The 57,671-nt window shown below is 42.0% G+C and carries 49 protein-coding genes and 2 tRNA genes (1 of these 51 running past the window's edge); 21 read left to right on the top strand and 30 right to left on the bottom strand.

The window, feature by feature from the left end; translation table 11 throughout:
- The 5 genes from rfbH to HQK88_05690 all read right to left on the bottom strand — a co-directional run.
- Positions 1-387, bottom strand: the 5' end (the start) of a protein-coding gene (gene rfbH, locus HQK88_05710; protein MBF0616297.1) for a lipopolysaccharide biosynthesis protein RfbH. Its footprint begins 1,257 nt before the window's first position; only the first 387 of its 1,644 coding nucleotides appear in the window; it begins with the start codon at positions 385-387; its stop codon lies beyond the left edge, outside the window.
- A gap of 16 nt (positions 388-403) precedes the next feature.
- Positions 404-1,672, bottom strand: coding sequence for a UDP-glucose/GDP-mannose dehydrogenase family protein (locus HQK88_05705; protein ID MBF0616296.1), 1,269 nt, complete (start codon positions 1,670-1,672; stop codon positions 404-406).
- Positions 1,673-1,676: 4 nt separating this feature from the next.
- Positions 1,677-2,762 (bottom strand): NAD-dependent epimerase/dehydratase family protein, encoded by a 1,086-nt coding sequence (locus tag HQK88_05700; GenBank protein MBF0616295.1) that lies wholly within the window; start codon positions 2,760-2,762, stop codon positions 1,677-1,679.
- A 59-nt stretch (positions 2,763-2,821) separates the two neighbouring features.
- Positions 2,822-2,895, bottom strand: a tRNA-Arg gene (locus HQK88_05695).
- A gap of 12 nt (positions 2,896-2,907) precedes the next feature.
- On the bottom strand, positions 2,908-3,180 hold the full coding sequence (locus HQK88_05690) for a peptide chain release factor-like protein (protein MBF0616294.1): 273 nt from the start codon (positions 3,178-3,180) through the stop codon (positions 2,908-2,910).
- A 165-nt stretch (positions 3,181-3,345) separates the two neighbouring features.
- Between HQK88_05690 and HQK88_05685 the strand changes: the two genes are divergently transcribed.
- The 3 genes from HQK88_05685 to HQK88_05675 all read left to right on the top strand — a co-directional run bounded on the left by HQK88_05685 (position 3,346) and on the right by HQK88_05675 (position 8,939).
- Entirely contained in the window at positions 3,346-5,643 is a 2,298-nt protein-coding gene (locus HQK88_05685) for an HDOD domain-containing protein (GenBank protein ID MBF0616293.1), read from the top strand.
- Between the two features lie 34 nt (positions 5,644-5,677).
- On the top strand, positions 5,678-7,360 hold the full coding sequence (locus HQK88_05680) for an arginine--tRNA ligase (protein ID MBF0616292.1): 1,683 nt from the start codon (positions 5,678-5,680) through the stop codon (positions 7,358-7,360).
- 637 nt (positions 7,361-7,997) lie between these two features.
- On the top strand, positions 7,998-8,939 hold the full coding sequence (locus HQK88_05675; GenBank protein MBF0616291.1) for a TIGR01212 family radical SAM protein: 942 nt from the start codon (positions 7,998-8,000) through the stop codon (positions 8,937-8,939).
- 46 nt (positions 8,940-8,985) lie between these two features.
- Here HQK88_05675 and HQK88_05670 read toward each other — a convergent pair whose 3' ends face one another.
- On the bottom strand, positions 8,986-11,199 hold the full coding sequence (locus HQK88_05670) for an HDOD domain-containing protein (protein MBF0616290.1): 2,214 nt from the start codon (positions 11,197-11,199) through the stop codon (positions 8,986-8,988).
- 508 nt (positions 11,200-11,707) lie between these two features.
- Here HQK88_05670 and HQK88_05665 point away from each other — a divergent pair.
- From HQK88_05665 to HQK88_05655, 3 genes are read left to right on the top strand one after another with little or no spacing between them, the layout of a single operon-like run.
- Positions 11,708-11,926 (top strand): ribbon-helix-helix domain-containing protein, encoded by a 219-nt coding sequence (locus HQK88_05665; protein ID MBF0616289.1) that lies wholly within the window; start codon positions 11,708-11,710, stop codon positions 11,924-11,926.
- Complete coding sequence (locus HQK88_05660) at positions 11,916-12,179, top strand: type II toxin-antitoxin system RelE/ParE family toxin (GenBank protein MBF0616288.1); 264 nt, start codon at positions 11,916-11,918, stop codon at positions 12,177-12,179. Before HQK88_05665 ends, HQK88_05660 begins: the two co-directional genes overlap by 11 nt.
- A 47-nt stretch (positions 12,180-12,226) precedes the next feature.
- Positions 12,227-14,929 (top strand): AMP-binding protein, encoded by a 2,703-nt coding sequence (locus HQK88_05655; protein MBF0616287.1) that lies wholly within the window; start codon positions 12,227-12,229, stop codon positions 14,927-14,929.
- A gap of 3 nt (positions 14,930-14,932) precedes the next feature.
- On the opposite strand, the gene HQK88_05650 is transcribed toward HQK88_05655, so the two are convergent.
- Positions 14,933-15,532, bottom strand: coding sequence for a DUF3786 domain-containing protein (locus tag HQK88_05650; GenBank protein MBF0616286.1), 600 nt, complete (start codon positions 15,530-15,532; stop codon positions 14,933-14,935).
- A 202-nt stretch (positions 15,533-15,734) separates the two neighbouring features.
- Here HQK88_05650 and HQK88_05645 point away from each other — a divergent pair, with 202 nt between their 5' ends.
- Complete coding sequence (locus HQK88_05645) at positions 15,735-17,042, top strand: DUF3391 domain-containing protein (protein MBF0616285.1); 1,308 nt, start codon at positions 15,735-15,737, stop codon at positions 17,040-17,042.
- 234 nt (positions 17,043-17,276) lie between these two features.
- On the opposite strand, the gene HQK88_05640 is transcribed toward HQK88_05645, so the two are convergent.
- Positions 17,277-17,492, bottom strand: coding sequence for a hypothetical protein (locus tag HQK88_05640; protein MBF0616284.1), 216 nt, complete (start codon positions 17,490-17,492; stop codon positions 17,277-17,279).
- Positions 17,493-17,861: 369 nt separating this feature from the next.
- On the opposite strand from HQK88_05640, the gene HQK88_05635 reads away from it, so the two are divergent.
- Together HQK88_05635 and ispE are read left to right on the top strand one after the other, a co-directional pair.
- Complete coding sequence (locus HQK88_05635) at positions 17,862-19,583, top strand: tetratricopeptide repeat protein (protein ID MBF0616283.1); 1,722 nt, start codon at positions 17,862-17,864, stop codon at positions 19,581-19,583.
- Positions 19,584-19,601: 18 nt separating this feature from the next.
- Complete coding sequence (gene ispE, locus HQK88_05630; protein ID MBF0616282.1) at positions 19,602-20,528, top strand: 4-(cytidine 5'-diphospho)-2-C-methyl-D-erythritol kinase; 927 nt, start codon at positions 19,602-19,604, stop codon at positions 20,526-20,528.
- Between the two features lie 17 nt (positions 20,529-20,545).
- On the opposite strand, the gene HQK88_05625 is transcribed toward ispE, so the two are convergent.
- Genes HQK88_05625 through HQK88_05610 form a run of 4 tightly spaced genes read right to left on the bottom strand, consistent with a single transcriptional unit; the run spans position 20,546 to position 25,242 of the window.
- Complete coding sequence (locus HQK88_05625) at positions 20,546-22,168, bottom strand: tetratricopeptide repeat protein (GenBank protein ID MBF0616281.1); 1,623 nt, start codon at positions 22,166-22,168, stop codon at positions 20,546-20,548.
- Between the two features lie 23 nt (positions 22,169-22,191).
- Complete coding sequence (locus HQK88_05620; protein MBF0616280.1) at positions 22,192-23,244, bottom strand: radical SAM protein; 1,053 nt, start codon at positions 23,242-23,244, stop codon at positions 22,192-22,194.
- Positions 23,211-24,134 (bottom strand): TIGR04222 domain-containing membrane protein, encoded by a 924-nt coding sequence (locus HQK88_05615; GenBank protein ID MBF0616279.1) that lies wholly within the window; start codon positions 24,132-24,134, stop codon positions 23,211-23,213. Before HQK88_05615 ends, HQK88_05620 begins: the two co-directional genes overlap by 34 nt.
- Before the next feature lies 1 nt (position 24,135).
- On the bottom strand, positions 24,136-25,242 hold the full coding sequence (locus HQK88_05610) for a hypothetical protein (GenBank protein ID MBF0616278.1): 1,107 nt from the start codon (positions 25,240-25,242) through the stop codon (positions 24,136-24,138).
- Positions 25,243-25,438: 196 nt separating this feature from the next.
- On the opposite strand from HQK88_05610, the gene HQK88_05605 reads away from it, so the two are divergent.
- Entirely contained in the window at positions 25,439-27,436 is a 1,998-nt protein-coding gene (locus tag HQK88_05605) for a hypothetical protein (GenBank protein ID MBF0616277.1), read from the top strand.
- Positions 27,437-27,450: 14 nt separating this feature from the next.
- Here HQK88_05605 and HQK88_05600 read toward each other — a convergent pair whose 3' ends face one another.
- The 9 genes from HQK88_05600 to HQK88_05560 form a co-directional block, all read right to left on the bottom strand.
- Positions 27,451-27,993 (bottom strand): HAD-IIIA family hydrolase, encoded by a 543-nt coding sequence (locus tag HQK88_05600; protein ID MBF0616276.1) that lies wholly within the window; start codon positions 27,991-27,993, stop codon positions 27,451-27,453.
- A 23-nt stretch (positions 27,994-28,016) separates the two neighbouring features.
- Positions 28,017-30,263, bottom strand: a complete 2,247-nt coding sequence (locus tag HQK88_05595; GenBank protein MBF0616275.1) for a PAS domain-containing protein — start codon at positions 30,261-30,263, stop codon at positions 28,017-28,019.
- A 41-nt stretch (positions 30,264-30,304) separates the two neighbouring features.
- Positions 30,305-30,386, bottom strand: a tRNA-Leu gene (locus tag HQK88_05590).
- 77 nt (positions 30,387-30,463) lie between these two features.
- A complete protein-coding gene (ybgF, locus tag HQK88_05585; GenBank protein MBF0616274.1) occupies positions 30,464-31,528 on the bottom strand; it encodes a tol-pal system protein YbgF in 1,065 nt (354 codons plus the stop codon).
- Positions 31,529-31,545: 17 nt separating this feature from the next.
- Positions 31,546-32,070, bottom strand: coding sequence for an OmpA family protein (locus tag HQK88_05580; GenBank protein ID MBF0616273.1), 525 nt, complete (start codon positions 32,068-32,070; stop codon positions 31,546-31,548).
- 18 nt (positions 32,071-32,088) lie between these two features.
- Complete coding sequence (gene tolB, locus HQK88_05575) at positions 32,089-33,348, bottom strand: Tol-Pal system beta propeller repeat protein TolB (protein ID MBF0616272.1); 1,260 nt, start codon at positions 33,346-33,348, stop codon at positions 32,089-32,091.
- Between the two features lie 27 nt (positions 33,349-33,375).
- A complete protein-coding gene (locus HQK88_05570) occupies positions 33,376-34,347 on the bottom strand; it encodes a cell envelope integrity protein TolA (protein ID MBF0616271.1) in 972 nt (323 codons plus the stop codon).
- The gene (locus tag HQK88_05565) at positions 34,347-34,685 is read right to left on the bottom strand and encodes a biopolymer transporter ExbD (protein ID MBF0616270.1); all 339 of its coding nucleotides are present in this window, start codon (positions 34,683-34,685) and stop codon (positions 34,347-34,349) included. The genes HQK88_05570 and HQK88_05565 overlap by 1 nt, the downstream gene beginning before the upstream one ends.
- Positions 34,686-34,728: 43 nt before the next feature.
- On the bottom strand, positions 34,729-35,373 hold the full coding sequence (locus HQK88_05560; protein ID MBF0616269.1) for a MotA/TolQ/ExbB proton channel family protein: 645 nt from the start codon (positions 35,371-35,373) through the stop codon (positions 34,729-34,731).
- Between the two features lie 316 nt (positions 35,374-35,689).
- On the opposite strand from HQK88_05560, the gene HQK88_05555 reads away from it, so the two are divergent.
- Both HQK88_05555 and HQK88_05550 read left to right on the top strand, forming a co-directional pair.
- A complete protein-coding gene (locus tag HQK88_05555) occupies positions 35,690-36,466 on the top strand; it encodes a TdeIII family type II restriction endonuclease (GenBank protein MBF0616268.1) in 777 nt (258 codons plus the stop codon).
- Between the two features lie 37 nt (positions 36,467-36,503).
- Positions 36,504-38,648, top strand: a complete 2,145-nt coding sequence (locus tag HQK88_05550) for a bi-domain-containing oxidoreductase (protein MBF0616267.1) — start codon at positions 36,504-36,506, stop codon at positions 38,646-38,648.
- A gap of 102 nt (positions 38,649-38,750) precedes the next feature.
- On the opposite strand, the gene HQK88_05545 is transcribed toward HQK88_05550, so the two are convergent.
- On the bottom strand, positions 38,751-39,872 hold the full coding sequence (locus HQK88_05545) for a virulence RhuM family protein (GenBank protein ID MBF0616266.1): 1,122 nt from the start codon (positions 39,870-39,872) through the stop codon (positions 38,751-38,753).
- Between the two features lie 109 nt (positions 39,873-39,981).
- Between HQK88_05545 and HQK88_05540 the strand changes: the two genes are divergently transcribed.
- The 4 genes from HQK88_05540 to HQK88_05525 all read left to right on the top strand — a co-directional run bounded on the left by HQK88_05540 (position 39,982) and on the right by HQK88_05525 (position 45,068).
- Positions 39,982-41,220 carry an aldo/keto reductase gene (locus HQK88_05540; GenBank protein ID MBF0616265.1) on the top strand — a complete coding sequence of 413 codons (1,239 nt, stop codon included), beginning with the start codon at positions 39,982-39,984 and terminating at the stop codon, positions 41,218-41,220.
- Entirely contained in the window at positions 41,217-42,128 is a 912-nt protein-coding gene (locus HQK88_05535) for a hypothetical protein (protein MBF0616264.1), read from the top strand. Before HQK88_05540 ends, HQK88_05535 begins: the two co-directional genes overlap by 4 nt.
- A 364-nt stretch (positions 42,129-42,492) precedes the next feature.
- Positions 42,493-43,701, top strand: a complete 1,209-nt coding sequence (locus HQK88_05530) for a hypothetical protein (GenBank protein ID MBF0616263.1) — start codon at positions 42,493-42,495, stop codon at positions 43,699-43,701.
- Between the two features lie 122 nt (positions 43,702-43,823).
- Positions 43,824-45,068 (top strand): hypothetical protein, encoded by a 1,245-nt coding sequence (locus HQK88_05525; protein MBF0616262.1) that lies wholly within the window; start codon positions 43,824-43,826, stop codon positions 45,066-45,068.
- Positions 45,069-45,404: 336 nt separating this feature from the next.
- Here the strand turns inward: HQK88_05525 and HQK88_05520 are convergent, their stop codons facing one another.
- Positions 45,405-45,752 (bottom strand): hypothetical protein, encoded by a 348-nt coding sequence (locus tag HQK88_05520; protein ID MBF0616261.1) that lies wholly within the window; start codon positions 45,750-45,752, stop codon positions 45,405-45,407.
- Positions 45,753-45,959: 207 nt separating this feature from the next.
- Here HQK88_05520 and HQK88_05515 point away from each other — a divergent pair, with 207 nt between their 5' ends.
- The 3 genes from HQK88_05515 to HQK88_05505 all read left to right on the top strand — a co-directional run bounded on the left by HQK88_05515 (position 45,960) and on the right by HQK88_05505 (position 49,433).
- Positions 45,960-46,946 carry a DUF362 domain-containing protein gene (locus HQK88_05515; protein MBF0616260.1) on the top strand — a complete coding sequence of 329 codons (987 nt, stop codon included), beginning with the start codon at positions 45,960-45,962 and terminating at the stop codon, positions 46,944-46,946.
- Complete coding sequence (locus HQK88_05510) at positions 46,943-48,430, top strand: 4Fe-4S binding protein (protein MBF0616259.1); 1,488 nt, start codon at positions 46,943-46,945, stop codon at positions 48,428-48,430. Before HQK88_05515 ends, HQK88_05510 begins: the two co-directional genes overlap by 4 nt.
- A 259-nt stretch (positions 48,431-48,689) precedes the next feature.
- A complete protein-coding gene (locus HQK88_05505; protein ID MBF0616258.1) occupies positions 48,690-49,433 on the top strand; it encodes an SDR family oxidoreductase in 744 nt (247 codons plus the stop codon).
- A gap of 71 nt (positions 49,434-49,504) precedes the next feature.
- Here the strand turns inward: HQK88_05505 and HQK88_05500 are convergent, their stop codons facing one another.
- The 7 genes from HQK88_05500 to HQK88_05470 all read right to left on the bottom strand — a co-directional run bounded on the left by HQK88_05500 (position 49,505) and on the right by HQK88_05470 (position 55,563).
- Positions 49,505-49,840 (bottom strand): ATP synthase subunit I, encoded by a 336-nt coding sequence (locus HQK88_05500; GenBank protein MBF0616257.1) that lies wholly within the window; start codon positions 49,838-49,840, stop codon positions 49,505-49,507.
- Positions 49,833-50,060: an AtpZ/AtpI family protein gene (locus HQK88_05495; GenBank protein ID MBF0616256.1), complete on the bottom strand. Its 228-nt coding sequence runs from the start codon at positions 50,058-50,060 to the stop codon at positions 49,833-49,835. The genes HQK88_05500 and HQK88_05495 overlap by 8 nt, the downstream gene beginning before the upstream one ends.
- On the bottom strand, positions 50,057-51,301 hold the full coding sequence (gene nrfD / locus HQK88_05490) for a polysulfide reductase NrfD (GenBank protein ID MBF0616255.1): 1,245 nt from the start codon (positions 51,299-51,301) through the stop codon (positions 50,057-50,059). Before nrfD ends, HQK88_05495 begins: the two co-directional genes overlap by 4 nt.
- A 12-nt stretch (positions 51,302-51,313) precedes the next feature.
- Positions 51,314-52,207 (bottom strand): 4Fe-4S dicluster domain-containing protein, encoded by an 894-nt coding sequence (locus HQK88_05485; GenBank protein MBF0616254.1) that lies wholly within the window; start codon positions 52,205-52,207, stop codon positions 51,314-51,316.
- A 15-nt stretch (positions 52,208-52,222) separates the two neighbouring features.
- Positions 52,223-52,822: a hypothetical protein gene (locus HQK88_05480; GenBank protein MBF0616253.1), complete on the bottom strand. Its 600-nt coding sequence runs from the start codon at positions 52,820-52,822 to the stop codon at positions 52,223-52,225.
- Positions 52,823-52,976: 154 nt separating this feature from the next.
- Positions 52,977-55,031, bottom strand: a complete 2,055-nt coding sequence (locus tag HQK88_05475) for a HEAT repeat domain-containing protein (protein ID MBF0616252.1) — start codon at positions 55,029-55,031, stop codon at positions 52,977-52,979.
- Positions 55,032-55,176: 145 nt separating this feature from the next.
- Positions 55,177-55,563 carry a cyclic nucleotide-binding domain-containing protein gene (locus tag HQK88_05470; GenBank protein MBF0616251.1) on the bottom strand — a complete coding sequence of 129 codons (387 nt, stop codon included), beginning with the start codon at positions 55,561-55,563 and terminating at the stop codon, positions 55,177-55,179.
- Positions 55,564-55,687: 124 nt separating this feature from the next.
- On the opposite strand from HQK88_05470, the gene HQK88_05465 reads away from it, so the two are divergent.
- A complete protein-coding gene (locus tag HQK88_05465; protein MBF0616250.1) occupies positions 55,688-57,013 on the top strand; it encodes an NAD(P)/FAD-dependent oxidoreductase in 1,326 nt (441 codons plus the stop codon).
- Positions 57,003-57,578, top strand: coding sequence for a hypothetical protein (locus HQK88_05460; protein MBF0616249.1), 576 nt, complete (start codon positions 57,003-57,005; stop codon positions 57,576-57,578). The genes HQK88_05465 and HQK88_05460 overlap by 11 nt, the downstream gene beginning before the upstream one ends.
- Positions 57,579-57,671: the final 93 nt, after the last annotated feature.

The following is a 57,671-nucleotide window of genomic DNA, read 5'->3' as shown; positions in this document are numbered from 1 at the left end:
GGCATAATTAATTTTCGTTTTGTTTTCTATGAATTCTTCAGTCCTCAGACTGCTATGTATGGCTTCATAGTAATTTCCAACCTCTTTAAATATGATTTCTTTCAGAACATTTTCGAGAAACTTTTTGCTGACAGTACAGATTTTTTTCACAATGTCTGACTCTTTTATCAGATACTTTCTCCTTATATCAATGGATGTGTCTGATGATAATGTATCAGGAGGCAGGGCGATTAAATTTTTACTCTCAGACGATGTAAATTTTATAGCGTAACACTCTGTGTCTCCGCTTTCATCTGTATCGGTTACGGCAATCACATACAGGATGTCGTAACACGGCTCAGTGGATTTTACCTCGTATATATTGCCAATGTGTTTTTGCTGTTTCATTTACCGGTTCCTCTTGTTACAACTCTATTGCGTATCTGAAATCATATACCTTTTTTTGGAGCAAAATCTCCTTTTTAGCCTCAAACTCTTTCCACCACGTAACTATTATAAAGCAATCACACTTGCTTAACAAATCTTCAATGTTATCGGCATATTCCACATTCTGATTAAACGTTTTCCTGAACTCCTCCATTGCCATAGGATCATACACGGTGATTTGTGTGTAGCCTTTCCGTATAAGGTGTTCGATAAGGGAGGCAGCAGGTGTATCCCTTACATCAGTGGTACCGGGCTTAAAGGATAGTCCCAAAATTCCAATCCTGCTTTTCGGATCTGTTTCCTTAGAAAGCCTGTCCACCAAAAAGTGTTTTATATTATCGTTAATTTGTAGCACGGTTTTTAAAAGCGATGCCTCATAGCCTTTGCTTTTTGCTGCGGCATACAGGGCAAGCGTATCTTTAGGCAGACAGTACCCTCCAAATCCACACCCCGGATACACATAACTTGTCATAGCGGCAGGAGTTCCAAACCATCTTCTGTCCTGGGACAGAATTTTAAAGGATTTGCTTATGTCTATATCTCCATAAGTGTGTGCAACCATAGACATTTCATTTGAAAAACTTATCATGGTTGCAAGAAGTGTGTTTGAAAGATATTTGATGAATTCTGCCGTGTTATATGAAACCTTATATATCGGAGCGCCAAAAGGTTCATACAATTCACTGAGTACAGAGAAAACCTCATCATCATCCGTGCCTATGACCACTCTGTCAGGACAGAGAAAATCCATCCACGATGTCCCCTCTCTCAGAAACTCCGGGTTATTTGAAAGCCCGATGTCTTTACCAACTTCAAATCCCAGGCTTTCAATATATGGTTTGATGACTTTATTTGTAGTGGATGGTGGTATTGTTGATTTTATAGCTATCACCTTATATTGCCCTTTTTTAATGTGTTTTAAAATGTCATTAATAGCATTTAATAACTGTGACAGGTCAGCCTGCCCTGTTTTGTCTGAGGGTGTTCCAACACAAAGGAATATTATTTTACTGTTATCAATAGCTTCACTCAAAGCCTCAGGGAGAAAAAACAGTTTGTCCTTATGTTCTTTCAGTGCCTCAGATAATCCCGGCTCAAAAAAAGGAATTTCACACTGCCTGAGAGCCTCTGTTTTTTTCTGATTGATATCAAAACCATAAACAGTGCGCCCCCTATGGCTAAAACCCAGCGATGTAGTTAGCCCTACAAACCCCAGCCCTATTACAGTTATACCAATCGGTATCATTATACTACGGTATGTTTTTTTCTGTTATTAAATATTCCAAAAATCGTCCCACACCCTCATCCACCTCTACTGTTGGAGTGTAGTGTAACAATTGTTTTGCTTTTTCTATCTGTGGACACCTTCTGGTTGGATTATGGGTTAAGTAATCGGTGTCCGGGTGTTTTTCATACTTTATGGCTCCTTTATATCCCGTTATGAGTTTTCCTTTTTCAACATATATTTCGGCAAGAGCACGCACAGATATTTCAGGTTTATCAATTCCTATGTTGAAATAGTCAAATTTCCCGTATAAAAGTGCTTTCAGATAACCGGTTACTGCATCAGAAACATAACAAAAAGTTCTGGTTGGAGAGCCATCCGAATACAACACAATATCGCTTCCATTCATTATGGCATTGGCAAAATCAGACGGGACACGTTTATCATCAAGCTTCATCCCCGGGCCATAATTATTAAAAGGACGCACTATAGTTATCGGCATACTGTATTGCTTAGCATAGAGATAACATAGAGTTTCACTGAATCTTTTTGACTCGTCATAGCACGCTCTTGGGCCAATACAGCTTACGTTTCCCCGATAATCCTCCTGAATAGGAACATGCTCTACTGACGGGTCACCGTATATTTCGCTACTGGAAAAATACAGAAAACCTTTTATAGGCTTGTCTTTGTAGTATTCAAGCAGTTGTCTTAATCCCCACACATTGGCATCAACTGTTTCAATCGGATATTTTCTGTAGAATGTCGGAGAGGCTACTGAGGCCATGTGGATTATGAAATCAGCATCTGCAATTTCCCCAAGCTCATTGAATTTATCTTTTGCTATATCGAATGTTACCTTCTTTAGTTTGCTGCCAATTTTGCCAACAGTTTTTTCAAACCAGAGAGGTTTGCCAAGCAGAAAATTGTCAATACATACGACCTGTTCTATTCCAAGAAGCTCGGTAAACTGAGAAAAAAATGTAAGAAAATAGTATCCAAGAAACCCTGCACAACCAGTTATTAAAACCTTAGAACCTCTTAGTTTTTCCTTACTGTCAAGGCTGGATAATATATTGGACATATCCTCGGAAACAACCCGGTTTAACATAGTTTAAGGCTCCTTATCCGGTAACTGGGCTTTCATTTTTTTCCGTATGGCAGTATAAGCGCGCCCAGAGGGAGTCGAACCCCCAACCTTCGGATCCGTAGTCCGACACTCTGTCCAGTTGAGCCATGGGCGCTTATGTTTGATTCTAACGGTCTTTTAGCATATTTGTCAACTTTTCAACAATAGTGCGTCTGGCCAAAAATCGGTTTATCGACTGGCTTCTGTCTTTCATGCACTTAACCTCTATGCCTGTGGGCAGGTGCTTTATGTAAACACACGTTGAGGACTTATTGACCTTTTGGCCGCCTTTTCCCGAGGACCTTATAAATTTTTCAAGTAGGTCATCTTCTTTTATATTAAGGGCAACCATCTGATCTTTTAACCATTGGTTTTTTTTGGGGCTTACCGCAAAATCCATCTCTGTTTAGAAACTCGGTATAACCGTACATCTTATTTTATTCAAACATTTCAAAGTGCTTTAATATACTATAGATTTATCAAGAAAATCATGGATTAATGAGTACAATTTGTAATATTATAATATATGATTAGTAACTAACGCAGTGGATGCAGGAGCAGACAGATGAACGCAACGGCAACAGAAGTGAGTGTGGTAACCGTAATGGTGACAGAGTTTGGCTTTGATGAGGATAGCTCAACAAAGTCATCCGCCAGTCATATTATAAAGAGGTTGAATGATGTGCTGCTTCAGAAAAACCGTGGTATAATGATAAAGGACTACAAAAACCGTACAGTGTATTCCTTTGAGGACTGCGGCAGTGCCCTCGGAACAGCCCACAAAATATTGGAGTTAATGGATAAGTATAATAATCTGAAAATAAACTCTAAGTCTGTAACAACCAGGATAGTGCTTCACTCAGGATTAGGCACTCTCTATGCCGATGTTGAATCCTCAGGGCTTTCAGTTGTGGCAATGGTTATTCTGTCATCCATAAAAGCCACCGGCATATATCTCACCGAGGAAACATATGGCATGATAGACGTTGAAGACAGGGAGCTTTGCCGGCTTGAAAGCAGCATGGACATAAAAGGACTGGGACAGGTAAAGGTATATAAAGTGTCGCCTGAAAAACAGGAGGTTGTTCAAGCGTTACCTGAAAAGCAAGAAACACCACAGCCGGTATCCGAAAAACAAGAAACAGCACCGCCTGTACCTGAAAAACAGGAAAACGCACAAGTGCTGCCCGAAAAGCAGGAAATTGCACAAGCGGTATCAGAAAAGCAAGAAATTATACAGAAAGTGCCTTCAACTCCTATTGATCAAACCTATTATGTGCAAGCGCCTGAACCGGAGGTTAAGAGCAGAAGCACTATTGACACACTGCAGGGCAAGTTTACTTCAAGCGGAGGATTTCCAATAATGAGTAAAACCGTGGATATTTTAATGAAGCTACCGGTTAATGTCTTGCAGGATGACACTCATATAGCAAATGTTACAAATTCGATACTTACCGATTATGGTTTGACCAGTAAAATTCTTGCTCTTGTAAACACATCTTACTATAGCCAGTATGGCGGTAAGGTAGGCACTATATCGAGGGCTCTGATGCTGCTTGGGTTTATTCAGGTAAGAAATGCGGCTCTTTCACTGATTCTGTTTGAGGGGATTGTGGATAAGTCAATGGCAAGCGAGCTTAAGCAGTTGATAGTCGGCTCACTTATGAAGGCCAACATAGCAAAGTCTCTGGCAGGGAAAATTATAACAGCCGACCCTGAGGAGGCCTTTATTTGTGCCATGTTACACGATCTTGGGAAAATCATGGTGGCATACTTTCTTCCTGAAGAACACGTTGCGATAACAGAAAAAATGAAAAGTGAGGATCTCAGTGAAAACTCAGCATCCACAGCCGTTTTGGGTACGTCGTACGAGGACCTCAGCGTAAGCATAGCAAAGGGATGGTCACTGCCGGAACACATCATCCACAGCATGAAACACGTTGATAAAGCAAATCTCTTTAAGCCTATAACAAGCATAGATAAGAGCCACATGCTGGTGTCCTATTCGACCGACTTAGGCTCTGTGATACTGGACCAGGCGCTGACAAACACACAAAAACGAAATTCCATAAGTGACTTGACTGCTCACTACAGCGTGTGCTTTAACATAACCGAACAGCAAATCAGAGGGCTATATGACAATCTTCTTAAGGAAATCAATGTCTTCCTTAAGGTATATGAATCAAAGGCAAAAAAAGAGCCTATCATAGAGAAAATCAACAGCTTTTTAAAGGCTGCCAAAGCGTCCGAGTTTGTGGTAGGTGAAAAGACCGAGCGGGTTGATTCTATAGAAATTGTGGAGACTGAAATTCTGGGGTTATCCAAAGCTGAGGCAAAGCTTAACGCTGACGGAGAGAGCCTCAACAAGGGGCTTTCAGACATAGTTGGAGCACTAACAGGAGAATACACCGTAAATGATGTGTTGAGGATAATACTTGAAATAATGTATCGCACGATGGGGTTTTCACGCGTTTTTATTTGCATAAGAAACCCTAAGACCAATACGATGGAGGCAAGGTTTGGGTTTGGTTCAGAGGTGGAAAAAGTAATACGGATTTTTAAGTTTTCGTTAAATAATTCAGAAGACGTATTTAACTCATCACTTACCAACAACACAGACATGCTGGTAGCGGATTCAACTCTCAAAGACGCACGCAGCCGCATTCCCGACTGGTACTTAAACACAATAAATGCTCATTCATTTACAGCGTTGCCGATTGTATTAAATGATAAACCAATAGGAATGATATACGGCGATGTTATCTACGGAGGAAATGCCTCACTTAAGGCAGATATGATCTGGAACCTTAAAATCATGAGAAAGCTTGCTCTATTAGCATTTAAACAAAAACTACAGGGCTAACTCCTCCTTATAAGTTACAGCAAAGAAAGGGAAAATAATTTCGATGATAGAAAAATTTATTCTTGATGCAGTTGAAAGTTTGGGCGTTAAAGTGGACTATGCAGAGGTGGAAATTCCAAAGCGGGCAGGGCAGGGGGATATTTCAACGCCGGTGGCGATGAGTTTATCGGGAAAGTTAAAGACTCAACCCAGAAAAATAGCGGAGGCTCTCACCTTAGCACTTAACAGCCGGCCTGAGATTAAAACAATGTTTGAAAAAATAGAAATCCTTGGGCCGGGGTTTATTAACTTTCACCTTAAGAGCAGCTTTCTGTATGAGCAGTTAAACATGCTTTATAACAACAGGGAAGAATTCTTACGGGTGGAGCTTGGGTTTGGAAAGAAAGTACAGATAGAATTTGTGAGCGCTAACCCAACCGGCCCATTGCACCTTGGGCATGGCCGAGGTGCAGCCTTAGGAGCAGCCCTTGCTAATCTTCTAACGGCAGCAGGCTTTACGGTTGAGAAAGAGTTTTACATAAATGACGCCGGACGGCAGGTCTCGCTTCTTGGTAAATCGGTTTTTTCGGCTTACCACCATCTGTTTAACTCTGACAAATATCCCATGCCGGAGGATGGTTACAGAGGCGATTATGTTGAGGTGATAGCAAAAGACATAGACGAAACTTATGGAGATTCTCTCCTAAACCGTGACTTTAATGACGTTTCAACGATATTTACAGACTACTCTTATAAGAAAATGCTCAAGTGGATAGAGGACGATTTAAGTGCGTTCAGCGTAACTTTTGACAGATGGCAAAGTGAGCGGGAACTTTTTGACAGCGGCACAGTCAGAGGCTCCATTGATTTACTGAGACAACAGGGATATATCTACGATGAGGACGGAGCCGTGTGGTTTAGGGCAACAGCGTTTGGAGATGAAAAGGACAGGGTAATAATAAAAAGCGACGGCAGTTACACATACTTTGCCTCTGATATTTCATATCACATACGGAAATTTCAGCGGGGATTTGACGAATGTATTAATATATGGGGGGCAGACCACCATGGCTACATACCGCGCGTAAAGGCTGCAATTAAAGCGGCAGGGGTTGATGACTCAAGGCTGACAGTGCTACTGGTGCAGATGGTATCACTTCTAAGAGGCGGGGTGCCGGTTCAGATGTCTAAGCGTGCCGGTGAGTTTATCACGTTGAGCGATTTAATGGATGAGATAGGCGCAGACACTGCCAGATTTATATTTCTTACAAGAAGACCGGACAGCCAACTGGAGTTTGACCTCGATGCGGCAAAGGCGCAATCGGCGGAAAATCCTGTCTTTTATGTTCAGTATGCCTACGCAAGAATAAACAGCATATTCAGCAAAGCTCATGAAAGGGGCATTCAAACGTCCTTTCAGGGTATTGAGATGAATCTTTCACTTTTGGATAAACTGGAGGAGCTTCAAATCATAAAAAAGCTTATCCTATATCCATTGATATTTGAAAACGCAGCCCGTGCCCGTGAGCCACACAGAATTACCTTTTATCTTCAGGAGCTATCCGGAATGTTTCACCCTTACTACAATAAGTACAGAATACTGAGCGTAGAGGGGACAGAGGAGACCGCTGAGACGCTCATGCTGACACAAGCGCGGCTAATCCTGTGTGAATCAATTAAGACCATAATTGAGGCCGGACTTAATATTCTCGGTATTACCGCCCCTGAAAGAATGTAATACTAATTCTAATTCAATCGTCTAACTTTGTTGGCTTCGTCACAAGCTCCTCAACGTACTAAAAGTACGCCTGCGTCGCTTTCTCCTTGCCGCCTTGTTATACCGAGTTGAGACCGTTGCATAATTCGATATTTTGAATTTTCACAATAAAAAAACTCTTATAGCGATATGCATAATTACGTTAATTATTTTTAAAGGCTGAGATTGCCACGTCGCTATCGCTCCTCGCAATGACGAATAAAAAACACAGTAAAAACTATTATTTATCGTCATTGCGAGCCCCCGCAGGGGGCGTGGCAATCTCATCCTTTTAAATAATCAATATGAATATCTTTTTGAATTTTGGTATATTTACAATTGTGTTTTTTGTAAAGTTTTGGCTGAAAAATGATTTTTGCAACGGTCTCGAGTTGCGTTCAAAGATATAAATAAAATACTGGATTCCTGCCTTCGCAGGAATGACTGATAAAGGGATTGCGCCTCTTTGTCATCCCGCACTTGATGCGGGATCCAGTCTTTTTCATCACAATTAGTTTACCTTTTGGGAAGCTACTTGGTATTATACTTCTGAATTAAAATTAGAATAATATCAAATCTCTCGTTTGACACAAAGACAGCCAAAAATGGATAATTAAGTATGAAGGCCGGTTTTAACTCCTTTGGTTCTTATATGAAGTCACTCTATGGTGAATCCGTGTATAAGGTAAATGTAGATGCCGGCTTTACGTGTCCAAACAGGGACGGCACTGTTGGGTACGGAGGGTGTATCTATTGTAATAACGACAGCTTCAGGCCGGGGCCCTGTGAACCCGCACTCGGTGTTGATAAACAGATTGAAAACGGCATCGGCTATCTATCTAAACGCTACAAGGCTAAAAAGTTTATTGCATACTTTCAGCCCTACACTAATACCTACGCACCAGTTGATGAGCTAAGGCGGTTGTACTACCAGGCACTGTCTAATCCAAGCATAATCGGTTTAGCCATAGGCACGCGTCCTGACTCGGTTGACGAGGAAAAGTTGCAGTTATTGAAAGATATTTCCAGAGATTATTTTGTATTAATTGAGTACGGCCTACAGTCTATCTACGACAAAAGCCTGAACTTTATAAACAGAGGGCATAATTATGACTGTTTCTTAAATACCATAGAGCTGTCTGCTAAAATGGGGCTTAAGAATTTAGGAGCTCATCTTATCGTAGGGTTTCCCACCGAGTCGCGCTCGGAGATGATGGACATGGCAGGGGTTATATCGGCAATGCCTGTAAATTTTCTTAAAATCCATCAGCTTCAGGTTATAAAATCCACAGCTTTAGCTCTAGCTTACGAAAAGAATCCGTTTTACGTTTTTTCGTATGAGGAATATCTCGAATTCATCCGGGAGTTTATACAAAAACTATCGCCGCATCTTGTCCTTCAAAGGCTTTTTGCCACCGCCCCTGATGACATCCTGATTGCCCCTCTGTGGAATAAGACCAGACAGCAAATCATCCGCGATATAGAGCTTATGTTTACAGGAAGGGACATTTATCAGGGTAAACACTTTGTGCCTGAAGATATAGTAAAAACCCATCTGTGAAAATCTGCGCAATCTGCGGAAAAAATTTCTTTCCTTAATCCTCAACTTAGGTTTTCAATTTCTGTTTAAATACCATATTAACTTGTTTTCTCAGAGCTTTCAGACACCATATTTGGTGTTGGGAAAAAGATTTCCGTTCGGTGCCGGCATTGTCGGCATAGATAACTGCAATAGGTTTGTCTGAAACTATTATTGGTAACACGACAAAGGTATCTGAGTTTAATACATTAGCGTACCACAGTGGTATCCGTTCCTTTACGTCGGGCGCTTTGGAGTCGGCAACGACCATGTCAGAACCGTTTTTGAGCGCAAAACTAAACACATCGTCAGAGTCAACGATTGGGAAATTAAATTTGCTTACAATAACATCTATATCAGCTCCAAAACCAAACCATCCAACCATTCTGTCTTGCTTGGAGTTTTTCCGGCAAATCAACACATGCGAAAACCCCATGGTGTTATAAATAATCTCTAAAATCATGCGCAGCGTGTCGTTTAAAGAATAATCCTCTAAAAGAGCAGTGGTGATATCGTAGATGGCTCTCTGGAATACAACACTTTCCTGTTTTTCGTTTCCGGCTGGCAACGTTCCGCCAAGAAACTCAGTATCACCGAGTTTGTTTTCCTCAGGAACTGGGACAGCGGTTTTAACCTCGATGGGTCTTACAGCTTCAAAGGCAGCGTAGAAGTCGCTTATCTTTCTAAAAAGCTCTATCTCTTCGGATTTAATGTCGTAAACGCCAAAATAGTGGTTCATCTCTTTTAACGTTGAATTAAAGATAGCTGACATCTGATCTTGCGACAGTGTAAAGCATTCGCCATATCGTTTTGTTATCTTTTTGAGAGACATTTGTTTATCAGTGATGGCTATAGAGTCATCCAGCATGAGAGAGCAAAGTTCTGCGGAAAAAGCCACTGCACCTCTGAGTCTGTCATCGTTGGTCTCAGGTTTAATAACCCGTTCGTTGTCAAGCTTATGCATACAGTGGATGGCTTGTTTGGGTAGTTTCCATTCGGTGGAAATACTTATGCCAAGCTCTTCATACGACATGCCAAGGACAGAGCGCGATGCCATATCCTCGCTGTACTGCTGTTTTTTTATCTTCTCAGTAACCAAACCATAGTCCTCCGGTAAAAAGTAAGCAACCAGGATTTTACCGAGATCATGAAGCATGGAACAGATGAAGGCCTCTTCTGCGTTTATTTGTGTACCGTTTAATGCTATGTTTTTTGAAATCATAGAACTCATTATTGAGTTTATAATTAAAATTTTAAGTTCATAGGCAAGGTGCTTATCCGCAATGTCTTCAAACAGCAAAAGAGACAGCGCTGTGCTTCTTATCTGAACAAATCCCAAAAGCATTATCGCTCTTGACATTGTGTTGATTTTACCGTCGTATTGAGTGTAGTAAGCAGTATTAACAAGGGACAGAAGCTTGTTGGTCAACGAGAAATCATCTAAAATAACGTTTGTCAACTGAGTAACCGATATTTCGTCAACTTTAAGATTTTCCGGTAATTTCAACAGCAGATCTATCGTGTGTGACATAACGGGAAATCCGTCTTTACTAGTTTTTTCCTTAATTGCTTCAACTGTAGTGAGTTTTTTGGAAAAAGCACCTACTGGTTTTCCATATAAAATCATATCGGGGCGTTTTTCTTGTTCCTGAGGTTTCACATGCTCAGGAGGTTTCTCTTGTGTTTTCAAGATATCCGCAATAAAGCCTACTTTGTATATCTTTAAGACGCCCCTGCTCATACTTTGGATGGTTTTCTCTTCTTTGCAGTTTTCTTTGTCTTTTTCCGGCAGGGCGTTGTAGGCCTCTTCTGTTAAATAAATACAGTCTGAATCGGTTTTTGATATGAGTAAAGATGCCGTACTGGTTACCGGCTTTAAGTCATCATTTTCCATAGGACCAGTGTGAATGGCTATTTTAAAAAGTACAGGGGTATTGCTCTGAGTCAGAAGGTTATACTTATCCACTATTCCTTTTATATTAAAAGCAGTGTGCAGGGCGTTGCTGCTGTCGTTAAAAGTATAATATGTCTTAGTACCGACACTTTTTATCTTAACACCTAAGTTTTTAGTAAGAAGTATGTCGTTTAGCTTATCAATAATAACCGATATGGAGGGTCTTTCCATATGTCTGCCTGGTATGTAAGTGCTGGTAAATTCGGTTATCATTAACGTTACACTTTTTATCGGGCCTGACGGCGTTTTTCCCTCGCCGTTTCCATGCACCCCTGCATTACTTAACACATCTAACCCTCCAGAGTAATATTCTTATAATCCAGCGGATTGTAACATATTGTTTACCGGTAATTCTACGCATTATTCAGCCTGGAATTGCAAATTGAGACCGTTGCAAAAATATTATAACACCAAGTTGAGTTCAAAAATATAACAAAATGTTATAGAAAAAGGATGAGATTGCCACACCCCCTGCGGGGGTTCGCAATGACGGCGTGGGCTGTGCGTGGGCGTACCTATCCGTCATTACGAGGAGCGATAGCGACGTGGGCTGTGCGTGGGCGTACCTATCCGTCATTACGAGGAGCGATAGCGACGTGGTAATCTCATCATTATTATATTTTAGGCTGCTACTCGGTATTAATTGGGAAATACTTTTCCCCCATTTTGGGAATTTTGCAACGGTCTCAATTTGCTATATCTAAACTCACTTTAATTACGTGACATAGAAAGTCATTGCTTGTTTTTATCAACTGGATTTGGTTATAATACATGTAATACCTGTAAGGAGGTTAGAATGGCTAAAACATTGAGCGTTAGGGTTTCAGACAGCGTATACGACAGACTTAATAGTCTTTCAAAGAAGACCATGAGGCCAAAAAGTTTTTATTTAAATGAAATGCTACAAAACTATATAGATGAATTTGAAGATGCATATTTAGCATGGGAAACTCTAAACGACGCTAATACAAAGTATTATACATCCAGCGAGGCAAGGAAAAAACTTGGCATATGATGTAATCTGGAGCGCTCCGGCATTGGATGTGCTTTCGGACCTTGACGTTAAGACTAAGACAAAGGTCATGGACAAGGTAGAGTTTTATTTGTCAGATAAACCGCTGCTTCTGAGTAAACCGTTAAAAGGAATATTTAGCGGTCTTTACAGCTATCGCATAGGAAAAATACGAATTATCTTTGCTATCAATGAAAAAGACCATACAATTGTTGTCGCTCGTGTCGGTATGAGAAAGGACGTCTATGAGACGTAAAGTTCAGCATATTACTCTTAGTTTATTTGCACTTATGATAACGTATAATGTTAACTGAAAATCTTTCATATTCAGTCCCTGGGTGGGTTTTTGAGGCTGCAAAAAAGTACTCCGAAAAAATCGCCTTTATTCAATATGTTAAAATCAACGCTCAGGAATCAGAGTCCTATTCTAAGATAGAAATATCGTACGGTGAGTTTCTTACCAAAACTCTGAACATATCACAACTCCTTTCCAAAACATTGGGAGTTAAGTTTGGCGACAAGGTTGCAATCTGCTCAGAGAGTATGCCTAAGTGGTTTGCCGCATATCTTGCGGCATCAGCTCTTGGCGCTGTGTGCGTACCAATAGATTCAGAGCTTGGCGAAAGTGAAATTAAAAACCTCACTGAGGCCTCAGGAGCCATAGTATTTTTTACCGGTACTACTGTTAAGGAGAAGGTACAAAGTGCTCTAAACGGCTTAAACAAAACAATCATCCCATTTGACAGCCCTGATTTTATGAATGCCTGGGAATCTAAAACCGCTCCTGAGTTTGATTTTAAACATCTGCCATCAAACGAAGACGGTGCGTCAATCATATTTACCTCCGGCACCACGTCTAAACCCAAGGGTGTTTTTCTAACTCATACGAATCTCTGCTCAGACGCTAAGGCTGCAATGGAACAACTTATAATCTGCGGCAGCGACAACGTGCTCTCTGTGCTTCCTGCGCATCACACATATCCGTTTATGTGTGCCTTTTTTGTTCCGATGCTTGTTGGCGCAACTGTTACGTATCCGCCGGGGCTTAAGGGAGCTGACCTTGTTAAGACAATTCGTGATTGCCGTGTTACAGGCTTAATTGGTGTGCCGCGCCTTCTTGAGATGTTTCTAAATGCTATAGAAACTAAGATTACGGCACGTCCTGCGCACATCAGATTTCTTACAAAACGGTTGCTATCGTTGTCAGATTTTTTACGGAGGACTGTTGATATAAATTCCGGAGCGGTTTTTTTTAAAGAAGTTTTGGAGGCTTTTGGAGAGCAGTTCAGGTTTATAACCTCAGGAGGCGCTAAACTTAAACCGGAAACGATGCGTCGTCTTGAGGCTTTTGGCTTTACCGTTATCGAGGGTTACGGGTTAACTGAAACCTCTCCGATTGTTACCTTTAATCCGTTAAAAAAACGGAAAGCGGGCTCAGCCGGAATTCCATTAAACGGGGTTACTATAAAAACACTTAAGACTCCTGGCAAAGCAGCTGACAGCGCTGAGATATTAATAAAAGGCCCAATGGTCATGAAAGGTTATTTCGGTACTGCACAGAGTGAGACTGACTCTGTCATTAAAGACGGGTTCTTTCATACCGGAGATATTGGCTACATTGATTCTGACGGGTATTTATTTATTACAGGACGCGCTAAAGAGGTTATAGTGCTGAGCTCCGGCAAGAATGTTTACCCTGAGGATGTGGAGGCAAAATATCTGGAGGAACCCCTTATCAAAGAAATCTGCGTTTATGAGGGAAATGACGAAAGGGGGGCAGCCTCACTTTATGCACTTATTGTTTGTGATACGGATTATGCTAAGAAAATGAAAATCCCGTCCATTCATGAATCAGTTAAATGGTCAATAAACAGGATATCCACCACACTGCCGCCGTATATGCGACTAAAGGGTTTTCAACTCTGGTCGGATGAGCTTCCAAAGACCAGATTAGGAAAACTCCAAAGATATATAATCAAAGAGATGGTAAAGACAGAGACAGTTGACCGCAGCTCTGCTTTACAACACAAAGAGGAACCTACCGGCCAGTATGCTTTAGTTGTGCTTAAGCTAATCCGCGAAATCACTGAGATTAATACTCCAATAGGAGGCAGCGATAATCTTGAATTAGATCTGGGATTTGATTCTTTAAGGAAAATAGAGCTAATTGCCGCAATTGAGAAGAGGCTTAAAATCCGCCTCCCTGAATCTGTGATGTCAGAGCTGCAATCGGTTGATAGTGTCATAGAGGCGGTATCTAAAGTTGCTACAGATGAAGTACTACAAGACCAATCGGAGACAAGAGCAGCGAAAACAGGTTATTCGGAGATGTTGAAGGGAACACCCGACAAAAGCGATCTTATACAATCGGGATTTTTAAACAAAAAGCACGAGGATTTTATAGCTAAAATCATGAATTATGTTTTAAAAACCGCATTCAGAATATTTTTTAAGGCAAAATTACAAGGCATTGAAAATCTGCCTGATACGGCCTATATTCTTTGCCCAAACCACTGTAGCTACATGGATGCATTTTTCGTATCTGCTTGTGTGCCGCATGAGGTGTTTAAAAATCTGTTTTTTCAAGGTGACAGTGGATTTTTTACAGGGTATCTTTCAAGCCGGTTTGCACGCTACGCTCATGTAATTCCGATAGATCCGGGGGAGCATCTGATGCGCGCTCTTACCACATCTGCGTACCTGCTAAACCACTGTCAGTCGCTCTGCATATTTCCTGAGGGAGGGCGTTCTGTTGACGGCACACTTCAGGAGTTTAAAAAGGGGGTTGGAATTTTAGCTTATGAGTGTGGTGTTCCGCTTATGCCGGTACTCATCAGAGGGGCTTATGATGTGCTGCCGCGAGGCGCATTTTTACCAAAACTACACACGGTAACTGTAATTTTTGGCAAACCGGTTTATCCTGAAAAAGCTGCCGATAAAAACTACCAAAAACTTGCCGATGAGGTAAAAAGTCAAATTCTCACATTGATGAATATTAAGCGATAACGGTTAAAGCATCATAAGCGTACAAAGCATACACACAGACCAGATAACGTCAGTGGGAAGGTGAAAGTCACAGCTTGAATCAAGCAATAAGTCGGCTCTTGGGGGAAATTCATCATCTGAGTGCCACAGGATTAATACAACAGGAAGACGCGGAAACGGATAAACCTTGAAGGAAACGTCACCATAAGTGGATAACGCAGCACCCATAGAAAATCCTCTGTTAAGAAAATCATCTCTCTTGTTGTCATACTTTAGAGCAACCTTATTGAGAGGAAGCGTATGTCCGCCTCTAAAGAACATATCGCCGCCCTTAATTTCAAGCGGGGAGACAATTCTGCCGCTTTCCGGGATGTCCTTTGTCTCATTTAAGTAAAACAAAGCAGAGAGAGTATAAAAATCCAAAAACCGTTCTGTTATTATTTTGCCTTGTTCAGAAAGCGGAGCAATCTTTCTTGTTTTGGGAGACACTGAAAACTCTGCCCCAAATGACTTAACCACATAGTACTCTTCGCTTTGGTTGTAAGAAACGTTGCATCGTTTACAGACATCCGTAACGCTTAAGCCGCTAAGTGTTGCCCAGCATTTATCCTCGCTCGGTATCATCAGTTATTTTATAATAGTAAAGCAATAAAGTAAATCAGGACATAATTATAACCTTCTAATCATTATTAGGTTGATCTGTAAGTCATCTGTAAGTCCGTCTGTGCTATGCTTTTTACAATAGGGTTTTGTTTAGGTGTGAGAAATATTTTGACTGTTTAATAGGCGAAAAAAATTATAAAAACGGAAATTGACCTTTAAATTAATGAAAGAAAAAATACCAATAGAAGAGTTGAAAGTAGGTATGTACCTTGCCGGTCTGGACGAAAACTGGGAAAAGACACCGTTTTTAACCCATCATTTTTTAATAAAAGACTCTGACCAAATCCGTAAGCTAACAGACTCAGGGATAAAAACCGTTTATGTTGATATGGACAAAGGACAAAAGCACGTAAATGAGACACCAAAAGAGCTGGAGCAAATAAAGTTTCTAAAAAAAGAAGAGGTTGTGGCAGCACATTCAGAATTCGTAGAGTTGAATGAGATCACCCCTGAGGTGCCGGAGGACTGGGTGCAGCCCTTATCATCCCAACCGACTTACACTAAAATGGAACTTGATAAATATTTTTCCGATCTTAACAACTACACCCCGATAGATAAAGAGACTCTTATACGTGGTAGTTTAATAGATTTTTCTATTTACTTCAAGAAAAACCTTGAAATACTTCCCTTTTTAAAATATAAAGATAAGCCAATAGAAATAACCGATAAAATTCTTTCGCTACAAAACAATTTCATGATAGAACGTAGCGCAAACGAGAGATATAAAAAATATCTGAAAGACCTTGAGTCATTTAAAGCGTCTGGGACCCCTGAGGAAATCAGAAAAATAAAAAATACTATTATCAGAGAGAATGCAAAGTTTCTGATGATGGAACTTCTGGATGACCCGCGCAGCGGTGAAAAGATCAAAAGGTGTAAGCAATCTATTGAGGAGATTGTAGAAACAATACAAAAAACCGGAAGTGTACTGTCCGAGCTGCTTACGATAAATAAATATGATTACTATACCTATACCCATTCCATAAACGTAGGGGTACTCTCTGTTGGCTTAGCGGTAGCTCTGGGAACATTAAAAAACAGTGAACTACAAATGCTTGGCATGGGTGCAATTCTTCATGATATTGGAAAGAGCGCCATTCCAAACAGCATTTTGAATAAACCTTCACGGCTTACCGAAAAGGAATATGCCGTTATCAAGCAGCATGTGGGACTTGGCGTTAAGATTTTACATGAACAGAAAACTTGCCCAAAGGATGCATTTGTCCCCATATTGGAACATCATGAAAAACTCAGCGGCACAGGTTATCCAAGAGGATTAGCCGCCAATGACATCCACATGGCAGGACGCATTGTCTCTCTGGTTGACGTCTATGACGCTCTTACCACAGCAAGGCCCTATAAGCCGGCTTATAGCTCCTTTGAGGCTCTCTCTATTATAAGAAACCAGATTGAAGACTTTGATGCAGACATATTTCTCAAATTTGTAAAAATGCTTGGAAATATCCCTTAACCTATTTCTTATCTGACCGAAATTCATTTATGGGTAGAAAACGTTGATTTTACTTCAAGTCCAAGCCGATACTCACCTATACGAATACGATAAAAATTATCATATCCAGTTAATTTCAACAGATTCTTTATTTTGCTAATATTGGCAGCCTCCTGACATTGAACAATTACATCTTTCACGCTTAGTAAGGCTTTCATATCTTTGATCTTCTTCAAATCCTTAATAAACGATAGCTCATATTTTATATTCACTGCAATCCAGAGCCAAAAATACTTCGTCCTCTTCAACAAATTCGTTTTTTCTGCCATTTGATATGGCATTTGCCATACCAACCCCCTCCATGGCCTCCAAAATAATTTCATATAAAACTTCTCTTTTAGTTTGAATAAGCTCAATTAAAACCTCTTTTAAAAGTTCTTTTATCTTTTCGTTGCTCAAGGTCACGTCCATTGTGATTCCTTTCTCAGTAATTTGATTTACAGAAGACAAATATATATATCTAACAAAAATGTGTCGGAGCTGTAATTAATAATGTTTTAGGACTAAAAACAAGGGATAGGTCTGCTGTAACCTGAAATTTTTTCTCAAAAATCCCTTTTATCTGGAAACTACATTTCCTATCTCGGATTTCTTGATCAACTGCATACTTTAAGTTTAAAATTTTTTATGTTATAATATATTGTTGATAGAGATGTTGAATAAGAAGTACGGTTGGTGGGAAAGGCTCCGGGGCGGGTTGCCAGAGGAGACGGGAGAGAACCTCGTACATGGGTGCTTTCCTCGGTTCTAGATGTGTACTAACATACATTATGGAGTAAAATGAAAAGAAGAAAAACCTTCCTTTTTTTACAAATGATTTTTTTATTCACATTTGTTTGTTTTACCGGCGCATTCGCTGCAAATTCAGCTACCAGCCCTAATCCAAACACTTCTCAAAGCAGCGAGGAGTTGGCTTATTACCACTACATGCTGGGAGCTATAGCTGAGGAACAGAACGATTGGGTTAAAGCGCTAAAGGAATTTAGAGCAGCTCTGAAAGATGACCCTGATTCATCATATCTGAAGGTTCAAATAGCATATGTATTGCTGAGGGAGGACAGGCCAGCTGATTCACAGAAGGTGGTTGAGGATGTGTTAAAGAAAAATCCAAACTATATCCCTGCAATGAAGCTCTTAGGGGAATTATATAATGCAAACCATGGGTTGGATGAATCTATTAAACTGTATGAGAAAATTATAAGCTTAGACCCTGACGACACAGGAGCAATAGTTTTCTTAGGTGCCCTGTACTTATCGAAAAAGGATTATGAAAATGCCGGCAGAGTACTTAGAGTGTTTGTTGACAAGGATCCCTCTAATGTCATGGGGAATTACTATCTGGGTATAATATTTCTGGAAACCAATGACCTTGATAACGCTACCAAATACTTAAAAACCGCCCTCATCCTCAATCCCTCCTTTGACCCGGCACTCGTCTATATGGGCATGATAAGCGAAATGAAGGGCAATAAAGATGAAGCTGCAAAGTACTATAAGGGTGCACTTGAGATAAATTCCCAAAATCTGAAAGCCAGAGAGTTGCTCTCACGGCTCTATATGACAAACAAGGAAATCCCAAAGGCGATTGAGGAGCTGGAGACACTAAGCAAAGAACTGCCGGAAAACATAGATATACATTTAAGAATTGGGCTTCTGTATCTTGAGGAGGAGGTCTTTGACAAAGCAGTAGATGAGTTTATGCTTGTCAAAACGGCTGCTCCCAATAACGTCCTTGTTAAATACTACCTGTCTTTAGCGTACGAGGCTATGAAAAAAATTGATTTGGCTATAGATGAGTTAAAACAGGCCATCAACATAGCGCCTAAAAATGTTAAAGCATTTCTCAGATTGGCCTATCTTTACAAGGAAACCAAAAACTACGAAGAGGCTGCACATTATTACGAGGAGCTCCTTTCTTTTGATACCTCAAAGCCGGAGTATTTCCTATACGCTGCACTTGTTTACAATAATATGAAAAATTATAACAGGGCAATTGAGTTGCTGACAAACGCTCTTAAAATCTACCCTGATAACGAGGAAATCTACCTGAATATTGCAAATGTTTATGAGAAAATGGATGACTTTGTGACTATGGAGCGCTATATAAGAAAGGTGCTGGAGATAGATCCTGATAACTCAGATGCCTTAAATTATCTTGCCTACTCGTATGCGGACAGAGGGGAGCGGCTGGATGAGGCACTTGAACTTGTCAATAAAGCCCTTAAACTTAAACCCGATAACGGTTACATTATAGATAGCCGTGCATGGATTTATTATCAAAAGGGAAAATACAAGGATGCACTGAAAGAGCAGGAAAAGGCCATAAGTCTTGTTAACGATGATGCAACTATATTTGAACACCTTGGGGATATATATTTTAAACTGGAAAATTACGGTAAGGCTGTGGCAGCATGGGAAAATTCCCTTAAACACTATAAAGACGAGTCAGGCCTTAAGGACAGGGTTGAAGAGAAATTAAAAAATTTACCCAAACATGAGTAACTAAACAAATCACAATACATGCTTAAACTCTTAGCCCCGGCAAAGATCAACTGGTTTTTGTTTGTCACCGGAGTACGCGCAGACGGTTTCCACGATATAGCCTCGCTGTTTCAATCCATCAGTGTTTATGACACTCTGGAGTTTAAAAAGACCGGTGACGCCACAGTGTTTTCACCCCTTATGCTGGAAAGCGATTTAAATATCCCCGCTAAGGATAATCTTGTATCAAAGGCTTTAAATATTTTAGCCTCACATATGAAATCGCACACACTGAGTGAAGAGACCACAGGTGAAATCACGATAAAGTTAACAAAAGAAATACCGGCAGAGGCAGGGCTTGGCGGAGGCAGCTCAGATTGCGCTACTGCGTTGATGGGTCTAAACAGGCTTTTAGACCTCAGACTTAGTGTTGATGAACTTACAGAATTGGCGGCAAAGGCCGGATCGGATGTACCTTTTTTTATCAAAGGCTCTGTTGCAATGGTTACGGGCAGAGGGGAGATTGTTACTCCTCTTATTTCAGATGCCTCCGTTGCTTTACTGCTTGTAAAACCGCCTGTTTCTACTCCCACCCCTTGGGCATATAAAATGGTTGACAAGAGGCTTGATAGAAAATTCATGGCTGAAAACAGACTATTAAATATTCCCGCACTTGCCACTCAATTTATTAAGACACTAAGCATCCGTGATTTTAAGACAATGGGAAAATTAATGAAAAACGACATCGAGGACGCAATAAGCGCTGATTTCCCGTGGATTAATGAAATCAAAGGACAGCTGAGTGATACCGGAGCCCGTGCGTCACTTCTAAGCGGCAGCGGTTCAACGATTTTTGGCGCTTTCGATAGCAAACACAAAAGAGAGCAGGCTCAGGAGTTACTGTGCAAAAAATATCCGGATTATTGGATAAAGCCTGCTGACACACTTACCACCAATTCTCTATAAAATAATGTGGAGCTTCATTATTTTACACCTCTTTCAATAAGCCTCAGATTAAACAGGGCATCTTCATATCCTGGGCGTAGTTGGATGGCCTTTTTGAAGTATCTTGCGGCCTCATCTTTGTTTCCTTTAACAATCATAGCAGTGCCAAGGCCGTTATACGCCTCGGGTATATTAGGTTTTAGTTTGAGAGCTATATTATAGTATAAAATACTATTATCAGCCTGTCTGAGCCGTACCAGTGCATTTGCATAGTTTACGTTGGCTTCTACATAGATAGGATTAATTTCCACTGCTTGTTTAAAATATCCGACGGCCTCATCTGACCTACCCATCGAGATAAGACTAGCTCCGAGATTATTTAAAATCACAACATTATCTTTTGTTACTGCTAAGGTATGTTTAAATAGCGTAACAGAGTTTTGCCAGAAGGAAACCTGTTTTTTGGAAAGCACTACGCAAAACAAAAGCACAATAAACGCTAAGGCAGAGGCCAGAGCTTTTTTAGCGTTGGTTTTTGGCTCAGGTATTGCCGTTACCACAATAGCAAACAGTCCTATATAGGGAATATATGTAAATCTGTCAGCCATTGACTGATTCCCAACCTGTACAAGCCCGATTACAGGCAGCATAGTGATAACAAACCAAAACCATCCGGCAAAAATGTATGGCGCCTTCTTAATAGTTAAAACGGCAATGGCTGACACCACCACAAGTGCCAATAAAGCCAACACCGGTTGCAATAGGGGTATCGTGCGGGGAAGGGGATACAGGCAAGCCAGCTCAACCGGATAGAACAGCTTATAAACATATTTAACATACGACACCAGTGCGTTTTCAAGTCTTAAAGACACAGGGAGATTTTCCAGAGAGGCAACAGCTCCTACCTCTTTTTGAGCAAAAAATGTGACAATTGCAGTAATCACCGATATTACAAAAAATGGGATTTTCTCATAAAACAAAGCCTTGTTAAATTTTAAAAACTGTGCGATACTGCCTTCAAACTTAAATCTGCCACATGGCCATACGTCAAGCAAAAGGAGAGAAACAGGAAGAGTCACGGCCATTGGTTTTGACATTATGCTTAAAACAAAGGCTATTGCCACGTATATGTATTTTCTCAGTGACGGTTTTTTAGCATAACTAAAATACAGGGCAACCGCAGCGATATAGAAAAATGCCGTCAGCACATCCTTTCGTTCAGCTATCCATGCAACAGATTCCACGTGCATGGGGTGGAGAGCAAACAAGGCGGCAAGCGCTCCGCTTCTTAGCATATCAGCGTTTATCAGGTAGAAGGCGTAAAACAGCAGGATTGAGTTAAGAATGTGAATAATGAGATTTGTTATATGATGGCCGCCAGCGTTAAGCCCGTACATTTCTATATCCAGCATATGGGTAAGCCACGTAAGTGGCTGCCAGTAAAAAGAATAAGTCGTTTTAAATGCCCAGAGCACATTATCAAGTGTTAAACCGTGAATTACCCGTTGATTCTCGAATATGTACTTGGTATCGTCTAAATTAACAAAATCAAAACCCCTGACTTCTATGAAAACAAACACAGTTAAAACAATTATAAAAATAGCTGCTGTGATAATATCTCCGGAGCTACCGGTTGTTATCTTTTTTAAAAAATCTTTCATTTTTCTATTTAACCATATTGAGTTTAATTAAAGCACTGCGGGTCTTCAGATAGATAATCACCCGTCTTGGCATACGCTATGGCTCTGCATCCTCCGCACTGCCACCTAAGTTTACACCCTCTGCATTTACCTTTTAATAAGTCCCGGTTTCTGAGTTCCCGTAAAATCTCAGATTTCCATATCTCAGTTAAATCCGTATCGTGCACATTGCCAAGAGAGACCGGAAGCCGCCTGCACGGATACACTGTGCCATCGGTGTCAACGCATATTCCATTGTAGCCAATTGAACAGCCGCCTAAAAGGAGCGGGTTTACTTTTCCAAAAAACCCCTGCCACAAAGGGTCCCGATACGTCTTTGATACCTCCGCACCTTTTTGATTTTCAGTATTTAAGTTTAATTTATGAAATTCCCTGAACAGACTTTTTACCTGTTTTGTTGTCAACATAGAATCAGCAAGTGTCAAAGCCCTCCCCCACGGCACAAGCCGCGAAAAAGCAAAACGTCGTATATACGGAGTGGTAAGTTTAATTGTTTCTGTTAATGCCTTATAATTAATGTCTGATACGGTCATCATGGCAGTCACCTCGACATTTTCCTCACACAGTATCTTTGTGCCGTCAAGAGCCTTTTTAAAGGAACCAATCCCTCTGATTTTATCATGAATTTCCTCAGAGCCCTCAAAAGACACCTGAACAATACGGCACCCTGACTCATTCAGTCGTTTTGCTAAATCTTTAGACATTACAGTCCCGTTTGAAAGCACCCGGATTGGATAGCCGCTCTTTTTAGCCTCCATAAGTATTGAAAATAAATGCTCTGACAAGAAAGGCTCGCCGCCGCTTATCTGAATTCTACCCCTTTTGTGGATTGACTTTAAAAACCGGTTAAAGTTTTTTAGTACACCCATCAAAGCGGATATCTCTGGTTCAGCAGCGTTTCCCTCCCTGTAGCAGTGTATGCAGTTAAGGTTACAATGCTCAGTGATGTGCCACTGCAGATAAAAAGGCCCGTCAAATCCCCACACTTTAAGCACAGGGGAATCTAATCTCCACCACCGCCGCCACAGCCGCTGCATCCGCCACTGTCTCCGCCGCTATCACCAGAGGAGCAGCCACTACAGCTGCTGCCAGAGCCAATGTCGCCTGAAGAACAGCCACTACACCCGCCGCTGCTCCCTGCAGCCCCTCCGTGATAATAAATTGCCTCCGATATGCCGCTAAATACCGTACCCGCTAACACAGCCATACCCAGCACTGCTACAGCATAACTTAGGGTTGGGTCATAATGTCCATCTGAACCTGATACGTGGTTAGAAGCTGCTATTTTATTCTCCAGATGGGTTAAATATGCCTTACCTCTATTTGTCTTTATTGTTGTCCTTTGCATTACATATGAAGATATAAAAGCAATTGCCGGCACTAAGAGTGAAAACAACATCATCCCTTCGCCAGCAGGAAACTCCAGATACAGGTTAACTGCCGTAAGGGCAATAGCCGAAATGATGGCAAACATCCGCAGGTTTTTGCAAAAGCGGTTTGTCTCTTTTGAATCTTTTATCAAACCCTTTACTGTAAGAGAGCGGAGTGTATAATATTCAAAGCGTTTTAGCTGATCACGCTGAGCAAATATTCCAGCAATTGAGGACTTTACACGGACTGTATCTATTAACGCATTCTCAGCTGTGTTTAAGCCCTCAGTGTTTCCCGTAGCTGTCAAATCTTTTGCCTCATCAACAACAATATAGCCTCTTTGTATTAAATCAAACAAACAAACCGTGACGGCATGATTTCTGCCTTTTTTCATATAAGCCGCTTCATACGGAACGGGTTGAGATTTGTCAGCCGGATAGCCATAGGAGATTTTACTGTACTTAAATATCCAATAGGCTGCTAAAAATATCCAAATCAGTGATGTGAGTATAAATATGTTGTGTGCTTCTGAGTTTGGGACAGGCGTTAAGGGCATTCTATCTGGCACACCATGGAATAATAATATTAGCAGCAACACAACATATACCCACCACCAAAAACATTATTCTGTCCAGAGCTAATGAAAGCTCTTTATCCTCCATGCGGGCGTAGTAGTTGGAAAGCAGTGAGACGGCTATCGAGATAAAAATAGTAAAGAGGCCTATCCCTGCCACGTGGTCCACCAGTCCGAATGAACCAGAGGTGGGCAAAAGTGAATTAGCAAGGTAGGTGTTAGCCACAGCGCCAAAGTATGCGCCCGTAGGTAAAGCAAAGCGAGGCCCTACATCGGAGGGTTTGATAAAAAAGCTGGAAAGGGTAAGCAACAGTGCGGCAAACAAAGAGAGAAAGATTTTGAGATAAAATCCGAAATCTATCCGCTTAATCCGGACCGCAGCTATATACTGTGAGAATACTTTTTTGCTGTCAGAGGAAACTCTCGGATCACCATAACTTGATTTATAAGTATGCGTTTTAACTACATTGCTGAAGCCTGTGATTTTAAAGCCGGGAATATTCAACCTTGAACTAATATTAGAGGTTTCATCGGCCACATACCGGAGCTTTGTGCCATCCCTTGAGCCATCCTCCACGTAGATATTGAGCATGTGGTCTTCTATAGGCACACGGGCTGTATCGAAAAACTTGATTATCTTTGCAGAAATCCTGTATCTCTGGTAATTGATGCCGTCTTTGCCATGGTAATCCTCCAAAAGCTCTTTTTTGTTTACCACGCCATCGACAACTACAAGTTTACCTCCGGGGTCGAGCTTAGCATCTCCTTGCCATGAAAACCATATATAAAAATTGACGCTCCACATGCTGTCTTTAATTGACAAGTTGTCAACGTCTTCAACGTAGGTGCCTGTTTTAACCGTGGCATAGTTGCCTGTTGCAGGCAGTGGATCCGGTGGTGTTCGTCCTGGCTCAGCTCCGGTAGGGCTCATCCTCAGTTTATGTTTTGCATCTGAAAGCGCGCGATTGTGATACATCATCGAAGCTGAAAAAACAATGATTAACGTATACAGAGCTGCAATTATAAGCGAATATGTGAAAACTCGCTGCCTTTTTTCATGGCTCAGATTTCGCAGTTTTGATAAGAACATGTCTCCCTCCTAGTGCTATTAATTCTAATTGGTATAATTATTTAAAAAACACTTTGAGTCAAGGAGCCATTTACACTCCGTTGTCTAAAATGTGGCTTATACTAATTTAACAGCGCAATGAATGTCAACACGCATGCCGGTATCTTTTTGTTAAGTGGTCTGCTTCCGCAAAAATTTAAAATTTCAATAGCCTTTATTGGCAGATAAGCTGTATAATACCACTGCTGTGAAGGGTTTAAAGTACGTTTTATACTCGTTAGGGCTTTTCGTCCTTGGGATGACAGTCTCTTCTGCTGTCTATTATTTAAAATATAAGGAATCTTTTATCGCTAAGTATCAGAAACTTCGGCAAAACAGGTTGTACGTTCCATGGGTTGAGGGCCAGATTGATTTTTCATGGCACATAAACAAATTCGTAATGCCTGGGGCCGGTTTTTTAAACGATATAATAATTTTTAATACCGCCGTGTTTGCGCTTTTAATTCCGATTTCTTACATGGTAATGGACAGGGCTGATAACAAATACGGGACGTCTAAGATATCAGAGTTATTTTTCAGTATATGGGAGGCAAAACTGTTGCCTTTTTTACTTGCCTTCAGTTTGCTGTACAGTGTTGTATTGAAGTTTTTCATTCGTGAGTTGCCGGACAGTTATCTGTGGGCAGTGTCGGCGTGGGCTGCACTGATAATATTTTCATTTATACTGTGGACATCCCTTAGTTTTCTTATCAAGATGAGGCTTTTTGTTTCAGACGCAGGTTTTGCACTTGACAGGCTGCTCAGCAAGGCATGGGATTGTGTGTTAAAAAAGAGAGTGAACAATAGATTTGCTCTGTTTGCCGAATCTCTCCAAAGCATTGGTGAAATGTTATCAAAAGAGGTAAAAGTCCATAACAGTAAAAACCTCGCAAAAACTCTCTCTGAGCTGCATCACCTTGCCTCTTACTTATTAAAGTTAAGCACTGACGATGTATCTGCTGTCTTTACAGCGGAGGAAACCGTAACCTCAGAGGGCAATAAGTCTCCTGCAAATTTTCAGATAAACCTCCTTTTACCCTTGGAACAAATTGCAAAAATACACTCTGAAGCTGCCATTTGCAACAACCCTGCGGTGTCTGCAATTATTGAGCGGTCAGCGGCCGGAATATTTTCTGCCGTCTCATGCTACGGCAATAACCCGGATCTGATAAAACGCTGTATAGAGATATTTTCTGAAATGTCCCAAAAATCACAAACTCCTGAAACAGTTTTTTTATGGTTTACCGACTCTGTGTTCAGGAAAGAGGATTTCGCTTATGAATATCTTGATATTTTAAATGAATCCCTCGCTAAATCCTTAAAAAATGCAGCACTAAAGGGTTCTCAGGAAATTATCACTGCTTTTTTCAACGAACTTCGGCTGTTACCTGCCCCAGCCCCTTTTTCTGTTGAGATTTATAATCAGACTCTAATTGAATTGAATCGTAAAAAGTATATTGAAATGAGCGATGGACTCTCTGTTTACTCATCACTTGAAGATCTCCAAAGAAAAGCCACAGAGGTTACAACTATTAACATGCTTGAACAATGGTCTGAGTTGTTTGCTGCTTTTCACCAAAAAGTATCCTCTTACTATAAAAAAGACAAATTCAGACGGATTGATGAAATAAAAACGGATATATTGGAAAATGTACGGGCAAGGCTAAAAGGCATTTATGTTTCAAGAATAATTTTTAGCCTTTTAGCATACTCAATATTCACTGAAAACCAGACATTACTTAAAATAATATGGAAAATGCTGGATGATAAAAGCGCCAGCCTCTCTGGTTCTATAATCGCGGGGTCTGAGCCGGAAATTTTTGTCAAAATGTATATTGACGGTGATTTCCACATAGATGGGGCTGTTTTTATAGACGATCCTGACTTGTGGCACAAAGCCGCTCGAATATCTTTATTGTTGATTTTGATTAAAATGGCAGACAACCGTCATCTGATGAAAACTGATGCTGCTAACTTTAAGCCGGCATATCATGAGGAGAGCTGCAGCGAAATAGATGCCATAATAGAGGCCGGCAAGGTGCTGATGTCGGTCAATCTGCCGGTGTTGAGTGTTGTAGAAAACTCAGACTTAATTCCGGATATTTTACAGAGTGAGGCCATTCCATTTCTTATTTCAATAAAACATTCGATAAAGGAAAGGTCAGTTAGCAGATAGCACAGCTTTTGTATTCAACTGACTTTTTTCAAATCACCTATGATTTTATCCCAGAGGTTTTTCGTTTTCAGTATTAACTCACACACTTCACGAACTGCTCCGTTACCGCCATAGTTTTCGGTAACATAGGCGGAAACTGCCTTAGCATCAGGGTGCCCGTCCCCAACTGTTATGCCAAATCCTACGCGCAGAAGCAGCGGAATATCCACAATGTCATCTCCAACGTAGGCACACTCTGTGTTGCTCAGATTATATCTGGCTTTTAGTTCCTCATACGCTTTAACCTTATCCCAGCACTTTTGATATACGTCAGTGATGCCAAGCTCAGTGGCACGTCTTGTAACTGCCTCAGAGTCTCTTCCGGTTATTATTGCCACATGAAAGCCCTGCTCTTTAAAAACCACTATTCCGTGGCCATCTCTGACGTTAAAACTTTTCATCTCGCTACTGCCGCTGCCAAACACAATCTTGCCGTCTGTCAGCACCCCGTCAACATCTAAAATGAGAAGTTTTACTGGTTTTGCTTTATCTAAAATCCTCTGCTGTTTGTCACTCATTATTTTTTTCCCTTAATCATTATTTATGTAAGCCCTAAAGTTATCACAATCTCAGCACCGCCATCAACATTTCCCACTGTCAGGCTACCGCCCATATTTGTCTCAATTATGGTTTTTGACATGTAAAGACCGATCCCTGTGCCTTCAGTTCCTTTAGTTGTGAAAAACGGTTCAAATATTTTCTCTAATACATCATCAGGAATTCCACCACCATTGTCTCTAACTGAAACGATAACTTTAGATTTATCCTCAGTATTGGTAATATTAATTTCTATAATGCCTTGTATTTCAGGAGCATTTTCCCTTCTTATGATTATCGCATCCTTTGAGTTATTCAAAATATTAAGCAGCACCTGCTTAAATTCATTGGGATAACCTGATGTGGAGGTTAACACATCCTGTCCAGCTTTAACAGAAATTTCTATAGTGCTCTTCCTAAAAATATGCGTAAATATAGATAGCAGTTCATCTACTGCAGCTTTTACATCAAACAAAACTTTTTCCTTTGACGGTATAAAGAAGTTTCGGAAATCATCTATAGTTTTTGACATAAAATCAATTTGCCGCATCGTGGACACAACAATATTGTCAATATATTTATCATCAACTTCTCCATAGGAATAAGCATCTTTTAAATCCTGTATAGTTATTCCTACAGAGTTTATTGGTTGTTTCCACTGGTGGGCAATTAGCCCAATCATCTCACCCATGGACGCCATCTTGGATTGTTGAATTAACAAATGCTCTTGCGTTAAACGTCTGTTTGTCTCCAAAGTTACACGCTCCTCAAGAGTCCTGTTTAACTCCTTTAACTCCTCCTCCATTCGTTTACGCTCAGTGATGTCGTGGGCGATACCTACTGTGCCGATGACCTCGCCATTTTCATCCTTAACAGGTGTCTTGATGGTCTCAATAAAATGCAATAGTCCATTTGCATCCACATATGGCTCTTCTATATGCTTTCTCACACCTGATGCCATCACGGCTTGATCGTCAGCAATATGTTTCTCTGCTAAATCCGTGGGCCAGATATCGAAATCGGTTTTCCCGTTAATTGCATTGGCAGGCATATTAGCGGCCACACGGTGTGCTTCATTGTCTATAATAAACCTGCCCTCCCTGTCCTTGATCCAGGCAAGATCCGGCACATTGTCTATAAGGGTGGACAGCATGGTATAGCTGCGGTATTGTTCCCTTTTCTCTTTGAGCTTGCGCTCTGTAATATCATAGTTTGTTCCAAGCATACGGACAGGGGTACCCTCATGGTCCCGGATTACCATTCCGTTGGCTTTTATATGTTTTACAGTCCCGTTTGGGTGCAGTACTCTGAATTCAGTATCCCACTCTTTTTCGCCCCTTAAAGCCGCTTTGCACTCTTCAACGATCGTATCACGGTCATCAGGATGCAGGCCATTTTGCCATGCCTCTACACCTCCCGGAAACGTTTCCCACGTAAGACCGTAGAGTTGAAGCATCTGGTCATCCCAGGTCATTATGTTATTGGTAACGTCCCAGTCCCATACCCCAATGTTAGCTGAGCTGGTTGCAAATTGAAGGCGCTTTGTAATTAAAAGGATCTCTTGTTCCGCCTGCTTGCGCTCGGTAATGTCGGTACAGGAGCCGATCCACTCCAGAATGCTTCCATCTTTTCTAAAGACAGGAAATCCACGTGCCAGGAAATCCCGATAAACCTCGTCATGTCTGCGCATGCGGAATTCTGTCTCATAGAAGTTTCTTTCAGCCACAGCCTTTTTCCATATCTGCATTGTGTGTTCAACATCATCAGGATGCAGGGCTTTCACCCATCCTGAACCCTTAACCTCTTCATAACTAAGGCCGCAAAATGTCCTGAATGACGGGATGTCCTCTACAACCTCTCCTTCAGCATTAGTCACCCATATAATTTGGCCTGTTATGTTGATATAAGACTTCAGGCGCATTTCGCTTGCAATCACTGCCTCCTCAGCAAGCCTGCGCTTAGCATTGGCAGCATGAATAGAAAAGAAATATTCCCTTATAAAATGAACACCCAACAGCATTAGGCAGGAGATAGTAAAGGCAATTATTTCCGAAACGTCCATGCTTATTTGTCTGCCAGCGGAAAGTATATAAAAAAACAATACTATACGGCGAAAAGCCATCAAAAGCATTGCGGCAGAGATTAATATCCATGCTGTTTTTCGTCCCGTTAAGCGAATCAAAGACAGAGCATATAATCCGACTGATAGCTGCAACCCGATAGATAACAGATATATAATACTGGTAATCATAGTGCCTCTCTTAAATAATAAAGCGGATGGGTATATATATATGCCGACGGGGGGACTCGAACCCCCATAGGTTACCCTACACGCCCCTCAAACGTGCGTGTCTACCAGTTCCACCACATCGGCTTTACAAAAAGTTATTTTACTACAATAAAACTACTTTTTTCAAGTTCAATTTATAACCGCCACCATTATGCAGCTAATCACTCCTCTTCTGCTTTTTTCTTCACAGCGGCTGTCTTTTTCTTTGTCTTTTGCTTATTGGCGGCCACTTTTTTCTTATCAGTTTTTTGTCCGGTTTTTGCCGGCGATTTTTTTACCTCAGTTTTTTTTTTACCGGCATCTGTGCCGCCTATTTTTTCAAGTAATTGTTTGGCCTGCTCAGCCTCCTTTGACTGAGGATGTTCCTCAATTAACTGATGAAGAATAGTCTTAGCCGTTTTTGCGTCCTTAAGTTCGTTAAACGCCATTGCTTGTTTCAACTTTGCTGCGGGAACCTTAGTGCTGCTGGAGTATTTTTTTATCACCACATCAAACCCCAATATAGCATCCTCATAGTTTCCCTCTTTGAAATAGGAATCAGCTATCCAAAAGTGGCAATTTGGGACAAACGGGCTTGCCGGAAACTCCTTTATGACTTTGTTAAATTTCTCTCTTGCCTCTTTTGGTTTACCGGAGAGGAGGTCTTTATAAGCATCTTCATAGAGAGTCTTGGTATCGCCCGTTTCCTCCGGTTTAGCGGCAATTGGTGCCTGTTGCTGCTGTTGAGGAGGAGGCGGTGGTTCCTGCTTCTGGGGCTTTAACTGAGCTTGCGGCAGCGGTTGCTGAGCTACAGGAGTCTGCCGCGGGGTTGTATCAACAGGCTTTCCCTGAAACACCTTTATCTCATTTTCAAGAGCTTCCAGTTGCGCCTTAAGAACATCTCTATCCGTTTTTGTCTCAGCAAACATCCTGTCATCATAGTATTTTCTTTCATCGAAACGCCCTGACAACTGCTGAAGCTCTCTGGTCAGATGTACCACTTTTGAATTCAGTGTCTCCTGATTTTCTCTTATTGCAGAAAGAACGTCGGTCTTTGCTCCTGTTTTTGATGTGTCTGTCATTGACAAACGTTTTTGAATTTCTGTTATCTCCTGCTTTTGCCCCAGTTGGGCTTTTCTCAGTTCGATAATCTCATTTTTCATTGTGTTGTGGTCATCACCCTGAGCACATGCACAAAGAACAGCCAAAGAGGCAACAGAGCATAGTTTCAAAAGTTTTAAACGCAAAATGCGGCCCTCCTATGCTATCTGTTTAAAATGAAGTGCGCCCTTCTGTTCATACCCCAGCAGCTTTCATTTTCTTCAGTGCAAATTGGTTTTTCTTTACCTAAACTCATGGTATCTATCCTCTCGGCAGGTACCCCAAGAGATACAATGAAGTTTTTAACTGACATCGCTCTTTGGTCTCCCAGTGCGAGGTTATATTCGCTTGACCCTCTGTCATCACAATGTCCCTCTATGATAAGTGTAACAGAGGGATGTTTCAGCAGCCAGTCTGATTTTAACCTCAAAGACGCCTTGTCCTCCTCCAATATATCGTACTTATTGTAGGGAAAATGCACATCTGTAAAGATTGTATTCATTACATTTTTCAGTTGCTCATCTGTTAAGGACTTATCACTTATCCCCTCTTTGTTGAGTGAAATGCCATCGTCTGTTCTTTGCGACTTTACAGTTTTCTGTTTTTGGCTGTCGTCTTTCACTGTGGCATCGCTTGCACAACCCGCTACAAATACCAAAAGCGACATGACCAATACTAAATATTTCATCAGTGTTCCCCCTTAGGTTTAATGTGACCATGAAGGGCCAAAGGCCCTTATGTTTCTTGGAGTTATCCTCCGCTGCTGTTGTCCGTCTGAGTTCATTATATATACGCCCTTTGAGCCGTCACGCGTGGATGTGAAGGTTATGTATCTGCCGTCAGGCGAAAAAGATGGTTCGTCATTTGTCCCCTCCTGGGTTAACTGAGCCAGTGAGGTGCCGTCAGGATTTACCGTAAATACCTGGAACTGTCCCCCTCGCATTGAGGCAAACACTATCTTATCTCCTGCGGGTGACCACTCAGGAGATGTGCTATAGTTACCTTCATAGGATATTCTCCTTACATCAGAGCCATCAAAAGACATAGTGTATATTTGTGGGGTCGTGCTCTTGTCAGATACAAATGCTATCCGGCTGCCGTCAGGAGAGGGGGATGGAGAGACCTCTATGCCGTCTGAGTAAGTAATCCGGCTTAAAACTTTCGTTGTAAGATGCAGCATGTAAATGTCCGGAGAACCTTTGCTTGATGATGACAACAGAAGGTACTTGCCATCCGGAGTAAAATCTCCGGCAAGGTTGGTTCCCGATGAGGAAAAGAAAACGGATTCCGCCGCACTGTCAAAATCCAGCATGAATATCGCCCATTTGCCATTTCTCAGTGATGAGTAGGCTAACTTCTTACCACCCGGAGCCCAGTGTGGTTTCATCGTAATACTGCCGCGGCTTACTATCCTTTTCATCCTCTGTCCGTCATAGTCCATAAGGTAAATTGAGCCGCCCTCACTGCCCTGGGCTACAAAGGCGATTTTTGAGCTGAAAATTCCCTTCTGGCCGGTTATTGCCTCATATATGTCATCGGCTATGCGGTGGGCAAGGGGTCTTATTAAATCCTTTCTTGTTACATATTTCTTTTTCATCATTGCATTCGCCTCTGAAACATCATATACGGTTACAGTGGCACTAATCTCCCCGTTTGGGCTCATCTCAAGGGTACCTTTTACAACTGCATCGACACCGAGCGGTCTCCAGTTGTTAGGACTGAATGGCGCACCCGGACCCTCTACTTGTCTGGGCTTTTCTAACATTGTAAATACACCGGTAAAACCCAAATCGGACTCTACAGTGTCTGAGACCTCTTTACCCTCCACAAGGCCTGGAAAGTCCTGTACGGCAACGGGCATCTTCCTCATCCCAGGCGATGTTATGTCCACATACAGCCGTGCATCGGCACTTGCATAAAACAACACGGTGGTTAAGAAAACGAACCCTACAAACATTTTTCTCATAGTCAAACTCAATCCCCCATAAAATTGTTAAAAGTCATCCTTAAAGTTAACACCTAATTCAAAATTATCATAAGGCGGCTGCGGCAAAGGAACCGATTTTGTCACAGCGGCAAGGGCAGAGCGATCATAAAAAGTATTTCCTGATTTCTTTTCAAGCTGTACGTTTTCGATTTGGCCATTCCTCCTTATTGTAAAGGTAACCACAGCAAGCAGCCCTTTTTTACCTGCCTCAGGATAGACCCATCTCTTTTTAATGTGGGCACTGACAGCCGACGCATACTCATCCGTTATGACGTTACCGGTTGAGGGCATTGCCCCTTCACCGGTGCCTGAGGCAAGTTGGCCCGGCTTTGCTTTTGATACACCCACATCTACAACCGCCCTTTGCATAGCGTGCTGTTGTAGTTTCTTTTTAGCTTTCAGTGCCGCTATCCTGTCCTCAACAGAAGAGGTATCCTCTTTAGAGGTTTCTTGCTTTGAGGGTTTCTCCTCCGGTTTTACTTTTGGTTTTTGCGATTCCTTTGGTTTTTCCGGCCTTTCATCCTTAACTCTTTCTTTGGGCGGTTCTATGCCCTTGTCTTTTTCAACGTGTTTTTCCGGTTTTTTAACCTCTACTTTAGGTTTTTCTGGTTTCTTAGGCTCTTCTTTGGGCTTTTCCGGTTTTACCTTTTTTTTGGCCACAGGTTCTTTTAGCTCGGTTTTGGCGGGTTTTTCAGGTTCAGCCTTAGGTGGTTTTGCCTCAGCCTCCTTGACCTCAGCCTGTTCTTTCAGCTCTTTGGCCTCTTGTTCTTTTTTTTCAGCTTTGGGGGCTTTTGGCGGCTCCCCCTTTGAAGGCAGATTAGCAGGTGACATTTTAGGCACAGAGACAAGGTTTACGGTATAAGCCTTCGGCATGTTAAAAGCCGGATGTCTGTTAGCTATATAAACCAGCAGCATAAAGGCCGCAGCGTGAATAATCAGAGATGCAACAGCAGCTAACTGAATACTCGGTTGCTTCATTATTTTTCATTTACTTTTGGTTCAGTAACAAGGCCAAGCTTTTCTATGCCTGCCGCTTTTATTTCAGCCATTATTTCGGCTACCCGGCCATAGGGGACGGTTTTATCTGCTTCAAGATACACATCAGGGTTTACTGTGCTGACATTTCTAAGCTTATCAATCAGAGATTCCTCAGTCATCTTTTCCGTGTTGAGGTAAAGCACACCGTCTTTTTTTATACTGACAGTGAATCTCTCCTGATTTGGAAGTGATGTGCCTTTGGTTTTTGGTAACTCAATATCCATGCCCTGTTTCATCATAGGAGCCGTAACCATAAAAATCACCAGCAAGACCAGCATAACGTCAACAAGTGGGGTTACATTTATCTCCGAGAGGGCAGACCTATTTTTTTCTACTTTCAATAATCAGTCCCTCAAAAAAAGCTTGCAGGTCTTCTGAAAAATCCTCCATCTCAACAATCATTCTCTTTGCCATGCTGAGATAGTAGTTATAACCGATAACAGCAGGTATGGCTGTAGCAAGACCTGCGGCAGTAGTAATAAGAGCCTCTGCTATACCGGGGGCTACCACGGCAAGGGATGCCGAACCGGCTGCCCCTATTCCTTTAAAGGCGTTCATAATACCCCAAACTGTACCGAACAGCCCTATAAATGGTGTTGTTGAACCTGTTGTAGCAAGAAAGTTCAAATATCTCTCAAGATTAGCGGTTTCAAGTGCACCGTATCTGTTTAACGCTCTTCTTATGCCATCTGTCCCTGACACATCCCGGTCTTCATAGACTGAGGTATAGATATTTGCAAGAGGGCTTACTGTGCATGACCTGGCCAATTTATTTAGCCCGCCAGGCTCCTTACCCGCTCTGAAGTATCTTACAAAATCGTTGGATTCCCGCTTGGCCTTTGAAAAGAAACGCCACTTATAAATTATTATGCCCCACGACACCACTGAAAACACTAACAGTGTCAACATTACAAACTTGACAACGTAACCTGCTTGCAGAATTAAATTTATTACTGTCTGTTCCATTCCAAATCAATTAACATTGTACACTATTAAATCTTATAAAGTCAAATTACTTTTTTTGTAAGCCGTAAATTTAAATCAGGACGCACCCCTCGATGAGTTTGTTTTTAATCCGGTTGAAAACATTGATGGAAATACGCTAAAATCCAATATCAGAGAACATATGAGCGAGGAAACATACATAGCTTGAAATCGGTTAATGAAATCACAAAGGATGCGGGATGCACATCGTTAATCAATATAAACGTCCTGTATTAAACCGCACAGAAAAAGACAAAGGTGCATACTATGAAACCATATTCCATCTAAAGAGAAACTATTGACGTTATCTCAGAAACAAATCATAAACGTTGAAAACGTGCTGCGTAATGCCTTAAGACGGAAATTGCAAAATCATAATCCAGAACCAGCCTATATGCCATTTCATACAAGGTTACTTGGTAAAGACACACTCGCCTTATATTCTTTTATACATTCTTTAAACACAAGTTTTGGCACAAGTATCTTTGAACCGGTTGCATTAGCGCTATCATCCTCAAATTTTGTATCTGCAGAATCACAACAGTCTGTGGGAAAACAAATTTCAACTGAAGCGCACAGGGTTATTCAAAACATTATTGACGCATTAGCAACCGCTAACATAGCACCAAGTAAACAAGAGGAAGTCAATGCAATCAGAGCGGTTTGCACGCATGGAGAGATGAAAACCGTAAAGCTGACAAAAGCCGACATTAAACTCGTTTCGCACGATGGCACAATTTATTTCATTGATCTTAAAACAGCAAAACTAAACGCCGGTGAATTTAAGGGGTTCAAACGAACCCTATTAGAATGGGTAGCTGCAACACTTGCAGTGTACCCAACCGCAAATGTCCAGACACTCGTTGCGATACCGTATAATCCTTATGAACCTCAACCCTATAGCCGCTGGATGATGCGCGGGATGTTAGACATTAATAGCGAATTGAAGGTAGCCGATGAGTTTTGGGATTTTCTTGGTGGTAGTGGTACATATCAGGTTTTACTCGATATCTTTGAAAGAACAGGGATTGAATTGCGGGATGAAATTAACGATTATTTTGCGAAATATAGTTAGTGAAGACTGAAAAACAAATAAGGACTTCAAAAATCAAATGAAATCACTAACACAAAACTTAAAAAACGGAGTGATCTCCTTTACAGAGACACCGGTGCCGCAAGTAGGCAGGGAGTCTGTTGTTGTAAAGAGCGCACTTAGTCTGATATCAACTGGCACGGAGCGTATGCTTTTAGAGTTTGGCAGAGGCTCACTGATAGAAAAGGTAAAGAGTCAGCCTGAGAAAGTAAATCAGGTTATTAATAAGATTAAAACAGACGGCCTTATGCCTACACTTGATGCTGTAAGGGCAAAACTCGATGACGGCATTGTGCCCGGGTACTCTCTTGTTGGAGAGGTATTTAGCGTAGGCCGTAATGTAGATGGGTTTTATCGCGGTGACAGAGTGGTTTGTAACGGAGGGCACGCTGAGTTTGTCTGTGTGTCAAAAAACCTTGCTGCCAGAATTCCCGATAACGTTTCTGATGAATCAGCTGTGTTTACAGTTGTGGGCGCAATTGCGCTTCAGGGGATACGTCTGTTAAATCCTGCGCTTGGCGAGAGCATTTGTGTAATTGGTCTTGGATTAGTTGGGCAACTGACAGTACAACTTCTTATCGCCTGTGGGTGCCGGGTTTTTGGGATTGATATAAATGCGGATAAGGTGAAACTCGCGGAGAGTTTCGGAGCGGTTGGATTTACGCTTTCTGGGAATGAATCACCGGTTGAGGCCGCACTGGCATTTAGCCGCGGGATGGGGATGGATGGAGTTATAGTGGCAGCTTCAACCAAAAGCACTGAGCCTGTTGACTATGCAGCGGAGATGAGTAAAAAGCGTGGAAAAATCGTTCTTACCGGAGTAACCGGACTTGAGCTTAAAAGAAGACCGTTTTACGATAAAGAGCTGACCTTTCAGGTGTCGTGCTCATACGGCCCGGGAAGATATGACAGAGGGTATGAGGAGCTTGGTAAAGATTATCCCTTTGGATACGTAAGGTGGACACTTAAGAGAAATTTTGAAGCAGTTTTAGATATGATGACTGCCGGTAAAATTGATGTTAAACCACTGATTAGCCACTCTTTTCCTTTTACTGATGCCGTAAAAGCCTATGACCTTCTTATGGCTGAAAATCCCCTTGGCATAGTGCTGCAGTATGAAAAGGACACGCCAAAGCCTGATTTTAGTATAGAGCTTGATAGCAAACCGGTAAGCGGCAGGTCTGAAAAACCCGTAATTGGATACATTGGGGTTGGGAATTTTGCAAAACAGGTGCTTTTACCAAATTTAAGGAACTCCGGGGAAGCTCTTAAAACAATAGCAAGTGCAAGTGGCGGCAACGTGTCAGCTTTGGGACGGAAATTTGGCTTTGCAGTTGCCACATCAGAGTATTCACGGGTATTTGAAGATAGCGGTATCAACACGGTGTTTATTTCTACACGGCACGGGAGCCACGCTGAGCTTGTGGTAAGAGCACTGCGGAGTGGCAAAAATGTTTTTGTTGAAAAACCACTTGCATTAAATGAAGCTGAACTAAGAGATATAATTGATGCCCACAAGAATTCAAACGGAATTTTACTTGTAGGATTTAACAGAAGATTTTCAGTATTCAGCAAAAAACTCAAAGAGTCATTAAGCTCAAAATCCGACCCTCTGTGTATCAATATAATGGTAAATGCGGGCGTAATAGAGGGCAGCCACTGGGTACATGACGCTGAGAGCGGAGGCGGCAGGATAATTGGGGAGGCGTGTCATTTTATAGATTTAATCAGATATTTTACTGGATCTGGAATTACAGAGGTTTACTCTATAAGCACACACGGGCACAGCGTCACCGACACTGATAAAATGTGTATAACTATAAAATGCTCGGACGGTTCAATCGGTACGATTAATTATTTTTCAAACGGCAGCAAAGCCTATCCCAAAGAACGCATAGAGGTGTTTTCAGAGGGACGGGTGTATGTGATAGATAATTTCAAATCTCTAACTTGCTTTGGCAAAGGCAAGAGCCACAAGCAATTTGCTCAGGACAAAGGACACGTCAGGGAGATTACTGAGTTTTTGAGGGCAGTAGAGACAGGCAACAAATCCCCTATTCCTTTTGATGAACTGATTGAAATCACACTGTCCTCATTTGCCGCCGTTGAGTCTTCAAAGACCGGAAAACCGGTAACCGTGGAATTAAAAGCGAAGAATACATGATAAGGGGAAGGACTCTGTCCTTCCCCTTAGACCCTAACCTGCACGGGGAAATGATTTCCCCGTGACCCCTCGGTTATGATGTTAGCGATTGGTAGGTTTAATTTAATGTTTTGTAGGTTTTCTTGTAGGTAAAGACTTTTTTAACCGGCGTTCCGCCGAATTTTTATCAGGGGAATTTTTCAATTGTTTGATGTCCTCTATGACCCTATCGAAATCGCTGGTCTGCTCCTGAGCCTCAACTAGCCGTCTCTCAGCCTCAAATTTCTCAAACTCTTGCTCTGAGTGCTCTTGCGCCAATTCATGTGATACCTTGCCTGCGTGGGTCAAAATGTTTTGTTCGTTGAATTCAAGAAAGGCATCGAGTTTTTTTACCCAATCGGACATGTGCATGGGTTTGCGATTCTTAGCCTGAAGCTCGGCATAGTCCAGATACATGTTGACTATCCGGTTTAGCTCACGCAATTCATCCTCAGTCAGATAGTTCTTAGCTATTGTAATGTCGGTTTTACGAATCTGTCCGTGGGGAGCGTTTTTCCATGTCGTAAGCCCCATATTTGGCATTTTTGCATCTGCTCTGTGTTTTATAACCTCGGCGGCAGTCTGTCCGTGAATTGCCCAGTGTAGCTTATTCTGTACGGTGGCATAAAATGTCAGAGTAATCTTTACATTTGGTTCATAATCAATGCTAGTTGAGTATATATCCGTTATTTTCTGATAGAAACGCCTCTCGGAGGCGCGGATTGACCGGATTCGCTCAAGGAGCTCATCGAAATAATCATCCACTGGTGTGCGGCCTTCTTTCAGCCGTTCATCGTCAAGAACAAATCCCTTAACAATATACTCCTTCAGGGTCTGAGTTGCCCACTGCCGGAATCTCGTGCCTTGTTGTGAGCGAACTCTGTACCCGACAGCAAGAATCATGTCAAGGTTGTAATGATTAACATCACGCTGAATCTTACGTTTACCCTCAATTTGAACTATTAAGTATTTCTTAATAGTTGCCTCAGGTGAGAGTTCACCTTCCTCAAAAATGCTGGAAATATGAATGTTTACGTTTGGTACACTGGTTTGGTAGAGTTCGGCAAGTTCACGTTGGGTTAACCATACAGTATTTCCGGCAAGGCGAACCTGAAGTCGCAGTGCGCCATCTTTGTATATCAAAATGTTCCTCTCAGGATTGTCTTGAGGTGAATGATTTTTATCTTTTCCATTTGTTTGCGTCATGAAATGCTCCCCGTTAAATAGATGCTACATTTTAACACTTTTTTACAACTTATGATATAATTACATCTGAGGAATATGTAAAACTGAAACACTATAGGGGGATATTATAATGGAAAGACGCGATTTTTTAAAAAGCGGAGCTGCTTTGACTGCCCTTGCCGCCGCTTCTGTTTTTGATGCTAAAGGTGTTCAGGCAGCAGACGATACTCAAGCCACAGTGAAACGCTACCAGGAAATCGGGAAAACCGGTCTTAAAATGAGTGACATATCGTTTGGAGGTGGGCATATTCCAGCTGCCTCTATGGTACTTCGCGCAATTGATCGCGGGATAAACTACTTTGACACCGCTCCCGATTACGGACGCTCTGAGGAATTTATTGGCGAGGCAATGAAAAATATAAAGCGCGATAAGATTATCATAGCCTCTAAATTTTGTAACCAACTCCCTTATCCTGCACATCTTCCGGCAGGCTCTTCAAAAGAGATGTACGTTAAGTCGGTAGAGGATAGCCTCAAGCGGATGAAAACCGACTACCTTGACTTTTGCTTTGTACATGCCATAGGGGAGATGAACAAAGAGAAAGATGCCGAAATGAAACGCCTCTTTGATGAAAATATGTTCTCAGCTGTGGACTCTCTTAAAAAAAGTGGTAAGATAAAGTTTCTTGCTGTATCCTCTCACGGCCCATCAAACATGGAATCACTTCTGATGGAGGCTGTTAAAAGTGGAAAATTCGATATGATTATGACATCTTTTAATTTTATGAAATTCCCGCAGCTCCCGGATGTAATAAAAGAAGCTAAAAAACATAGCGTAGGCGTCATAGCCATGAAAACCCTTGCCGGAGCAAAAGATATGAACCTTGAGTTTAAGGGCGCTGACTTTGCACAGTCTGCGCTTAAATGGACACTGAAACACCCGGAGGTTAACGGTCTCATTGTTACAATTAAAAGCATAAGTGATCTCGATAACTACCTCCCTGCCTCAGGAAAGGATTTTACGGCACGCGATGAACACATATTACAGAAATATGCCGCTCTCTACGGCTCAAGCTACTGCCGCACTGGCTGTGACTCCTGTCAGTCGGCATGCCAGTACGGAGTGGAAATTGCCTCGGCTTTAAGATACACAATGTACTTTCACGATTACGGGATGGAAAAACGCGCTATGACCTCTTATGCCTCACTTAAAAACAAAGCCGATATATGCAGCACTTGTACGACTAAATCGTGCACCAGCGCCTGTCCGTATGGGCTCCCGGTAGGTGAGATGCTTTTAGAGGCACACAGATCTTTAACTTTTGAGGGGTCAGCGACCCCAGACGGCTCAGACCCTGTCATAGTATGAGAACTGCTTCAAACATTGCCTCATATTCGCTGTTAGGGCTATTGCCGATAATTGCGGCGGTAATTTATCTTACCGGACAGCACTATGATCCTGCAGTTATTGACTTTAAGTCTCATGGTTCAGGCGTTAGCCTGCCCGCTTCAATTGATGATTTAAAACAGCTGCCAAATCCGCGCTCTTTTTCTAAGGATAACCTCTATGAGTATATTGATGGCCACGCTGATTATTTCATCGGTAACGGTTTTGTATCACTCAACGTTGTTGAGTATATTAAAACGAATGGAAATCCGGCAAGTCCTGACATCACTGTGGAGGTTTATGACATGTCGCTGCCAATTCAGGCCTTTGGCGTACTGACAGGAGAGCTGTCCGAGGGTGCAGAGTCCGTTGAAATTGGAAACATGGGATATATGACCTCAAAAGGAATAAATTTCTTCACAGGCCGATACTTTGTTAAAGTCACGTCTTTTTCCGGCGGTTTTGATATAAAAACTATTGCAGGTAAAATAGCAGCCTCAGTTAACCCAAATCCTGAACCGTTCCCACTTTTTGCCGCATTTCCTGATGTCGGCACTCCGACCGCCATACGCTTCATAAAGGAGAGCTACCGCGGAGTTGATTTTATGAAAAATGTTCTTGAGCGGGAATACACCATCGTCAGCAAGCATGTTACCATTGCTCTGTTAAGTGCTACAAAAGAAAACTCAGCAGTAATTATTCAGCAAACAATATCGTTTTTAAATAAGTCTAAGGTAAAGTTTGAAGAGGTAGCACACACCAACGCTAAGTACTACAAGATAACTGACCCCTACGAAGGAACCTGGTATCTGATACCAAACGGAGAACGGGTGTTTGCCCTGTACGGAGATGTGGATGACGGGATTATCGGCAAGGTTATTAAACAATGATTAGCATAGTAAACAAATCAGTCAGTTAGCAGGGCAACAAATTTGCTCTCTACAGAAATCAGTATGTATATATTAAGAATAAGTTACAAGCTTTTTTGTTATGAATCCGCTCGGCTGCTCATTTCCATGTAGCGACGCACCCCAGTTTGCGCTTATGATAACGTACGGATGGAACATCAATGCCTCTATAAATAACGTACACTAATGTAAATTTTTTCTGCCTTAATCATTCTGTCTTTGTTTACCAAAACGCAGATTATGCCATGCGACAGCAGCTCCCGTTGACTTCAAACTGAATAATGGTGTAGCTTATCATCTGTCTACTGATTTGGTGGAGCATCACATGCTATTTTGGAGGTGTAGTATGGTAGTTATCTCTAAGTCAAACAAATTAAAAAAAGGGTTTTTAGTAATGGTTGTAATGCTAACAGTGCTTATACCAGCGCTGTCCCATGCTGATTACACTTGGACAGCACAAACAAGCGCCGGTAGCAGACATTGGCAGACAATAGCGTCATCATCGGACGGCACTAAACTTGCTGCTGGTGATTATTGGGGTGGCTATATATATACCTCAATGGATTCAGGCGCTACATGGACTGCGCAAACAAGCGCTGGCAGCAGATGGTGGTGGTCAATAGCGTCATCATCGGACGGCACTAAACTTGCGGCTGGTGACTCTGAAGGCTATATTTACACCTCAGCCGATTCAGGCGCTACATGGACTGCACGAACAAGCGCTGGCAGCAGATGGTCATGGTGGATCTCAATAACGTCATCATCGGACGGCACTAAACTTGCTGCTGTAGAAAATCAAGGGTATATTTATACCTCAACCGATTCAGGCGTTACATGGACTGAGCAAACAAGCGCTGGCAGCAGATCTTGGTACTCAATAGCGTCATCATCGGATGGCACTAAACTTGCGACTTTTGATGGTAATGAAGGCTATATATATACCTCGACGGATTCAGGTGCTACATGGACTGCGCAAACAAGTGCTGGCAACAGATTTTGGGAATCAATAGCGTCATCATCAGACGGCACTAAACTTGCGGCTGTTGATTATTATGGTCCTTTATATTTAGGTGGCTATATATACACCTCAACAGATTCAGGCGCTACATGGACTGCACAAACAAATGCTGGCGGCAGAAATTGGGAGACAATAGCGTCGTCATCGGACGGCACTAAACTCGCTGCAGGAGCTTATCGCGGATATATTTACACAGGCGTTTCATCAGGGTCATCCTCAACACTCACACACACGATTACAGCGCCGACAACAACATCGGTCTCTCGTGGTGGTAACGTGGGCCCATTTTCCTCAACCATTACCAACAACACAAGTTCCACCTATTACACGTATGCCTATATTTACACAGCCAATGGCATCTGGTGGGCTCAAACCAACGGGCAAACTATATCAGCAGGACAGACATTTTCTGCAAGCAATCTGAATATATATGTTCCATACACTGCTTCTACAGGTACTAATTATTATTTTGAAATAGTTTATGATTCAAGTTGGAATCAGTACGATTACGAGTATTTTACTTATACTGTCTATTAAGACAGTTTGGTAAAAGGTGGTGAGCCAGTGCAAACACAGATAGTGTTTGTGTTGCTTAGTCACCACAAAAATTAATTTTGTCATATATGGGCATATCAAATATGTTATTTTGGAGGTATAGTTTGTTATTTAAACAAATTTTAAAAGGGTTTTTAGTAATGGCTGTAATGCTAACAGTGATTATACCAACAGTATCGCAAGCAGATTACACTTGGACTGCGCAAACAAGTGCTGGCAGCGGAGGTTGGGCCTCAATAGCGTCATCAGCGAACGGCACCAAACTTGTGGCTGTTGGTAATTATGGTACTTCAGGCAGCTATATTTATACCTCAACCGATTCAGGCGCTACATGGACAGCGCAAACAAGTGCTGGCGGCAGATATTGGCACTCAATAGCGTCATCAGCGAACGGCACCAAACTTGTGGCTGGGAATAGTGGGAATAATGGTTATGATTATGGTGGCTATATATACACCTCAACCGATTCAGGCGCTACATGGACAGCGCAAACAAGCGCTGGTGCAAGACTTTGGTACTCAATAGCGTCATCATCGGACGGCACTAAACTTGCGGCTGGTGATTATTATGGTTCAGGTTCAGGCGGCTATATATACACCTCAACGGATTCAGGTGCTACGTGGACTGCGCAAACAAGTGCTGGCAACAGATTTTGGAGGTCAATAACGTCATCATCGGACGGCACCAAACTTGCGGCTGTGGCTTATGGAAGCTATATTTATACCTCAACCAATTCAGGTGCTACATGGACTGCGCAAACAAGCGCTGGTATAAAAGGTTGGTGCTCGATGGCGTCTTCATCAGATGGTTCTAAACTTGCTGCCGGGGATAGTTATATTAGCTATGGTAGTTCTGTTGGGTATATATACACCTCAACCGATTCAGGTGCAACATGGACAGCTCAAACAAGCGCTGGTAGCAGATGGTGGTACTCAATAGCGTCATCATCGGACGGCACTAAACTTGCGGCTGTTGATGCGAATACCGGTGGCTATATATACACTGGAGTAGATAGTTCCACTTCATCCTCAACACTCACACACACACTTACAGCGCCGACCACAACATCGGTCTCTCGTGGTGGTAACGTGGGCCCATTTTCCTCAACCATTACCAACAACACAAGTTCCACCTATTACACGTATGCCTATATTTACACAGCCAATGGCATCTGGTGGGCTCAAACCAACGGGCAAACTATATCAGCAGGACAGACATTTTCTGCAAGCAATCTGAATATATATGTTCCATACACTGCTTCTACAGGTACTTATTATTATTTTGAAATAGTTTATGATTCAAGTTGGAATCAGTACGAGTACAAGTATTTTACTTATACTGTCTATTAAACTGCGACCTAAATTATAGATAGGAATGGTCAGGAAGAGTTTTCGTGGTTACGAGAGGGAAGCTGAAATTGATGCTCTTCCCTGACTCCTTCATTATCTAATCAAAGATTCCAACATCCTCACCGGTAGGAATACCGTGATAGTAAAACTTCAAAGTACGGGTCTCTGTTTTACTAGACAAAAAGGATTCTTTTGTCAAAGTGTTAAAAGTTGTACACTAAAATTGCCACCAATATTGGCAAAAAGCAGTGTGGCAGTTTTTGTTTCTTTATAGGTTTTTGGGGTGTTTTCGCAAAGTGACAGCCTGCTGGCTACTTTGCTAAAAACGGAAGGAGCTTATTCTCTTCCTTTCTTCAACCGATACTGTCCGGCTTCGCTTCTCTTGATTTCAACTGCCGGAAAACCTCGCCCGCGTGCTTCATCTGCTGCCTTAGCCAAGCGAGTTCGGATGACGTCAAATGATGATTGACGTAAGAGATTGCCCCCTTCGGCCTCGGTAAGGGTTGGGATTCCATGTCCGAAGCTGCCACGCCAAAATTCGTCAAGTTCTTGTCCATATTTTCTCTCCAATGCTTCATGGTCATCTAATATAACATAATCAGCTCCATTGTGCACCTGTCCCGTAAATATAGCAGGTGTTACCATCCTGAGCTTTGGCGGCCTTATAGCATGGATGCGCGTCACGCTCTTGTACGGTCGTATGAATTACAATATCAGGAAAATCCATTGGCCACGGAGTCCTGTGTATTTCTTTCCGTTGCGGTGTATTCATTGTTTGTACCGCTTCATGGTATAAAGGCAAATTGTGATGCGTGGTGCATAATAATTATTCTACCACATAGGCAAAATGGTATAATAATACTATCAGTGACTTTCTCGCGGAAAGCATAAATGAAAGAGGATAATCCAAACTCAAAGAATGTCTCAGCGGAGAGACGCAATTTTCTGAAAGCGTGTGCACTTTCTCTTGGGGTGGCAGCCGCTGGGGTAGTTTTTTATAGTAAGGAACCGGTAAAAAGACAAGAGGGAAAAATCCATGTCCTGAAAGACCACCGTGTCGTAATCCCGGACGTTTATCCTAAGCTATGTATAGTTCACGGCAAGGACGTGCTTAAGATGGTAACTGCTGCGGTGGAAAAACTGGGCGGCATGTCGAAATTTGTGGAAAAAGGACAGCGTGTGTTCATTAAGCCAAACGTGGGATGGGACAGACAACCAGAGATTGCAGCAAATACCAATCCTGAGGTTGTTGCGGCAGTTGTAACGCTCTGTCTTTCAGCCGGAGCAAGAGAGGTCTGGGTCACAGATGTGTCAATAAATGACCCTTACAGGAGTTTTGCCCGCTCAGGGATAGAACCTGCTGTGTTAAAAGCCGGTGGAAAGGTAAAAATCCCTACCGAAAACGATTTTCTCTACACTGATTTAAAAGGCGAGATACTAAAAGTGTGGCCTGTTGTCAGTTTTTTACATCAGGCCGACAGAGTGATAAACATTCCAGTTTTAAAACACCACTCTTTAAGCAAATGTACGCTTTCAATGAAAAACTGGTATGGAATTCTGGGTGGAAAGAGAAATCGGCTTCATCAGGAGATAAATATCTCTATCTCTGACCTTGCCTCTGCCGTAAGGCCCACTCTGACCGTTATGGATGCCACACGGGTGCTAAAAAGAAACGGCCCAACGGGCGGAAACCTGGCGGACGTATCGGCTGAAAACACAATAATTGCAGGCACCGATGAGGTAGCCATTGATGCCTGCTGCCTGAAATATCTGGATTTAAAAACCGGGGATGTCGCTTTTCTTAAAATTGCCGAGGTAAGAGGCACTGGTACTTCTGACTGGAAAAATGCCCTTCGTCATGAGGAGTTTTCCGTTTGAGCAAACTAACAACCATACGCAGGATTTACTCTGTGTTTTTTTTCGTACTTTTCCTTGTACTTCTCTTTGCTACAGATTTCAGGCACTTAAAAGGCTATGAAACGGCGCTTTTTTTAGAGTTGAGTCCGCTAACGTTTCTTGCCACACTGCTTAGCAGTTTCACCGTTTATAAAGGAATCATCTTATCGCTTCTTGTCATTATACCAACTGTTTTTCTTGGGCGCTTCTTCTGTTCATGGATATGTCCTATGGGTATTTTAAATCAGTGGGTAAGCCATATTTTTAATAAGCGCAAAAACATTGATCACAACAAAATTAATTCCTACCGCAGTTTTTTTGCTTTTAAATATTACCTTCTTACCTTTTTAATAGTTCTGGCAGCCTTTGGCTCTCTTCAGACCGGACTGTTTGATCCGATTTCCTTTTTAACTCGCTCTTTTACCATTTCTATGTTGCCTGCCTTAAATCATTCTGCAATCACAATGTACCTTAAACAGCCGATATTTAGCGGCGGGATAATTATCACTCTGATATTTATAGCTGTGATGTTTTCAAACCGGTTTTTGACACGCCTGTGGTGCCGGGCACTGTGTCCGCTTGGTGCGCTATTGGGGGTGATATCAGCCTTTTCGCCAATGCGGATTCGCCGCGATACAAAAAAATGTACAGATTGCCGTAAATGTCTGAAGTACTGTCATGGCGCCTGCGATCCTCATGCTGCCCTTAGGCAAAGTGAGTGTCATCTCTGTATGACCTGTATTGAGGAGTGCCCTGAGGGAGCGCTGCACTACGGATTAAAAAACCAGCAAAGTTCTGACCAAATGCCTCTTGATGTAAACCGCCGCAGAATAGTAGAGACCGCACTTGCCACAACCGTGTTATTTCCTATGATGAAAAGCGCTGTTAATGCACGCACTCTGGACACAGCCAGTGTAATCCGGCCTCCCGGGTCAATCCCTGAGGGAGATTTCCTCAGACGCTGTATAAAATGCGGCGAGTGTATGCGAGTTTGTCCTACCAACGTACTTCAACCTGCCCTCTTTGAGGCAGGGCTTGAAGGCTTGTGGTCTCCGGTTTTAATTAACAAAATCGGCTACTGCGAACATAACTGTGTGCTTTGCGGGCATGTCTGCCCAACTGGCGCTATCATGCCGCTTACGGTTGAAAAAAAGATAAAGACAAAAATCGGCACAGCATTTTATAACCGCGGCAGATGTCTCCCATGGGCTATGAACATCGAGTGTATCGTGTGTGAGGAGGTCTGCCCAACCTCACCCAAAGCCATATGGTTTCAAAACACAGAGCTTACCATGAGAGATGGTAGCACAAAAATATTAAAACGCCCCTTTATTGATACAAAACACTGCATTGGCTGTGGTATATGTCAAAACAAGTGCCCGGTTCATGACAGTCCTGCCGTGTATATCACATCTATCGGCGAACACAGATCTAAAACTAATCAGATGATTTTAAAGGCAAATTAATACAAGCAGCAGTCAATCGCCTAACTTTGTTGGCTTCGTCAAAAGCTCCTCAACGTACTAAAAGTACGCCTACGTCGCTTTCTCCTTGCCGCCTCGTTATACTTCTGACTGCTACTCGTTATAAGATGATTCACAGAATAAAAAATAACTTGCTTATTTAATAAAACTTATTATAAAATTCGTGGTGCGGCTACTTTAGAATATGATCGACGCAATGTAATTGTAATCATACTAATAAAACAAAGGAGGTAGTGTAGATATGGATTTAAAAGGCAAGAAAGTAATAATCACAGGCGGTGGACGTGGTATGGGCAGACAGTTTGGAACTGATCTGAAGGCTGCCGGAGCAGTACCGTTTGCAGTAGATGTTATTCAGGAAAACCTTGATTCACTTAAGGCAGACACTGGCATAGACGGCGCCATTGTGGATGTTACCAATGAAGCATCTGTTGAGGCATTTTTCAATGACTATGTAGGAAAATATGGCGCACCTGACGTATTGGTTAACAATGCCGGGATAACGGCAGACGGCCTTTTTGTAAGACAGAAGGGTGAAGAGACACAAAAATTTCAGCTTTCTAACTGGAATAAAGTTATTTCAGTTAACCAGACAGGAGTGTTTCTTTGCGCAAGAGAAGCAGCCTATCATATGGTCAAGAATAAGGTTAAGGGAGTAATAGTAAATATCTCCTCGATTAGCCGCTCTGGTAACAAGGGACAGACAAACTACACAGCAACAAAGTCAGCAGTTGACGGAATGACTGTAACCTGGGCAAAGGAGCTCTCCGCTTATGGCATCAGAGTGGGCGCCATAGCACCCGGCTACATCAACACCGAGATGGTTGCTAAAATAAGACAAGATGTTTTAGATAAAATAATTCAGCAAATCCCTGTCGGACGTCTTGGCGAGATGGCTGAGATTGCTTTAGCTGTAAAGTTCATAATCGAAAATGATTTCTTTACCGGCAGAGTGCTTGAAGTTGATGGCGGTATGAGAATATAGTTTTTAGTAATTTCATAAAAGAACTTACTTAGGGGGAAGGATTCTGTCTTTCCCCCTTATTTATTTGAGACCTAAGTTATTTTAGAATGTATTATTCCAATAACTGCGATTGTTACGATAGTAATGGTAAAACCGCTAAATAATCCGACCACATTTGCAAGCCGTAAATATATCAATGTTGAAAATATTGCAATGAATAGTAACAAACGAAAACTATTAAAAAAAATCGCAACTGGTTTAGCGTCCAAAAGTTTTGTAATTCCATATGACAAAAGGATGAAATTGATTAAAGTTACAGAGCTCCCGATTAATACACTAAAGGCAGTGTCGCTAAACCCCATAATGTACAGGACTGTACATATCACTATGGACAAAACGATGGTGCAGAGTGTTACGGTCTTAATCATCTTCTTTTATCGCTTTTTGAACAAGGCGAAACGTTTCAAAAAAGCCGGAAATGATACCAAAAATCAAAAAAATAATAGTTAACCAAGGAGTCGTGCCGAATAAGTAATCAAGCCCACGCCCTATTGCATATCCAACTGCTGTTGCAACAACAATATTTAATCCGACCTGACTGGCAAAGAAAAGGTGCCTGAACAGGCCGGATTTTTTTTTATCTGTCAATGAACTGCTGGCTTGTGTAAGTCTCTGAGGCTATGTCTCATGTTGTGGGAAAGAAAACTCAGTTCCCCTTTATATATAGGGATAGCTATTTTAAGCAAAAGTGTGTAGAAAAAGGCGCCAAATGCCCAGATACCAGCACTCAAGCTTAACTCAATGTATGATGGTAAATAGTCATATATCTCTCCTAACGTATCAGGCACAAATCCGGGGATTACAAAGCCCATACCCTTTTCAATATAAACCCCTATAAAAACAAGCACACAAGCTATGTTTAAAAACAAGAAACGATTTCTAAGTTTTGGTGACATAAAAATTACAAAACCTGTAAGGTTACACACCATTGCAACCCATGTAAACGGCACTAAAAGCGTGTGGCCTTTTAGTCCAAAAAACAGATACTCCATCGGAGCAAGATGAATGCTTTGTGAGTAAAACTCTTTGAATATCTCAGAGGCATACAGAAAAAGGTTGATGCCCATAGCATATGCTATTAGCTCGGCTATCTTAAAAATCGCCTTATCGTTAACCACAATGTCTGAGACTTTTCTGGCTACCTGAAACACAAGTATCATAAGTGCAGGTCCCGAACACATTGCTGATGCGATAAAACGAGGTGCTGTTATTGAGGCGTTCCAAAATGGCCTTGACGATAAACCGTTATATAAGAAAGCGGTCACCGTGTGAATACTAAACGCCCACGGTATTGATATTAGCACCAATGGCCACATAATGACCATTTTATATTCACGCCCGTGAGCCGCACTAAAGAGAACATAAAAGACGGCTAATGTGTTCAATATAAGGTAGCCGTTTAACACTATTACGTCCCACATGAGTATTGAACGCGGAAAGTTCGGAGTTATAAATAAATGCCATGCAACCAGAGGTTTACCCAGATCCGCGGTGATAAACATTAAACACATCAGCACTGCCGTTACAGCCATCATCTCACCAAAAAGCACTATCTCTTTGATTGGTTTAAAATGATAAATATACGAGGGTATTACCAGTATTACTGCAGCGGCAGCCACACCGACTAAAAATGTAAAGTTTGATATGTAAAAGCCCCACGAGACCTGATCTCTCATGTGAGTAACTATCAAACCATTATTAAGCTGCATGATATAGGAAACCAGTGCATTTAACATCACTATGCTTAGTAAGCCAAGCCAAATAAAATATGCTTTGTTTCCTTTGGTAATTTCTTTGAATAAATCTCTGATAAATTGCAGCAATGTCATATTCATTCTCCTCTATAAACTAAAGAAATAGTAAAACTTAGGCTGCGTATTAAGCTCCTCTTTAAGTCGAAACACACGCTTAGTTTCTATTAAAACTCGAATCTCACTTTCCGGGTCAAGCAGATTGCCAAATTTCCGTGCTCCAACCGGACAGACCTCCACGCACGCAGGGTACCGTCCGGGGTTTTCCCGAACTCTTTGTATACAGAAAGTGCACTTCTCAACAGCGCCCTTAATGCGCGGCCTGTTTCCAAGATAATGAGTCTCTGTGTTTATCTCATCTACTGGTATAGTCGGCTCTCCCCAATTAAACTTACGGGCGTTATACGGACACGCCGCCATACAGTAGCGGCACCCTATGCACCAGTTATAGTCAACCACCACTATTCCGTCCGGCTCTTTCCACGTGGCCTGCGTAGGGCATACCTTCACACAAGGCGGCTTCTCACATTGCTGGCACTGAACAGGCATATAAAAGTGCTCAGGAGCAGGCACTGTCTCCGGGTTATAGTACTTATTGGATTCCTCAAGATCGCTGACCCATTTCTCACCCTGTTCAAACTGTAACACTGTTATATATTGAATTTGAGGATTGCGCGACTGGTTATTTTCGGTAACACAAGCATAAACGCACCGTCTGCAGCCAACACAACGGGATAAATCAAGACCGTAGCCATAAAGTACCTTGGGCAGCGGAGCATTAGTTTTAACTTTTATGTGCTTTTTATATTTCTCTTCATATTCCTTCTCAAGTCTTGCTACAACGTCTTTTTTCTCTTTATCGTTCATTTCCCTGTAGTACTTCTGAAAAAAAGACTCCCATACAGATGCCGGACTGTCTTTTGCCGGAAGCAGTATGCCGCCTACTCCCAATGCTGCTGTTTTTAGAAAATTTCTTCTATTCATAAGTTTCTCCGTCCTTCACTTTTCATACACAGGTATGTAGAGTTTCCTGCCGTCAACTTCAATTGATGTAGTGCTTTTTATTTTTGTGACATCTTGCGGATGAGCAGGCATAGGAAGCGGCTTTAAGGGTTTAAAATGCGGCGAGTGCGGATTATGGCAGTTCACGCACAGATAATAGGTCTTATCTCCGTTCCAATATCCTATCCTTTTACCATGAATCCCTGTTTTCCAATCCCTGAAAATGTTACCGTGGCATTGCCCGCAAAGATTATAGGATTCTTCAAAAGTCACATGGTCGCCATTAGCCAGTTTCAGCACGTTACGATTATCTGCGTCGTGGCAGTCCAGGCACCAACGCTGTCTTTTTGCATGATTTAACTGGATTTCCGTGTGAAAGGAAAGCTCGCGCCTTTGGCGGTTGGGTGTCATTGCGGCATGACAATTAGAACACGGGAAAATCCCCTCTGTAAACTGTGGCTTTGTTGTTACAAATTTGGGAACATCATTTTCCGTTGAATTGTCCATTGTTGTCGTGTTATCCTGAGCTTCTGAATAAACAGGCATTGCAACCATCACTACTACTAATAACAAAAAATAAACTAGTTTACCAGCCATCTTTATAACCTCTCTGGCATATATTTTTTTAACTCACGCTATTATAATCAAAACAATATAAAAAAAAAAGTAGTATTCCAAATATTTTTTTTTAATTACATAACCGCATAAAATTTTTATGGCAGCGCACTTTGTTTCTAATCCGCCTGCCGCATTAACCCGTGCATTTAAGTTCAAACACTTTATGAAGGCCGGCAATTCCTTTTAGTTCAAAAAATCCGACCGGCTGAACTTTTATTCCTTGCATTTTAGCTGCCTCGCCAACTACGTGCTCAGTTACAAATATTCTGTTTACAAGGGGCATGTCTTCAGGTTTCATTCCACCCTCTAATGGTTTTAAATCGGCAGACTTTACACCCTCTACGCGAAAAGTCATATTGGTGGCAACCCCAAGTCTGTCACCTTTAGCATCAGTTCTCGTCTCACCAAAGTTAATGGCAAAACGCAGGTCTATGTGTGCCGAATCCTCAGTGGCCTCATTATACTTAGCTATCTCTCTGAGCAGGTCTAAAGCAAAGTTAACAGCGTTTCTAATTTTGGGAAACGTTATAAGAAAGCCGTCTCCGGTACTCTTTGAAAATTGAGCCTGTTCACGCCGTGAAATGGGTTTTGCAGTTTCTGTGAGTGTTTTTGTAAGGTTAAGGGCGAACTGATCTCCGTATCTGTTGGCGATACCAGTTGAATCACATAAGTCAACGACAAGGATAGCCTCGGTTTGAATGGAGCCTTCAGGAAGCATGTGGCCAACAACGGTCTTAGTTCCAATGGCTCCTGTCTCCTGTGACTTACCATCTCCGATTCTGAATAATTTCCCTGTGATTTTTTTTAAGGTGTCAACAGCCTCAATCTTAATATCATCATCGTCGTCATTGAGAAGCTCCTTGATGTGCGGTACTGAATCAGGGTTCTTAAGTTTCCCCAGCGCTTTAAGGGCCTCAATACGCACACGTTTCTGCCTGTCATTCATTAAAGCAAGTAATGGCGGGATAACCTCAGCGCCTCCAATTTTAAAGAGAGCATCCGGTATAACTCCTTTTATTTCCTCATCTTCCATTAATTTAGAAAGAGGCTCCACAGCCCGCTTATTTTTCAACGCACCGAGAGCTGTCACAGCTTTCTCTCTAACCCACCAGTCAGTGTCATCAAGGGCATGAATTAAAGGCTCAAGAGCCGACTCATCCGGCACCTTTGAAAAAAACTCAGCCGCCAGCCGCCGCATACTCTCATCAGTAGAATCCTTAAGCATGGTTACAAAAAACCTGACTATATTTTCTCCCTTAAGTTCCGACAGCGCATCTGTGGCAATCTGCCGTACCCACCAGTCGGAGTCTTTCATGGCTTTAAGCAGCACCTCTGATGTTCTTGAATCCTTTAGGCCATTTAAAACATCCACAGCACAACGTCTTACATTAACATCCCTGTCTCTCATTAACGCTATAACATCCGGTATGACCTCAGAGTCTGCCACCTGGAGGATATACTCAACGGCTTTTTGCCTGATTATCATATCGGTGTCTCTGAGCATTAACAGCATGGGGAGTGCCGCCCGTTTGTCCCCAATAGAGCCAAGAGCCTCCAAAGTGGCTCGTCTGATTTGTGTGTCCTCCTCGGAGAGTTTCTCTGTTAAGAGCTTCACTGCATCATGGTCTTTCATGGCACCCAGTGCTTTTACTGCAGCCACTCTGACTGAAAGTACACTGTCGTTAAGAGCCCCCATTATCACCTTTGACGCTGCAGGGCCTCCGGTTTCAGACAATATTTTGATTATATTTTTCTTTGTTTCAGAATCACATTCGTTAAAAATAGTAATGAGCTTAGGCACAGCTTGCTGGCTTTTTATCACACCCAGCAACTCGGTGGCGTTAGCCCGAACAGTCATATCAGAAGACTTAAGGTATTCTATAAGAAAAGGGATTGACTGCTCTTTCCATTTTTTCAGGATCAATTCCTTAGCTACCATTCTGACATCACTTTGTCTGTCACCTATCAGGGGTAACACCTCATAAAGGCAGCTTTCGTCGCAAATCCTTTGTACAATGTAGTGAAACCGCTCATAATTGATACGCCTGCTCCTGAATATGTCAACAACACGAATAAAGGCAGCACTCCCAAATGATATTAAATCATCTATTGCCTTATTCTGCTCGTCCTCAGTCTTTGCATCTTCAAGCCTGACCAGAATCTTCTTTATTCTTATTCCTTCAAACATAGCTTAGTTCAATACGTCCATAGTGGATCTGTAATTACTATATCCTCTCTTATGTCATTCAAATCAAACGAGCGCCGTTATCCTTCTGCATGGCACTAACTCTGTCAGCTACAGCATGTTTAGCTGCAGCAACAGGATATTGTCTCTATTTTTTCAAAAGATGATTTTCTGCTGTCAGCGACACAAGCTGCGATGTGGTCTGTCTTAGCCTTTCAACCAAAGTGTTTAATATTAATCTGAATTCTTCTGAGGTTTTATTGATTTCATCTTCAAGAAAATTCTTATCAAGCAAACCGCACTGCACCTCTCCCACAGCTACAGCCGAGGCTGAACGTGGTTGTCTGTCGAGATAACTCATTTCGCCGAAATAATCTCCTTTTTCTAAGGTAGCTATAACTATATCAACATTATTGATTTTTTTTACGATGTGCACTTTCCCGCTAAGAATCACATAGGTACCTTCGCCGTAACTGGATTCCTTAAAAATCACCTGCCCATCCTTATACGTTTCTTTTACCACTATTCTTCTCATCTGTTCCTGCCTCTTGTGATATTGTCAACTCTCACATTCCATCATTGTAACATAATTTTTAAATAATTAAAACGTCATATTGATATAATCGTCAGGTTTTATATATTATGTATTGAACAGCGCTATGGACAGAGCAGCGGATATATATCAGGGGGCAGGGGCGGGGGCGGATAAACAGCAAGGGCGCAAGCGTGTTGTTATCGTGGGGGCGGGTTTTGGCGGGCTTTGGGCAGCAAAATCCCTCGCTAACAAAAAAAATGTTGATGTTCTGCTTGTTGACAGAAATAACTATCACACGTTTTTTCCTCTTCTTTATCAGGTAGCTGCAGCAGAACTTGAACCTGAGGACATTGTCTATCCTATAAGGAGTACATTAAGGAAATATTCTAACGTAAAGTTTATTATGGCTGATATTGAAAAAATAGATTTTGCAAATAAAATAGTAAAAAGCTCTGGCTACGCCATTCACTATGACTATCTGGTGCTGGCAACCGGTACGGTGACTCAGTTTTTTGACACTCCGGGGGCAGCTCAGCATACGTTTCAACTTAAAAATCTTCATCAGGGGGTTGAGTTAAGAAACCACATCCTGAACTGTTTTGAGCTTGCGTCAAGGAAAATATCTGAAACGCAGAAGCAGAGTCTGCTTACCTTTACGATAGTGGGAGGGGGGCCTACGGGAGTGGAATTCTCCGGCGCACTTGCCGAGCTGATTCACGGGCCGTTTAAAAAAGACTACCCTGCTATAGACTTTAACTATGTCCATATAATCTTAATTGAGGCAGCAAACAGTCTTCTGCTGACTTTCCCTAAAAATCTCAGAGACTATGCACAAAACAAACTCAGCCGGATGGGGGTTGAGATAATGCTTCAGACCTTTGTCTCCCATGTTACCGGACAGACCGTGCACCTGAAAGACAAAGGGGTGATTCCGACAGAAACTGTGGTTTGGACTGCGGGAGTGTGTGCCGACCCGATTACAGAAAAGTGGGGAACTCCCGTAACTCGCAACAATCTGGTACGGGTGCTGCCCACGCTTGCTCTTGAGGCATACCCTGAGGTATTTGCCATTGGGGATGTATCCTCAATTGATGAGGGGCGAAGGCAGCTTCCTATGACAGCCCCGGTAGCACTTCAGCAGGGGGTTTTAACCGCTAAAAATATTCTTGCCTCAATTGCTGATAAGCCTCTGCAGCCGTTTACTTATAAAGACAGAGGGGCTATGGTGACAATCGGACGTAATTCAGCAGTTGCCCTTATCGGCAAAAAGACCTTTACCGGTTTTATTGCGTGGATACTGTGGCTTGTCATTCATCTGATGAATCTTATTGGTTTTAGAAACCGCGTAATGGTGCTGATTAACTGGGCAGTCGACTATTTATTCCTTGAGAGAGCAATACGGTTGATTTTCCCTGCTCCTAAGCCAAAGCGCCCGCCGGATGTTAGTTAAAAACAGCACTTTGCAAATCCATGCTACCATAGGGCCGGTTAGTAAAGACAAAAACACGCTCAGAGAGTTAATCACTGCCGGAGTTACGGCCTTTCGCCTGAACATGTCTTATGTGGCGCAGGGTGAGATGGCGGAGTTGGTTAAAACCGTCAGGAGTGTGTCATCCTCTGTTAAAATTGGAGCTGACATCAAGGGCAGAAAACTCAGAGTTGGTCCCATTGATACGCCATTAACGCTGAGTGCCGGAGACCGTGTAAAACTTATTCCCTCAGAAGAAGAATTTATGGGCAGCAGTGCCGGTGTGTGTGTAAATTATCCCCAGATGGCATCAGTAGTAACCGCAGGGAGCCGGATTTTACTTGATGACGGAGCTATCACTCTTATAGTTTCAGAAATAACAGACAATGGGTTAATTTGTACGGCCATAAAGGGCGGAAAGCTGACAAGCCGTGCCGGAGTAAACCTGCCGGGAATAGCCTTAAATCTGCCTCCTCTGACCAATAAAGACAGGGCTGATTTGTCGGAAATTTCGAGAGTGTTCAAAAAACTGTGTCATGAAGTCTAATTAGAGAGCATTTTTTGGAAAGTATATTTTCAGAAACTGCCTAACTGAATTATATTATCAGTTATAACAAAAAGGAGGCATGACACAATGAGT

The organism is Nitrospirota bacterium, assembly GCA_015233895.1.
Lineage (GTDB): Bacteria > Nitrospirota > Thermodesulfovibrionia > Thermodesulfovibrionales > Magnetobacteriaceae > Magnetomonas.
Note: the sequence above shows the minus strand (reverse complement) of the source record. Positions and strands in the feature narration are given on the sequence as shown.

Excerpts from the sequence above, each read along its gene's own strand:
- HQK88_05705 (MBF0616296.1), bottom strand. The coding sequence starts at position 1,672 with ATGATACCGATTGGTATAACTGTAATAGGGCTGGGGTTTGTAGGGCTA.
- HQK88_05700 (MBF0616295.1), bottom strand. The coding sequence starts at position 2,762 with ATGTTAAACCGGGTTGTTTCCGAGGATATGTCCAATATATTATCCAGC.
- HQK88_05690 (MBF0616294.1), bottom strand. The coding sequence starts at position 3,180 with ATGGATTTTGCGGTAAGCCCCAAAAAAAACCAATGGTTAAAAGATCAG.
- HQK88_05685 (MBF0616293.1), top strand. The coding sequence starts at position 3,346 with ATGAACGCAACGGCAACAGAAGTGAGTGTGGTAACCGTAATGGTGACA.
- HQK88_05675 (MBF0616291.1), top strand. The coding sequence starts at position 7,998 with ATGAAGGCCGGTTTTAACTCCTTTGGTTCTTATATGAAGTCACTCTAT.
- HQK88_05665 (MBF0616289.1), top strand. The coding sequence starts at position 11,708 with ATGGCTAAAACATTGAGCGTTAGGGTTTCAGACAGCGTATACGACAGA.
- HQK88_05655 (MBF0616287.1), top strand. The coding sequence starts at position 12,227 with ATGTTAACTGAAAATCTTTCATATTCAGTCCCTGGGTGGGTTTTTGAG.
- HQK88_05650 (MBF0616286.1), bottom strand. The coding sequence starts at position 15,532 with ATGATACCGAGCGAGGATAAATGCTGGGCAACACTTAGCGGCTTAAGC.
- HQK88_05645 (MBF0616285.1), top strand. The coding sequence starts at position 15,735 with ATGAAAGAAAAAATACCAATAGAAGAGTTGAAAGTAGGTATGTACCTT.
- HQK88_05640 (MBF0616284.1), bottom strand. The coding sequence starts at position 17,492 with ATGGACGTGACCTTGAGCAACGAAAAGATAAAAGAACTTTTAAAAGAG.
- HQK88_05635 (MBF0616283.1), top strand. The coding sequence starts at position 17,862 with ATGAAAAGAAGAAAAACCTTCCTTTTTTTACAAATGATTTTTTTATTC.
- ispE (MBF0616282.1), top strand. The coding sequence starts at position 19,602 with ATGCTTAAACTCTTAGCCCCGGCAAAGATCAACTGGTTTTTGTTTGTC.
- HQK88_05625 (MBF0616281.1), bottom strand. The coding sequence starts at position 22,168 with ATGAAAGATTTTTTAAAAAAGATAACAACCGGTAGCTCCGGAGATATT.
- HQK88_05620 (MBF0616280.1), bottom strand. The coding sequence starts at position 23,244 with ATGCAGCGGCTGTGGCGGCGGTGGTGGAGATTAGATTCCCCTGTGCTT.
- HQK88_05615 (MBF0616279.1), bottom strand. The coding sequence starts at position 24,134 with ATGCCCTTAACGCCTGTCCCAAACTCAGAAGCACACAACATATTTATA.
- HQK88_05610 (MBF0616278.1), bottom strand. The coding sequence starts at position 25,242 with ATGTTCTTATCAAAACTGCGAAATCTGAGCCATGAAAAAAGGCAGCGA.
- HQK88_05600 (MBF0616276.1), bottom strand. The coding sequence starts at position 27,993 with ATGAGTGACAAACAGCAGAGGATTTTAGATAAAGCAAAACCAGTAAAA.
- HQK88_05595 (MBF0616275.1), bottom strand. The coding sequence starts at position 30,263 with ATGATTACCAGTATTATATATCTGTTATCTATCGGGTTGCAGCTATCA.
- HQK88_05580 (MBF0616273.1), bottom strand. The coding sequence starts at position 32,070 with ATGAAATATTTAGTATTGGTCATGTCGCTTTTGGTATTTGTAGCGGGT.
- tolB (MBF0616272.1), bottom strand. The coding sequence starts at position 33,348 with ATGAGAAAAATGTTTGTAGGGTTCGTTTTCTTAACCACCGTGTTGTTT.
- HQK88_05570 (MBF0616271.1), bottom strand. The coding sequence starts at position 34,347 with ATGAAGCAACCGAGTATTCAGTTAGCTGCTGTTGCATCTCTGATTATT.
- HQK88_05565 (MBF0616270.1), bottom strand. The coding sequence starts at position 34,685 with ATGCTGGTCTTGCTGGTGATTTTTATGGTTACGGCTCCTATGATGAAA.
- HQK88_05560 (MBF0616269.1), bottom strand. The coding sequence starts at position 35,373 with ATGGAACAGACAGTAATAAATTTAATTCTGCAAGCAGGTTACGTTGTC.
- HQK88_05550 (MBF0616267.1), top strand. The coding sequence starts at position 36,504 with ATGAAATCACTAACACAAAACTTAAAAAACGGAGTGATCTCCTTTACA.
- HQK88_05545 (MBF0616266.1), bottom strand. The coding sequence starts at position 39,872 with ATGACGCAAACAAATGGAAAAGATAAAAATCATTCACCTCAAGACAAT.
- HQK88_05540 (MBF0616265.1), top strand. The coding sequence starts at position 39,982 with ATGGAAAGACGCGATTTTTTAAAAAGCGGAGCTGCTTTGACTGCCCTT.
- HQK88_05535 (MBF0616264.1), top strand. The coding sequence starts at position 41,217 with ATGAGAACTGCTTCAAACATTGCCTCATATTCGCTGTTAGGGCTATTG.
- HQK88_05530 (MBF0616263.1), top strand. The coding sequence starts at position 42,493 with ATGGTAGTTATCTCTAAGTCAAACAAATTAAAAAAAGGGTTTTTAGTA.
- HQK88_05515 (MBF0616260.1), top strand. The coding sequence starts at position 45,960 with ATGAAAGAGGATAATCCAAACTCAAAGAATGTCTCAGCGGAGAGACGC.
- HQK88_05505 (MBF0616258.1), top strand. The coding sequence starts at position 48,690 with ATGGATTTAAAAGGCAAGAAAGTAATAATCACAGGCGGTGGACGTGGT.
- HQK88_05500 (MBF0616257.1), bottom strand. The coding sequence starts at position 49,840 with ATGATTAAGACCGTAACACTCTGCACCATCGTTTTGTCCATAGTGATA.
- nrfD (MBF0616255.1), bottom strand. The coding sequence starts at position 51,301 with ATGACATTGCTGCAATTTATCAGAGATTTATTCAAAGAAATTACCAAA.
- HQK88_05485 (MBF0616254.1), bottom strand. The coding sequence starts at position 52,207 with ATGAATAGAAGAAATTTTCTAAAAACAGCAGCATTGGGAGTAGGCGGC.
- HQK88_05480 (MBF0616253.1), bottom strand. The coding sequence starts at position 52,822 with ATGGCTGGTAAACTAGTTTATTTTTTGTTATTAGTAGTAGTGATGGTT.
- HQK88_05475 (MBF0616252.1), bottom strand. The coding sequence starts at position 55,031 with ATGTTTGAAGGAATAAGAATAAAGAAGATTCTGGTCAGGCTTGAAGAT.
- HQK88_05470 (MBF0616251.1), bottom strand. The coding sequence starts at position 55,563 with ATGAGAAGAATAGTGGTAAAAGAAACGTATAAGGATGGGCAGGTGATT.
- HQK88_05465 (MBF0616250.1), top strand. The coding sequence starts at position 55,688 with ATGGACAGAGCAGCGGATATATATCAGGGGGCAGGGGCGGGGGCGGAT.
- HQK88_05460 (MBF0616249.1), top strand. The coding sequence starts at position 57,003 with ATGTTAGTTAAAAACAGCACTTTGCAAATCCATGCTACCATAGGGCCG.